This is a genomic window from Flavobacteriaceae bacterium GSB9, from assembly GCA_022749295.1.
GTDB lineage: Bacteria > Bacteroidota > Bacteroidia > Flavobacteriales > Flavobacteriaceae > Flavisericum.
The window spans coordinates 2652888-2710558 of the sequence record CP062007.1 but is presented as its reverse complement, the minus strand read 5'-3'; the positions used below and the strand labels follow the sequence as shown (position 1 = coordinate 2710558).

At 36.8% G+C, this 57671-nt stretch carries 49 protein-coding genes and 1 pseudogene (1 of these 50 only partly in view); 6 read left to right on the top strand and 44 right to left on the bottom strand.

Annotated features, from left to right (window positions below; translation table 11 throughout):
• Positions 1–12 precede the first annotated feature (12 nt).
• Entirely contained in the window at positions 13–2802 is a 2790-nt protein-coding gene (locus tag GSB9_02379) for a TonB-dependent receptor (protein ID UKM65808.1), read from the bottom strand.
• 133 nt (positions 2803–2935) lie between these two features.
• Here GSB9_02379 and GSB9_02378 point away from each other — a divergent pair, with 133 nt between their 5' ends.
• Positions 2936–3991 (top strand): endonuclease/exonuclease/phosphatase family protein, encoded by a 1056-nt coding sequence (locus tag GSB9_02378; GenBank protein UKM65807.2) that lies wholly within the window; start codon positions 2936–2938, stop codon positions 3989–3991.
• 69 nt (positions 3992–4060) lie between these two features.
• On the opposite strand, the gene GSB9_02377 is transcribed toward GSB9_02378, so the two are convergent.
• The 16 genes from GSB9_02377 to GSB9_02362 all read right to left on the bottom strand — a co-directional run bounded on the left by GSB9_02377 (position 4061) and on the right by GSB9_02362 (position 22120).
• The gene (locus GSB9_02377; protein UKM65806.1) at positions 4061–4501 is read right to left on the bottom strand and encodes a hypothetical protein; all 441 of its coding nucleotides are present in this window, start codon (positions 4499–4501) and stop codon (positions 4061–4063) included.
• Between the two features lie 105 nt (positions 4502–4606).
• Positions 4607–5956, bottom strand: a complete 1350-nt coding sequence (locus tag GSB9_02376) for an endonuclease (protein ID UKM65805.2) — start codon at positions 5954–5956, stop codon at positions 4607–4609.
• A 72-nt stretch (positions 5957–6028) separates the two neighbouring features.
• Complete coding sequence (locus GSB9_02375) at positions 6029–7141, bottom strand: hypothetical protein (protein UKM65804.1); 1113 nt, start codon at positions 7139–7141, stop codon at positions 6029–6031.
• Positions 7142–7152: 11 nt separating this feature from the next.
• Positions 7153–9756: a TonB-dependent receptor gene (locus tag GSB9_02374; protein UKM65803.1), complete on the bottom strand. Its 2604-nt coding sequence runs from the start codon at positions 9754–9756 to the stop codon at positions 7153–7155.
• Positions 9757–9915: 159 nt separating this feature from the next.
• Complete coding sequence (pgi, locus tag GSB9_02373; GenBank protein ID UKM65802.1) at positions 9916–11535, bottom strand: glucose-6-phosphate isomerase; 1620 nt, start codon at positions 11533–11535, stop codon at positions 9916–9918.
• A 1-nt stretch (position 11536) separates the two neighbouring features.
• Positions 11537–12787, bottom strand: coding sequence for a peptidoglycan DD-metalloendopeptidase family protein (locus tag GSB9_02372; GenBank protein ID UKM65801.2), 1251 nt, complete (start codon positions 12785–12787; stop codon positions 11537–11539).
• Positions 12788–12813: 26 nt separating this feature from the next.
• The gene (locus tag GSB9_02371; protein ID UKM65800.1) at positions 12814–13731 is read right to left on the bottom strand and encodes a tryptophan 2,3-dioxygenase family protein; all 918 of its coding nucleotides are present in this window, start codon (positions 13729–13731) and stop codon (positions 12814–12816) included.
• Positions 13732–13737: 6 nt separating this feature from the next.
• On the bottom strand, positions 13738–14520 hold the full coding sequence (locus tag GSB9_02370; GenBank protein ID UKM65799.2) for a DUF3108 domain-containing protein: 783 nt from the start codon (positions 14518–14520) through the stop codon (positions 13738–13740).
• Between the two features lie 273 nt (positions 14521–14793).
• Complete coding sequence (locus GSB9_02369) at positions 14794–15636, bottom strand: pseudouridine synthase (protein ID UKM65798.1); 843 nt, start codon at positions 15634–15636, stop codon at positions 14794–14796.
• Between the two features lie 97 nt (positions 15637–15733).
• On the bottom strand, positions 15734–16636 hold the full coding sequence (locus GSB9_02368) for a geranylgeranylglycerol-phosphate geranylgeranyltransferase (GenBank protein UKM65797.1): 903 nt from the start codon (positions 16634–16636) through the stop codon (positions 15734–15736).
• 51 nt (positions 16637–16687) lie between these two features.
• A complete protein-coding gene (locus tag GSB9_02367) occupies positions 16688–17617 on the bottom strand; it encodes a mevalonate kinase (GenBank protein ID UKM65796.1) in 930 nt (309 codons plus the stop codon).
• 65 nt (positions 17618–17682) lie between these two features.
• Positions 17683–18765, bottom strand: a complete 1083-nt coding sequence (mvaD, locus tag GSB9_02366; GenBank protein ID UKM65795.1) for a diphosphomevalonate decarboxylase — start codon at positions 18763–18765, stop codon at positions 17683–17685.
• Between the two features lie 52 nt (positions 18766–18817).
• The gene (locus GSB9_02365) at positions 18818–19354 is read right to left on the bottom strand and encodes a DUF1697 domain-containing protein (GenBank protein UKM65794.1); all 537 of its coding nucleotides are present in this window, start codon (positions 19352–19354) and stop codon (positions 18818–18820) included.
• Positions 19355–19356: 2 nt separating this feature from the next.
• Positions 19357–20565 (bottom strand): NAD(P)/FAD-dependent oxidoreductase, encoded by a 1209-nt coding sequence (locus tag GSB9_02364; protein UKM65793.1) that lies wholly within the window; start codon positions 20563–20565, stop codon positions 19357–19359.
• Positions 20562–21254, bottom strand: coding sequence for a glycerophosphodiester phosphodiesterase (locus tag GSB9_02363; protein ID UKM65792.2), 693 nt, complete (start codon positions 21252–21254; stop codon positions 20562–20564). Before GSB9_02363 ends, GSB9_02364 begins: the two co-directional genes overlap by 4 nt.
• Positions 21251–22120: an acyl-CoA thioesterase II gene (locus GSB9_02362; GenBank protein ID UKM65791.1), complete on the bottom strand. Its 870-nt coding sequence runs from the start codon at positions 22118–22120 to the stop codon at positions 21251–21253. Before GSB9_02362 ends, GSB9_02363 begins: the two co-directional genes overlap by 4 nt.
• Positions 22121–22252: 132 nt before the next feature.
• Here GSB9_02362 and GSB9_02361 point away from each other — a divergent pair, with 132 nt between their 5' ends.
• Complete coding sequence (locus tag GSB9_02361) at positions 22253–23059, top strand: hypothetical protein (protein ID UKM65790.1); 807 nt, start codon at positions 22253–22255, stop codon at positions 23057–23059.
• Here the strand turns inward: GSB9_02361 and GSB9_02360 are convergent.
• The 5 genes from GSB9_02360 to msrB form a co-directional block, all read right to left on the bottom strand.
• A complete protein-coding gene (locus GSB9_02360; GenBank protein ID UKM65789.1) occupies positions 23048–26752 on the bottom strand; it encodes a metallophosphoesterase in 3705 nt (1234 codons plus the stop codon). The genes GSB9_02361 and GSB9_02360 overlap by 12 nt on opposite strands.
• Positions 26753–26856: 104 nt before the next feature.
• Complete coding sequence (locus GSB9_02359) at positions 26857–27381, bottom strand: peptide-methionine (S)-S-oxide reductase (protein ID UKM65788.1); 525 nt, start codon at positions 27379–27381, stop codon at positions 26857–26859.
• A gap of 1 nt (position 27382) precedes the next feature.
• Positions 27383–28942, bottom strand: a complete 1560-nt coding sequence (locus GSB9_02358) for a YdiU family protein (protein ID UKM65787.1) — start codon at positions 28940–28942, stop codon at positions 27383–27385.
• Complete coding sequence (gene msrA / locus GSB9_02357; protein UKM65786.1) at positions 28939–29481, bottom strand: peptide-methionine (S)-S-oxide reductase MsrA; 543 nt, start codon at positions 29479–29481, stop codon at positions 28939–28941. Before msrA ends, GSB9_02358 begins: the two co-directional genes overlap by 4 nt.
• On the bottom strand, positions 29471–29932 hold the full coding sequence (gene msrB, locus GSB9_02356; GenBank protein ID UKM65785.1) for a peptide-methionine (R)-S-oxide reductase MsrB: 462 nt from the start codon (positions 29930–29932) through the stop codon (positions 29471–29473). Before msrB ends, msrA begins: the two co-directional genes overlap by 11 nt.
• Before the next feature lie 160 nt (positions 29933–30092).
• Between msrB and GSB9_02355 the strand changes: the two genes are divergently transcribed.
• Positions 30093–31370, top strand: a complete 1278-nt coding sequence (locus GSB9_02355) for a DUF5706 domain-containing protein (GenBank protein UKM65784.1) — start codon at positions 30093–30095, stop codon at positions 31368–31370.
• On the opposite strand, the gene GSB9_02354 is transcribed toward GSB9_02355, so the two are convergent.
• Together GSB9_02354 and GSB9_02353 are read right to left on the bottom strand one after the other, a co-directional pair.
• Positions 31367–33742, bottom strand: a complete 2376-nt coding sequence (locus tag GSB9_02354; GenBank protein UKM65783.1) for a GAF domain-containing protein — start codon at positions 33740–33742, stop codon at positions 31367–31369. The two genes, GSB9_02355 and GSB9_02354, sit on opposite strands and share 4 nt — an antisense overlap.
• Positions 33743–33879: 137 nt before the next feature.
• Positions 33880–34890, bottom strand: coding sequence for a type IX secretion system membrane protein PorP/SprF (locus GSB9_02353; GenBank protein UKM65782.1), 1011 nt, complete (start codon positions 34888–34890; stop codon positions 33880–33882).
• Between the two features lie 168 nt (positions 34891–35058).
• On the opposite strand from GSB9_02353, the gene GSB9_02352 reads away from it, so the two are divergent.
• The 3 genes and pseudogenes from GSB9_02352 to GSB9_02351 all read left to right on the top strand — a co-directional run bounded on the left by GSB9_02352 (position 35059) and on the right by GSB9_02351 (position 37317).
• Positions 35059–35961 carry a NifU family protein gene (locus tag GSB9_02352; protein ID UKM65781.1) on the top strand — a complete coding sequence of 301 codons (903 nt, stop codon included), beginning with the start codon at positions 35059–35061 and terminating at the stop codon, positions 35959–35961.
• A 116-nt stretch (positions 35962–36077) separates the two neighbouring features.
• A pseudogene (locus GSB9_03340) lies at positions 36078–36423 on the top strand (DUF1304 domain-containing protein).
• Between the two features lie 78 nt (positions 36424–36501).
• Complete coding sequence (locus GSB9_02351; GenBank protein UKM65780.1) at positions 36502–37317, top strand: mechanosensitive ion channel; 816 nt, start codon at positions 36502–36504, stop codon at positions 37315–37317.
• Positions 37318–37371: 54 nt separating this feature from the next.
• Here GSB9_02351 and tsaB read toward each other — a convergent pair whose 3' ends face one another.
• The 20 genes from tsaB to sprA all read right to left on the bottom strand — a co-directional run.
• Positions 37372–38043 carry a tRNA (adenosine(37)-N6)-threonylcarbamoyltransferase complex dimerization subunit type 1 TsaB gene (gene tsaB / locus GSB9_02350; protein ID UKM65779.1) on the bottom strand — a complete coding sequence of 224 codons (672 nt, stop codon included), beginning with the start codon at positions 38041–38043 and terminating at the stop codon, positions 37372–37374.
• A gap of 14 nt (positions 38044–38057) precedes the next feature.
• Positions 38058–39419 (bottom strand): TolC family protein, encoded by a 1362-nt coding sequence (locus GSB9_02349; GenBank protein UKM65778.1) that lies wholly within the window; start codon positions 39417–39419, stop codon positions 38058–38060.
• Positions 39388–40518, bottom strand: a complete 1131-nt coding sequence (locus GSB9_02348; protein ID UKM65777.1) for an efflux RND transporter periplasmic adaptor subunit — start codon at positions 40516–40518, stop codon at positions 39388–39390. The genes GSB9_02349 and GSB9_02348 overlap by 32 nt, the downstream gene beginning before the upstream one ends.
• 12 nt (positions 40519–40530) lie before the next feature.
• Positions 40531–41775 (bottom strand): ABC transporter permease, encoded by a 1245-nt coding sequence (locus tag GSB9_02347; GenBank protein UKM65776.1) that lies wholly within the window; start codon positions 41773–41775, stop codon positions 40531–40533.
• Positions 41776–41777: 2 nt separating this feature from the next.
• A complete protein-coding gene (locus GSB9_02346; GenBank protein UKM65775.1) occupies positions 41778–43007 on the bottom strand; it encodes an ABC transporter permease in 1230 nt (409 codons plus the stop codon).
• Positions 43000–43701, bottom strand: a complete 702-nt coding sequence (locus GSB9_02345; GenBank protein ID UKM65774.1) for an ABC transporter ATP-binding protein — start codon at positions 43699–43701, stop codon at positions 43000–43002. The genes GSB9_02346 and GSB9_02345 overlap by 8 nt, the downstream gene beginning before the upstream one ends.
• A gap of 88 nt (positions 43702–43789) precedes the next feature.
• On the bottom strand, positions 43790–44008 hold the full coding sequence (locus GSB9_02344) for a hypothetical protein (GenBank protein UKM65773.2): 219 nt from the start codon (positions 44006–44008) through the stop codon (positions 43790–43792).
• Between the two features lie 2 nt (positions 44009–44010).
• Positions 44011–44547 carry a DUF420 domain-containing protein gene (locus GSB9_02343; protein ID UKM65772.1) on the bottom strand — a complete coding sequence of 179 codons (537 nt, stop codon included), beginning with the start codon at positions 44545–44547 and terminating at the stop codon, positions 44011–44013.
• Positions 44540–45283: an SCO family protein gene (locus GSB9_02342; GenBank protein ID UKM65771.1), complete on the bottom strand. Its 744-nt coding sequence runs from the start codon at positions 45281–45283 to the stop codon at positions 44540–44542. The genes GSB9_02343 and GSB9_02342 overlap by 8 nt, the downstream gene beginning before the upstream one ends.
• Entirely contained in the window at positions 45270–45992 is a 723-nt protein-coding gene (locus GSB9_02341; protein ID UKM65770.1) for a hypothetical protein, read from the bottom strand. Before GSB9_02341 ends, GSB9_02342 begins: the two co-directional genes overlap by 14 nt.
• 124 nt (positions 45993–46116) lie before the next feature.
• Positions 46117–46497, bottom strand: coding sequence for a cytochrome C oxidase subunit IV family protein (locus tag GSB9_02340; GenBank protein UKM65769.1), 381 nt, complete (start codon positions 46495–46497; stop codon positions 46117–46119).
• Between the two features lie 54 nt (positions 46498–46551).
• Complete coding sequence (locus tag GSB9_02339) at positions 46552–47523, bottom strand: cytochrome c oxidase subunit 3 (GenBank protein ID UKM65768.1); 972 nt, start codon at positions 47521–47523, stop codon at positions 46552–46554.
• Between the two features lie 46 nt (positions 47524–47569).
• Positions 47570–48151: a cytochrome c oxidase subunit 3 gene (locus GSB9_02338; GenBank protein ID UKM65767.1), complete on the bottom strand. Its 582-nt coding sequence runs from the start codon at positions 48149–48151 to the stop codon at positions 47570–47572.
• Positions 48152–48154: 3 nt separating this feature from the next.
• Entirely contained in the window at positions 48155–48982 is an 828-nt protein-coding gene (cyoE, locus tag GSB9_02337; GenBank protein UKM65766.2) for a heme o synthase, read from the bottom strand.
• Between the two features lie 233 nt (positions 48983–49215).
• Positions 49216–51309 (bottom strand): gliding motility protein RemB, encoded by a 2094-nt coding sequence (locus GSB9_02336; GenBank protein UKM65765.1) that lies wholly within the window; start codon positions 51307–51309, stop codon positions 49216–49218.
• Positions 51310–51423: 114 nt separating this feature from the next.
• Positions 51424–52224, bottom strand: a complete 801-nt coding sequence (locus GSB9_02335; GenBank protein ID UKM65764.1) for an energy transducer TonB — start codon at positions 52222–52224, stop codon at positions 51424–51426.
• Between the two features lie 151 nt (positions 52225–52375).
• Positions 52376–53095, bottom strand: a complete 720-nt coding sequence (locus tag GSB9_02334) for an energy transducer TonB (GenBank protein ID UKM65763.1) — start codon at positions 53093–53095, stop codon at positions 52376–52378.
• Between the two features lie 58 nt (positions 53096–53153).
• Positions 53154–53516 carry a VanZ family protein gene (locus GSB9_02333; protein UKM65762.1) on the bottom strand — a complete coding sequence of 121 codons (363 nt, stop codon included), beginning with the start codon at positions 53514–53516 and terminating at the stop codon, positions 53154–53156.
• 7 nt (positions 53517–53523) lie between these two features.
• Complete coding sequence (gene gcvH, locus GSB9_02332; protein UKM65761.1) at positions 53524–53904, bottom strand: glycine cleavage system protein GcvH; 381 nt, start codon at positions 53902–53904, stop codon at positions 53524–53526.
• Positions 53905–53974: 70 nt separating this feature from the next.
• Positions 53975–57671 carry the 3' portion of a cell surface protein SprA gene (sprA, locus tag GSB9_02331; GenBank protein ID UKM65760.1) on the bottom strand. It continues 3635 nt past the right edge of the window, so only the last 3697 of its 7332 coding nucleotides appear in the window; the start codon falls outside the window, past its right edge; it ends in the stop codon at positions 53975–53977.

The window sequence follows — 57671 nt, the reverse complement described above, 5'->3', positions numbered from 1 at the left end:
GCCAATTATCGGCTAAAACCTAAAGTTCAAATTCAAAAAATAGGTCGTACCTCGTCCATACCAATATTTTGGTCCGAAAACGGGCGTGGCCAAAGCTTTATCGTCACGTAATTCCCGGTAATTCGCATTTCTACCCTGCTCGAAACCTCCAGTTTTATAAACGGCATCTAAAAGATTGTTGATACTAGCGAACAACCCCACGTAATATTTTCCGATTTTCCACGACTTTCCGCCCACGAGATTCACCACCATGTAGTCATCAAAACGCTCTTGCTTAAGTAGTTTTTTTGCTAAATCTTCGTCGTAATCGTTAAACACATTGCCATCAAAATCAGTATTGAAATTTGAAGAGCGCGTTAATGGGCTCACATCAACATAGGTATTACTAAAAAAATTGGCGGTAGCGCCAAACCACCAATAATCGGGATCACGGTATTCAAAGCCCACCGAATATGCATTTTGAGGCCCTGAAGCAAGTCGGTAATTTTTCAGGTTTGATTTACCAAAATCCTTAAAACCATCAACAAAACCAGCCGCTACCGATTCGTCATCTGGTTCTGTGGACAAGTATAAATTGGGATTATTACCATAACTAAATTGCCCAACGGCTGCTACCCCTTTCAACTTAATGGTTGGATTCACTTGGGCTTCAACACCCAACTCGGTGCCAAAATGTTTTTTATCGATACCTTGTAGAATTTCCTGAACAAACACTGCATTATCACCACCAATGCCATCGGCAAAATAAAATGATATTTCGCTGGCATCACTAATTTTTGTGTAATAGCCCGTGAGTTTAGCTTTTACTATGGGCGACCGAAAAATATAACTCAGATCGCCACCAATTATTTTTTCTTCTGAAATATTGGGAACGACATTGTGATTTTCACGAGAATTTGAAAACGTATTTTGAATAGTTGGTGGCCGCAACAAAAACCCCGTATTAAAATTAAAAACATGCTTGCCCGACAATTTGTAGGTCAACCCCATTTTTCCACCAAAGCCAGTAAAACTTAACTTTTCGCCTTTGCCAAAAGAATTGTCGGGAAAACCGCCATTTTGATAAAGTCCCTCGCGCTGGTACTGTGTATTTTTAAAACGTAATGCCGTATAAAAATCAATTTTTTTATAGGTGAATTGCGCCTGAGCAAAAGCACCGATGTCGTTAGCAAAAATGTTGTAGCGGTATTTAAATTTGTCGCCTTCGGAAACCAATCGGTTTGGGTTGCGCAAATCATTTTGGGCCTCATCAATTTTTGTGGCAAACCCATCAATATCTAGATAAGTTGAAGCCCCTAACAAATCGATTACCTCAGCAAAATTCTCAGATTTTAGGTTTTTGTAATTCACACCTGCATTTAAAATCATACGATTGTTGATTTTTTTTGTTAAAATAGCATTGACTGTTAAATGGTTATCGTCCACACGGTCTTCATAAAGAGCATATATCGCATTACCACCACGTTCGGCATTACTTATGTTGGCTTGATATATACTAGTCCAATCTATTTGCCCATTATTTTGAAATGCTTTTAGTGCCTTGTAAGCATATTGTAAGTTGTTTGGAAACTCACGTTCTGAATAACTAGGCAGTTTTTGGTAATAAGTTGGACTTGGGTTAGCGCCCCCACCTTGTGGAAACCCATCTACCAAATCGGTGCCGTTATAGTCCAATCGGCTGTTGCCAAGTTTTCCAAATTGATAAGCTACGTTGGTATTTAGTTCCGTCCCCTTATTCAATATCCAATAATGGTTCAGCATCATTATAGGCTCATTGATCTCCTTTACTCTTGAGTTTCGCTTTTCACCATTTTGCCAGCCCCAATATTCGTTATACTCAATCCCTTTTAAATCGAAAACTTCTTGGGTATTGGGTGACGATTTTCCACGCCGATTGGGTGTATAAATAGTCGTTACATTTAAACTGTGCTTGTCGTTAATTTTCTTTTCTGCGGAAGCAAAAAACGAATTCGCGTTGTACACCGTGGCATCCTGAAAACCTTCGTTGCCCCAACGCTTGCCCAGCGATACCATAAATGCCCAATTGTTTTTTAACATACCAGAAGCGTAGGTTGCCATAAGCCTATTGGCATAACTTCTGTTGGAAGACGAATAGGTAATACGCCCGCCCGGTCGCGCCTGCGATGCACTTACGTTAATATTTGTAGTACCAAGAATACCACCAAAGGTATAGTTTGACGGTGTTAAACCTAACGATAACTCCTGATTTCTCAACACATCGTTTATACCGCCCCAATTGCTCCATTGTGGCCTACCATTATAAGTTTTGTTCATTTCAATACCGTTGATTAAAATCGTACCGTTTTTAGAGTCTAGACCACGAAGCCTAAAAAAAGACGAACTAAACTCGAAAGCTGCCGTGCGCTGGAACACATCGAGCGATGAGGCCAAAAGACCGGAAATATTATCGGCTGCACTCGTATCGTCATTAAGTTCATCGTCCGACAAAGTAATGGTAAACAAATCGGCTGCATGGGCCGTGTTTCGCTCTAAAACCATATCCGAAATATTAACTGTTTGGCCTGCATTCACCACAATAGGATAGCGATTGGTTAAATATCCTGTTTTGGAAATTTTTAAAATCTGCTCGCCCAATGGTACATTTTCTTTAAATTCAAATTCACCTGAAATATTAGTTAAAACGAATTGTTTGGTTTCTTCTATGGTTACGGTAACATCTTCAATAGGAGTGTTTGAATACGCATCAACCACACTACCTTTAATGTGGCTTTGCTGAGCATAGACAGCTAGCGAAAATAGGCTGAACAGAAATAAGAGCAACGCTTTTTTTATATATAATTTACGACACAAAAAGAAAAATAAATTTACATTTACAGTAGAAATTTACGACATTTATAATAAATATATAAATTTGGCTTGGGTTTTGTGTTTAAAAAAGTATACCGCTACCATTATGAGTGTATTTAAAATCTATCTCTTCATTGCCATATTCAGTTTGAGTTTTCATGTTGAAGCCCAAAAAAAGACCTATAAAATTCACACGGTTGCTTTTTATAATCTTGAAAATTTGTTCGACACCATTAACGACCCCAAAAAGTTTGACGAGTATAGCCCCATAATGGAGCTAAAAACCAATAAACAAAATGCTTACGAGCAAAAAATACGAAACATGGCCAAGGTGATTTCTGACATAGGCAAAGATGTTTCCAATAATTCGCCCAGTATAATTGGAGTTTGTGAAGTTGAAAACAAAACCGTTTTAGAAGATTTAGTAAACGATTCTCTATTAATCGATAAAGATTATGGCATTATTCATTTTGATGCGCCTGATGTGCGGGGTATTGATGTGGCATTGTTGTATCAAAAAAAGGCCTTTACTCCAATAAGCTCAAGTAGACATGAATTAAAAATTTTTGACGACCAAAATCAAAAACGGATTTACACCAGAGACCAACTGTTAGTAAGTGGTAAACTTGAAAACGATCTGATACACGTTATTGTAAACCATTGGCCATCCAGACGTGGTGGTGAAGCCCGAAGCGAACCTAAACGTATAGCTGCTGCAAAATTGAACAAATATTTAATAGACTCGTTACACGTTATAGACCCCTATGCCAAAATTATAACCATGGGTGATCTAAACGACAACCCAAACAATAAAAGCGTAAAAAAAATTTTAAAAGCGAAAAACAAACAAGAAAAAGTTCCCTTAAAGGGTATTTACAACCCCTATATGGACTTTTACAACGATGGTTTAGGCACAACAGCCTATCGCGACAATTGGAGCTTGTTTGACCAAATTATGGTTACCAAACCATTTCTGGAAAAAGACTTTACATCATTTAGATTATATAAAGCCAGCATATTCAATAAAAATTACTTAATTCAAGATAGCGGTACTTACAAAGGCTATCCGCACCGAAGTTGGAGCAATAGCGGTTTTAGCAACGGTTTTAGTGACCATTTTCCGGTATATATCTATTTGATTAGAACGGCTTCTGAAGATTAAAACAAAAGACCTATTAAATTCTAAATAACTTAATAGCCCTGTTGGTTTATAATTGTTTCAAATTGTGTTTTATGCAAACCATGTATTCCAAGGAATTCTTGACAAAAAAAGAACCAGTGCGATGCTGTAAAATATGGCAATAGTTTTTAATTTAACCTTTGAAGTCAGTTTCTTTTTATGTTTGGAATAGCCTATGGTTATTAATGCAACGGCTATAATATTTATGAGGGGGTGTTCAACTAAATAGAGCCTATTTGTTGCATCTTTCATAACTTCACCCATGCCCAATTCGCTAAAAAGTTGCAATCTTGGTGACACAAAATAAAGCACCAAACCAATAAGCAATTGAATATGGGAAACAATTAGTGTAAATAATGATTTTCTAAAATCGTTGGCTTCGTATTCTTTATCTCCAAAAGTTTTAATTATGGCATTGAAGGTGGCAATTACCAAAACCAATAATACTAAATATGCCCAATAAGAATGCAGTGATTTTACAACGTCGTACATGAATTTTTAATTTTATTTGTTGTTACAAATGTAGCAATTTAAAACATAAAAAAACCGCTTCACTTTGAAACGGTTTTTAAATCTTTTCATTCCACTAAACCACTGTTAATTCCACTTATTTTCGGCATCATCACCTCCCCAAATTAGAGTGGCTATGTACGGATTATCAATAAAAGGATTTCTATTGCCCTGTGCAGCATAAATAACATTATTTCGTTGCGCTTCGAATGGAGAAACAGGATCTTCGATGTTCCACTTTAAAAATAAATCTAGACTACCTACTTTTGTGAAAGTTTCCCCATAGCGAATGTTTAAGTATAAAACCATTCTTGCCACATCCCCTTTCCACTCGTCTCCCGGGTACCAGGTTTCTCCAATTAATTGATACGCCCCACTTCCGTCGGCAAAGGGATAATTAAGCCTATCGCTATTAACAGAGGCATCGCAAGCTCGCAAGTGGTGCAAATCGGTTACGGCATTTTCAGCAGTTAATAACGACTGCGGATAAATATGCTCTGTGTTAAAAGTTTGTGGCGAATATGAGTTTGTTCCAGAGGTGTACTCTTTCCAGTATCGGCTTTCACCAGAGTACATTAAAATTACGTTATCACTATTGCTTAAATCGGCATCGGCGTTGTACAAATAGTTGTGCCTTTGACCATACGACAATATTGTAGTGTGTTTGGTTACAGTAAGATTTTCTACTTCTTCAAAAGTTAAATCACTATCTTCTGAAAAAATCACCCCTTCATAGTAACCTTGTAGTTCAACGGGAATGTTAAAACTAGCTGCTCGAATAACTGTTACCGTAACCGTTGCCGTGGAGCAAGACGGTTCTGGTGTATCGTCATCACAAATCGTATAGGTGAATGTATCTTCACCCAAAAAATCCGTTTGAGGCGTATAGCTTATAGAGCCATCAAAATTTAATATTACTGTTCCTAAGGATAACGAGCTATCAACGGAAGCTATTTCTGGATCGTCGATAAGAACATCATTTTCAAGAAGATTTGTTATTGTTTTAGTACTATTGAAAAGAGCCATAATGGCATCGTTTTCAGCAGTAGGATTTCCTTCATCGGTTACTGTAATGGTTACCGTTGCCGTTGAGCAATCGGGCTCGTCATCACGATCGCAAAGGGTGTATATAAAGGAATCTTTGCCAACAAAACCTGCTGGCGGCGTGTAAGCATAGGAGCCATCTCGGTTGTCTTCAACGGTTCCACCTTGAACAGTTGTTGCATCAAACGATGTTATTCTTGCATTGTCTACTACCGTATCGTTGTCAAGCAAACCTTGAATGTCGACCTCCTCATCTTCTATTGTTGTTGCTGTATCGTCAACAGCAACGGGAAGTTGATTGGGCTCTGGTTCGGGAGTTGGCGTATCATCATTGCTAGAACTACTGCAGGCCATGAAAATTGTTAGTAAAATATATATTGATAGTTTCTTCATAAAAATTCTTGTTAAAAAAACCCCTTACCCATAAACAAGGCAAGAGGTTATGTTCTATTTAAGGGTCTTTGCTTACTGGTATATCCAAACGCCACCCTCTTTTATAACACTCTTAGTCTCATTGGTTGTAGAGCCATTATAAATAATATATGTAAGCACATACTTTTGACCTTCTTCTGCAGTTGGATTTATATTATCCAATAATGCATTAAAGGCTTCCAATAACATATCATCAGACCAATAATTTGAACTTCCTGATCTTCTATCAAAACTTCCAAAGAATCCTACGTTATCTGCTGGACCTGGGTATTTATCGATAAATGTATCTGAAATAAAAGTTACATCTGCACTAGACAAAGTATACTTTATTGTATTATCTGGCACCCAAGTTGTTCCGTCGTGTCCAAACTGAATCGTTTCTTCTGCAACATTATCATAGGGCATAAAAACCTCTCCATCGAAAATATAAGCTGCAGTATAACTTTCTGTTACGCCTCCTCCTACATACAACTCATACATAGACAACACTATATCGCCAGCATTTTTAGGGTTATACTTGTAAACATCTAGAAGCGCAATTGGAATTTTCTGATTGGCTTCGTCTTCACTTGAAAAGTTAGGAAACCCTTCGCCCATAGCTTCGTATTGGTCTTCGGTAAAACCTGTAAATTTTATCCATTCACCGTCTTCGTAAGCAAAACCATCTGTTAGCGTACTTTCTGATCCGTTATAAAAACGATATCGCAATGACACAAAATCACCCTCTTCAGCATCAGGGTAAGTAGCATTTAAATACTCATATACATGACCATTTTCATCGAAGTTACCATAGGTATTACCAGTAATTGCATTATGCTCTTCATCAGATAGTTCGTAAACTTCAGCCTCATAGGTTTCAACTGGATTATACCATTTAAAAGTCACCAAAGCTGATGAACCTTGCCCCCAAACAGGATATAAATCTGACAATAGCCCAGGTATCATTTCTTTAGCATCGTCTACAGAATTAAAATTACCAAAATTTAAATCCAGTTCGTCATAATCTTCGTCTGTTAATTCATAAACAACATCTCCTACAACAGGAGTGTCTTTCGCATCAATTTCATCATAAATATCATCTAAAGGATTGCACCCAACCAATGTGGTGGTTCCTATAATTAATAAGTAAAAAATTATTCTTTTCATTTTCAATGTTTTTAAAAGTTAAGTTTTGCACCAACACTAAAGGTTCTTCCGAAACCATAGTAAACCAAAGCTGTATCGGCAGTTGAACCAGTAGCATCTTGAGCGTCAGAAATGTATTCAGTATCGAATACATTATTCATTCGTGCAGTTAGACTGGCATCAAAAGGCCCAAATTTAAACCCATGAGTCATTGCTACATCAAAGAGTCCATAATCTGGCATTTTCCAAGTTTGCATTGGGTCTGTAGCCAAAATAGCATCAACTTCCTCTGGAGTTAGATTTGGTGACAACCCTCTATCACTAGGGTCAAAATCCGCATATAAATCGGCATAATAGTTATAATCAACTATTAATTTTGTGTCTGTCGAAAACTTGTAGTTTAACCCCAATGCCGCAGTGGTTTGGGCAGCATCAGCTACCTTCAAACCAGCAATGTGTAAGTTTACAGGAGAATCATTTATTTCATTTTGATCTTCATCAAAAATTCTCACGTCTCGTACGTTGTTATCCCACGTCCAATCTCCTAAAGAAACCATTCCTGTAACATCTAATTTATTAGTTGGTCTATAAACAAAATCTAACTCAATACCTTGATGAATTGCGTTAACCCCAAGAATGTTTGCAGCCGCTCTCGTTCCGTCAGGCTGTTGAAACGAAGCAATTTCAGTTCTATCATTCCATCTTGTGTGATAAAGGTTTAGGTTGGCAGACAATTTTTCTCCTCTGTAACCATAACCTAATTCAAAACTAGATATTTTTTGGTTTTCGGCATCGGCGTTAATGTTATCATTGGAGAAGTTTAAGAAAACAGCATCAAAACCTGGTGCTTTTTCAAAATACCCAAGGTTTGCGAATACATTATGGTTTCCGTCAATTCTATAGTTAGCTCCACCTTTTGCACTAAACCCAAAGAAGTTATAACGATCTGTTTCTTGTAATGGGTCACTATCTAAATAGTTAAAATAATCAATTCTTTTGTAAGATGTGTTAGATGCTGCTAATGATATAAACGTGTTGAAGTTTTCGTTTACATCATATTCTAACTGACCAAAAGCTCCTAACCATCCAACTAAACCGTCGTTGTAATAATCTCTTTTGTCACCAACTTGTAGTGCTGCATTTGGGTTGTTAACGTTACCATCATCTAAAGCGTACTGAGCACCTAATAGATCTGTTACTTCAGAAAAATGTATCCCTTTGTAGTTTCTATAATCTAATCCTGCCAACAACACTAAATCATCAGAAAGATTGGTCTTTAATGTAGAAAGAACACCGTACCAGTTGTGATCATTTCTTGAAGCTCTTAAATAGGTTTCTGCTCCGTTTGCTCCGGCAGCCACATTTTCATCTACTATTTTATCAAAATCTATAGGGCCAAAATTTCCTATTCTGTAATCGCCCTGACCTGTAGTAGCGTCAAAACCAAATTTATAGTCTCCAGCGGTTCCACCACCACCACCAGATCCGAAAGATGCATATGCAGAGGTGTTTATAGAGGTATTATCGTTTAAATCCCAATAATGGTTTAAAGACATTTGGGGTTTGTTATAAAAGTTGTCTTCTTGATGAGTAACCTGACCGTTTTTATACCCCCAATCGGCGTTAAACTTTCTTCCGCTTTCAGCAAGCCTATATGTTTCAATTAATTGCATGTTTTGCCTTTGGCCATGACGTTGTTTCGCTCCAAAAGCAGAAAATGATAATGTATGCGCCTCATTAATTTCTTTAGAAATATTCACAAAGTAAGATAGGCCGGTAAACTCAGTACCATCAACATAACCATCGCCATCTGTTTTAGCTGCAGAAACTGTTGCGGCAAAACCATTATCCATCAAACCTGTAGAGTATGTTAACCCATATTTTTTATAACCGTCGTTACCCAAGGTTGTATACACGTTACCTCCTTCTTCAGCATCAGTAGTTTTTGTTATAATGTTTATGGTCCCACCTATAGACGGAACAGCAATCTTAGCAGCACCCAAACCTCTTTGAACCTGCATTGTTGAAGTAACATCTCCTAGTCCTGCCCAGTTAGACCAGTATACTCTACCATTTTCCATATCGTTTACAGGAATACCGTTAATCATAACAGCCACATTTTCAGAATTAAACCCTCTAAGATTAATTCTACCGTCTCCATAACCACCACCTGCTTTTGTTGCATAAACACCCGGTGTTGATTTTAAAATTTCAGGAAACTCTTGAGTTCCTAATTTTAACTCAATCTCTTGTGCCTTAACTGTTGATACCGCTACCGGGGTCTTTCTATCAACAGCTACAGAGGCAATAATTTGAACTTCATCTAAGCCCACTTGGCTCGACTCTAATACTGTGTTACCTAAGTTAAGGTCGCCGGAAAAAGAAATTGTTTTTGAATTGTAACCTATAAATGTAATTACAATCTCTCCCGATGAAGATTGGGTTGTAAGTTTAAAGTTACCATCAAAATCGGTGGTTACACCGTTAGAGGTGCCTTTCTCGATAACATTAGCACCAGGAAGCGGAATGTTTGTCCCTGCTTCCAAAATAGTACCAGACACGGTACTTTGCGCCATTAAAACTGTAGAAAACAATAACACTACAGCGTACATTAAAAAATGCGTAGTTCTTTTCATAATTAATTATTTGAAATTAGTCGACGCAAAAATACGCAAAATCAATGTTTTAAGTTTACCGTATTGTTAACAAAAGCTAAATTTGTTCATAAAAAAAAGGCACAAACATTTAAAATATTCGCACCTTTTTTAGTTTTTTACGATATTTTTAGAAGTAAATTATCGTTTTCCCTTATAATAATTCAACAAATTTTGAGTTGAGGAATCATGGCTGTTTGTTGCGCTATTGTTAAATTCCTGCAAAATTTTATTGGCTAATTGCTTTCCTAATTCAACGCCAAATTGATCGTAACTAAAAATATTCCAAATAATACCTTGCACAAATATTTTATGCTCGTACATGGCTATTAATTTTCCTAAGCTTTCGGGGGTTAATTTGTTAATAAAGATGGTATTTGTAGGTTTATTCCCCTTAAAAACCTTGAATGCGATGACATTAGATTGCGTGCTCTCTGCTATAACTTGCTGTTCGGTTTTACCATTTAACAAAGCTTCGGTTTGCGCCAAAAAGTTAGACATTAATTTATCTTGATGGTCTTGGTTACCATGCAACGATTCGGCAAAACCAATAAAATCGGCAGGTATTAATTTGGTGCCTTGATGTATTAATTGGAAAAAGGCATGCTGGGCATTTGTGCCAGGCTCTCCCCAAATTATGGTTCCCGTTTGGTAGTCTATTGGTTTTCCATTTCTATCGACACTTTTACCATTGCTTTCCATGATTCCTTGTTGCAAATAGGTGGCGAACTGGTTTAAGTACTGCGAATATGGAATAATAGCTTCGCTTTCTGCTTCAAAGAAGTTATTGTACCAAACACTAATAAGCGCTAAGATTACTGGGATATTGGAGCTGAAATCTTCATTTTTAAAATGCTCATCCATTTTATGTGCGCCACTTAACAAACTATCGAAATTATCGTAACCGACGGCTAAACTGATGCTTAAACCAACAGCGCTCCATAATGAAAAACGACCACCAACCCAATCCCACATAGGAAAAATATTGTTTTCATCAATACCAAATGCCTTAACGTTTTTAATGTTTGTAGATACCGCCACAAAATGCTTAGCTATGGCGTTTTCTAAAGCCGATTTTAAAAACCATTCTTTAATGGTATTAGCATTTGAAAGAGTTTCTTGAGTTGTGAAGGTTTTTGAAACAATTACAAACAATGTGGTTTCAGGATCTAACTTTTTGATAACCTCGTTGACGTGATCGCCATCTACATTGCTTACAAAATGCGTTGTTAAATGGTTTTTATAATATTGTAAAGCATCAACCACCATAGCTGGGCCTAAATCGGATCCGCCAATACCAATATTAACAATATCGGTGAATGGTTTTCCGGTGTACCCTTTTCTATCGCCGTTTAAAACTTCATTAGTAAAGGTTTTTATTTTTTCTTTTACACCATCAATCTCGGGCATAACATTTACACCATCAACCTTAAAATCGGCTGTTTTAGGTGCTCTAAGCGCTGTGTGCAATACAGCTCTGCCTTCGGTTTTATTTATGGTTTCACCAGAAAACTGACTTTTTATGGCATCTTTCAACTGTACCTCATCGGCCAATTGCAACAAGTATTTTAAGGTTTCCTCTGTAATTCGGTTTTTAGAATAATCAACATAAAAGTCATCCCATTTTATGGTAAAATTATTTGCACGATTAACATCTTTTGCAAATAAATCTTTCATTTGAAGACTTTTAACGTTTTCAAAATGTCCCTGTAATTTTTTCCAGGCGTTTGTGCTTGTTGGATTGTTAGTTGGTAGTGCCATGTTACGAATTTGCTTGAGTGATTACGGGTTGAACAGGTTGGTCTTTTTTTATTTCTGGTTTAAAATACAAATTATCCAATTTATATTTAATAGGTTCGATAAAATCGAGATATTTTACTTTAAGGCTATCTGAAATAGGTTTAGCTTCTGGTAATTTTTGCTTAAAGGGGTCTACTTGTCTACCGTGTTTCCAGAAACGGTAGCAAACGTGCGGACCACCTGTATTCCCCGTCATTCCAACCCAGCCAATAACATCACCCTGCTTAACAAAATCACCAACTTTAGCTTTGCGCCTACTCATGTGCAAATACTGGGTTTCGTATGTCGCATTGTGCCGTATTTTTACATAATTACCGTTACCGCCCCTTCTTCTCGATTCGGTAACCGTTCCGTTGGCGGTAGCCATAATAGGCGTACCTATTGGCGCGGCAAAATCGGTACCTTTATGCGGGCGCACTTTGTAGCCATAAACTGCAATACGCCTTTTTAAGTTGTAGCGCGAAGATATTCGGCTAAACTTTACGGGAGCCTTTAAAAACGCCCGGCGTAAATTCTTGGCTTCCTCGTTAAAATAATCTACTATGCCCTTAACACTATCGGTTTGAAACCTAAAAGCATAAAATGGCTCGCTATTATGCTCAAAATAAGCTGCTTTTACATCGTGTAAACCTGTGTAAATACTATCGTCGATGTACTTATCTGTATAAATTACCTTGAACCGGTCGCCTTTTTGAAGACGCCTAAAATCGATAGTCCATGCATAAATTTCATCGGCCATTTTATAAGCTAGTCTCGGACTTAAACCTTGTTCCTCCAGCGTTTCAGAAATATTACTGTTAATTACACCCGTAGCTGTTTTTTCTACATATTTAATGGGCTTGGTACTAGTGTAGGCATGAATGGAGTCTTGAAAATTAATCACCACAAAATCTTCCAAATTAGGTTGGTAGATAAAACATTTGGGCGTTTCTAAGGAATCCTTAGTGCAAAGTAATGTATAGGGTTTACCAACCTGGAGCCGCCTAATATCGAAAGTATCCCTTGCCTTTTCAGCGATGTGGAAAATTTTGGGATAACCTACTTTGTTGCGCTCTAAAATTTCACCAAAACTATCGCCACTTCTAATAGTGTCTCGCTTTACAATGTAATCGTTGAGTTTAAACCCAAATTCAAAGACTTCCTTGGGCTCTTCTACTACGGCTAATTCATTTTTTTCATTTGTGGGCTTTTTTTCTTCTGTTTTACAGCCCATAAAACTTGCTATGCACACTAGCAAGATTAAACACTTGTTCCCCACTCCTCTTTTTCTTTCTCTGTCCATAAATCTGGAAAAAATATTCTTTTTTGGTATTTTGGGTGCATATACTTTACCCACTCACTTCCTCCTGTGGCTTCTGTTGTTTTCCCTCCAATGTTCAAATAATGATTTGCCGTGTTATAATGTGCCATAACCCATTTTATATTGACGGTATAATCGTAATGGCGCATGGCTTTTATCAAATCTTTATTGGCCTGTGAAGCTTTGGGTAGGGTTTTAAACTTGGTCCACAAATTATTAAATTGATAAAATTTTGTAAATCTAATAAATTCCTCTTTATATCGGGCTTCAAAAGCCGATAAAGTATAAGTCTTTTTTCCTGTTTTGAAGTCTTTGCCGGCCGCTTGCCAATACAGATGCTCAAAAGCATGCTCGTACGATGAATTTCTATCGATTGTATCCCGAAACCGTTTATCGATTAGATTGATAAGCTCGGTAGATGCGAACTCGATTTTTCTGTATTGAGCACTTTGAAAACCGCTGGCTGGTATTAAAGTTGTTCTAAATTTATTGTACTGGTCGATATCCATGCCATCTTTCATAATGCTGAACGACGAAGTAAGCACATCAAAATAGCGACTGATGCGCATAATTTTATCGGTAAAAATATCTACACTTACAGTATCTGCTTTAGCCACCTGCTCGATTTCACTAAGAATCATTTTAAAAAGCAATTCTGAAATTTGGTGGTACATAATAAAAACCTTCTCGTCCGGAAAAACGGTACGCTGTACTTGCAAGTTTAGCAAAGCATCGGTTTGGACATAATCCCAATAATTAATGGGTTTGCTGTGCAGCAAACCCTCCAAATGTGCCTCAACATCTTGGTCAATGGCCTCGTACTTTTCTTTTAGTTTTTTGTTTATGTTGGTTTTCAAAGTCTGTTAATTATTAACTACTATTCTAAAAGGATGCTTAAGCCCTTTAAATGCTTCTAAATCTGCCCTGAGCGAACCTACGGCTAAATCGGCTTTAACACGCAATGGTATTTTATTTTTATCGTTGGATACCCATAAGGTTAAACTTTCTTCTTCTTTAAAAACACGACCTGCCATTACATAGGGTCTAAACTTTAAAGACTTTATAAAACCAAAATCAGTTTCTATAGTTTCTTCACCCAAGTAAATTAGCTTAAAACCATAGCTTTCCTCATCAAAAAACATCTCGACCCTTGCTTCGTCACCAACTTTTAATTCACTGGTATTCAAATTATTCCTTAAATAATAAAATGCAGACACCAAATCCTGAACATTGGGTTTGGTATCGACTACCTTTTTTGTGTTGTGTTTTTTATCGGTTATATAGGCCTTGTTATTGTCTTGATCGAAATTAATCTCTAAATTCTTGGTATATCCGCCTTCGTCTATATCTCTTATAAATTTGTAAGGCTTAATGGTTTTTTTATCAAAATAAGTTTCATACCTGTCTTTCACTTTAAAAAACCATTTAATCATGCCCGTAGTCCAACCTTTGCCTACCACATGGTATACATCTTTGTCGTTCAGTTTAGAATCTTTTACGGTGAGTGTAGCATTACCAGCTTTTAACCAATTGCTATAGCTCATCCTAAATTTAAACCATTCGCCATCACCGAAAGCCGATTCTTGCTGTGCAAAAAGCGCCTGAAACGAAGCAAAAACTGTTAATATTAGTAATATTTTTTTCATTGTATTTGGGACTTGAATAATGTAACTTCTATATACATTATTTATTGTTTTCTGTAAAGAAATTACAATTACTGTTCCAAAAATAAAAATTTTCTTCAAACAGCTTGGTTTTATACTGTTATAGTTCTGTTAGATTTTACGTACATTCTCAAATGTTCGCACAGGCATTTAACCTTGAATTAACTTGGGAAGTATAAACTCACCTGCCGATTACCAAAGCGTGTTACATTAAAAAAACAGGAAACAAAGTTAAAATGAACTTATACTTTTAAATTAAAGCATTTTTAAAGTATTAAGTTCTTGTTCAGTTAAGTGCTTCCAGTGGCCACGTGGAATATCTTTTTTGGTTAAATGCCCAATAGCTACACAATCTAAACTGACGATATCGTAGTTGAAATACTCAAAAATAGTACGGATAATGGTGTTGCCCGTATTTTTTATTTTCAAGCCTATTTCCCGCTTTTTGGCACCATCGATATAACTGATATCTTCAACTTCAATGAGTTTTCCATCAATTTTAAAACCAGCTTGAATTTTCTTAAAATCTTCGTGTTTCAAATTTTTATCTAACTCAATATGAAATAACCGTGGTACGCCTCTTTTAGAATTCGTGAACTTTTTCACAATGGCTTCGTCGTTAGTAAACAACAACAAGCCTTTTGAATTGCGCCCTAATCTACCAATGGGTTTTATGCTGGCGTTAGTTGCATTAGCGACCAAATCCATAACGGTTCGTCCTTTGCTTTCGCTTGTTGTAGTGGCAAAGCCTTTTGGTTTATTAAGTAGTACATAAGCCTTGCTCTCAGGACTAATTCTTGAACCATCGTAACGCACATCGTCGCCTGGCTTTACTTTATAGCCCATTTCGGTAATAACTTTACCGTTAACTGTCACCAAACCAGTGGCGATGTGTACATCGGCCTCACGACGCGAGCATATACCTGCGTTGGCAACATATTTATTTAATCTGATTTCATCAGGATTACTTGGCGTTTTTTGGTTTGGGGCAGACTTTTTAATGGGCGCATTTCCTCTTGCGTAACTCGTAAAACGCTTATTGCCGCTTCCTCGCCCTGATGGCTTTCCTTTTCCTTTACCCCCTTGATGTCTGTTCATGTCAATTAAATTTTATGCAAAGATATACTTAAATATTTTGATTGTGCTTTAAGAGCATTGTTTTGTTCCTTTTCGTAGAAGATAGAACGTGATACTTTTAAATCCGATTTAAAACCACGCTTACTTTTATCATTACAATCGAGAACACACCCGCAACGATTATAAATTTTAAAATATTATGCAGAATCAAGTAGTGTGTTTTGGTTTTTGCCTTCCAAAGTATAAAAAGAAAAAGGAGCAATAAAGCGATACTCAAATAAAGATAAATATACATATAGCCTACATCAAAACTAAAAAGCAGCAAATATGTTGGAACCAAAGTTAGAATGGCCAATATAGTTAACATTACTTTAGAGGCTTTGTCGCCATACACCACTGGTATGGTTTTATAACCCTGTAAGAAGTCGCCTTTTAGGTTTTCTAAATCTTTAGTAAGCTCGCGCATGTAAACCAACAAGAACAAAAACATGGCATGCACAAAAATAACCGTTTCAAAATTTTTATAGTACATAAAAATGGCGAAAAACGGAGTAATGGTTAAAAAGGCGGAGGTTACATTGCCTATGAATGGTCTTTTTTTGAGCTTGTGCGAATAAAACCAAATTCCGAAAATATAAATGGCAAAAAACAATACGGCATTGAACGACACATAGCTTGCCATCACTACGGCCATAAAGTTGAGCACAAAATAAAATGAAAGCTTGGTGTTTTGACTCACGAGTCTGTCCAACTTTGACTTTATGGGACGATTTATTAAGTCTTTTTCTGAATCGTAAAAATTGTTGATAATATAGCCTCCAGCAATTGTGGCTGCCGATGCCAAAACAAGCATTAGTAAATTCACATCAAAAAGCACCTCGTTTAAAGGCCTATCATGTGCCAAAATATAAATAGACGCCAAATATTGAGCAATAACTATAACCAGTACATTATAGCCGCGTACAACAGAAAACATACTAAAAAACTTTAAAAGAATGTATTTCTGCTTCCTACTTAACATAAACGCTTGTTTTAATGTTTTCCCGAAAGCAAAGCTAAGAAAAATACAGTGTTAGAAGTTATAAACGACCTCGAGTTTGTATGCTCCGAGGGCTTTTTTGGCTTTTTCAAAATCTTCAGTAAAGCCTAAAATATAGCCTCCGCCACCAGAACCACATAGTTTTAAGTAATAGGCGTTGGTATCGATACCCTTTTTCCAAAGATCGTGAAACTGCTGCGGTATCATTGGTTTAAAGTGATTAAGCACCACTTTAGAAAGCTGTTTGGTATTTTTAAACAAGGATTTAATATTTCCTTTAAGAAAGTCGTCCACACAAGCATCGGTATGCTTGATAAATTGGGTTTTAAGCATATTTCTGAAACCTTCCTGCTTCATATTTTCCATAAAAAGACTTACCATAGGAGCTGTTTCCCCTATTATGCCACTATCAATTAAGAATACGGCACCTTTGCCTTCTGGTTGCTGTGCAGGAATCCCGGTTGCTTCAATATTATCTTTCGAGTTAATAAGTATAGGAATGCTCAAATAACTGTTTAAAGGATCAAGACCCGATGATTTTCCGTGGAAAAAAGATTCCATAGCCGAAAAAATCGACTTTAATTTTAGTAGCTTCTCGCGTGTTAGATTTTCAAGTACCGTTATTTTATCGAAAGCGTACTTATCATAAATGGCCGCAACCAAAGCACCGCTACTTCCTACACCATAGCCTTGTGGAATAGAGGAATCGAAATACATTCCCGCATTAACATCTTCGGATAACTTATCCATATCAAAACGCACCAAATCACTTTCGATTTTTTCTAAATATGAAGCAAAGCGTTTTAAACTCTCGTTAGATTTTAAGGCATTCACAGAAGTATTGCCGTCATTTTTTAAAGCACCGTTGTAAAAACTGTAAGGAATAGACAGACCTTTGGAATCTTTGATAATGCCATACTCACCAAAAAGTAAAATCTTAGAATAAAATAGAGGTCCTTTCATAATGTTCTTCGGTTTAAGAACGCCTTGTTTAACAAATATACAATTTTTTTAAACAAAAATTGTGTTTATAAAATGTTTTTGGCTCCCAAACCAACAACGTCGCAAATATAATGACCATTTTGACAATACACAACTAATTCATTCTTAATGAATTTCAAAACATGAGCAGCTTCTTTTTCCGGGTACAGCACATGCACATTGGCGCCTGCATCCAACGTAAAACAAACCTTTGAACCTGTATTTTCTCGAAACGTCCAGATTTTATTTATAATTTGAAGGGTATTGGGTTTCATTAAAATAAAGTATGGCATACTAGTCATCATCATGGCATGCAGGGTTAAGGCTTCGCTTTCTACTAATGCAATAAACGCATCCAAATCACCACGCTCAAGAATATTTTTTATTTCTGAAATATTATTTTCAGCCTGCTCAAAACGTTTTTCGGCAAATGGGTGACCGTGCATTAAATTATGCCCTACCGTACTGCTCACTTGTTTTTCGCCTTTATCAACCAATAAAATCGTATCCTGATAATTTTTAAAATTGTCGTGTACTTGACAAGGGTATTTTAAACCAAAGAGGTCGCTGCTACCTTCCACCAAATTATGCGTCCCCCAAACTACTAACTCACCTTCAATACTGCGGCAAGCACTTCCAGAGCCCAATCGAGCCAAAAATGATGCTTTTTTTGTAAAAAACGCTTCGGAAACACCATCACTCAAAGTATTTTCAACACTCATTAAACACAAGGCTAAAGCACTCATTCCCGAGGCCGAGGAGGCAATCCCCGAACTATGCGGAAAGGTATTTTCTGTTTCAATCTTAAAATAATACTGTTTTAAAAATGGCAAATAGGGTTCTATACGTTCAAAAAACGTACTGATTTTTGGCTTAAAACTGTCTTTTTTTTCACCATCTAAAAACACGTCGAATGAAAAATTGTCGTGGCTCTCTTTTTTAGAAAAGCTTAGTTTCGTTATTGTTTTACAATAATCTAGCGTAAAACTTATAGATGGGTTTTCTGGGATTTGGTTTTTCTTCTTTCCCCAATATTTTACTAAGGCAATATTGCTGGGCGATGACCATTGAAAAACACCAGAATCAACTGTTTTTGAATAGGGTTCAGGAATAAAATTACGCTCTGTCATGATTAGGTTTTAGTACCAATTTTAGCAAAAATAGTGATTCCCGATGGCTTTTTTAACTTTCTGCTAGCATTGCTATTAACTTAACCATCGTTTTATTGTTTCTGGCCGTAGCCGTAACTTTTAGTTTCCGTTCGAAAAAATTATTATTCATTTTCGCCTGTCCGTAACCCGTTGAACAGTAAAAATAAACACAGTTTTCGGTTATTGAAAACGTTTCGTTAGGGTAACTTATTTCCTTTAATCTATCGACCAATTCTTTTTCAGGTATCGAATAAAGCATAACAAAATAACTATTTTCTTTCTTTTCCTGTGCAAAAGGACAGGCTTTGAATATTTGCTGAAGTTGGCTTGGTGTCTTCACCAAAACAGGCACCTCGAAATCAAAAGAATCTTTTATCGCTTTTTGGATTTTCCTTTCTATTTTTTGGACATCGTCTTCAGCAGATTGAAAAACAACATTTCCACTTTGAATATAGGTTTTAACCTTTTCGAAACCAGTTTCTGTGAATAATTGACGTAAATTGGCCATCGGGACTTTCTTTTGTCCGCTTACGTTTATACCTCTTAGCAGTGCAATAAAAGTATCCATTTTTACACCATATTTTTAGCAGCAATGAAAGCACCCGTCCATGCATTTTGAAAATTGAATCCGCCAGTAACCGCGTCAATATTTAGGACTTCACCAGCAAAGTATAGATTTTTAACCACTTTGCTCTCAAACGTTTTAAAATTCACCTCTTTTAAGTTTACTCCTCCTGCCGTTACAAACTCTTCCTTAAACGTACTTTTACCGTTTACATTAAAAACAGCTGAAGTAAGCTGACTGGTCAAATCTTCTAAATGCGTTTTGTTTAGGTCTGCCCATCGTGTCTCGACATCTATTTTTGAAGCTAAAACCAACTGATGCCACAACCGTTTGGGCAAATTGAACTGTGTAGATTTATAAACCGTTTTTTTAGCCAATTCCTGTTTTTTTATTTTTAAAATACTCAAACAATCATCAAAAGAATGCCTAATAAAATTGATTTCTATTTGAAACTTGTAATTTCGTTTGGCTAATTCCAACGCACCAAAGGCCGAAAGTTTTAAAATAGAAGGCGCACTCATACCCCAATGGGTAATGAGCAAAGGCCCTTCGCTATATAAATTGGTTTCTAAAACTTTAACCTCAACGTTTTGGGCTACAACCCCAGGAATATCGGCAATACGTCTATCATTTATATTAAAAGTGAAAAGCGAAGGCACTGGTAGCGAGATAGTATGGCCCAACTCTTCTAAAAGACGCCAAATTTTTGGATTACTACCCGTGGCCAACAATACCTTTTCTGCGGAAAACGAGGTTTGGTTGGTTTCTATTTTAAAACTACCATTGGGTTGCGTTATCGATTTTACCGAATGGCTATAAAACACTTCCACATGATGTTTTTTGGCTTCATTTAAAAAGCAATCGATAATGGTTTGCGAAGAATTTGAGACAGGAAACATTCTACCATCTTCTTCAATTTTCAATGCTACGCCACGTTTTTCAAACCATTCAATAGTATCGCCCGTCATAAATTGATGGAAGGGTCCCAGCAATTCCTTTTCGCCACGCGGATAATTCTGAACCAGCTCCTGCGGAATAAACTCGGCATGCGTTACATTACAACGCCCACCACCAGAAATTTTAACCTTGGCCAAGCCTTCTTTTCCACGCTCTAAAATAGCTACGCTTAAATCTGGGTTTTGTTCAGCCACGTTAATGGCTGCGAAAAAACCAGCAGCCCCACCTCCAATTACCACAACGTCTTTTTGATTCATAGTCTATCGGGAAAATCTGAGATAATACCATCAACACCATAATCTTTCATTCGGGCAATGGTTTCTGAATCGTTAACTGTCCATGTATTAATTATATAGCCATCTTGCTGCGCTTTTTTTACGTTCTCGCGTGTTAACAATGCAAAATTAGGATGGATAATTTTAGTGTTTATGGTTTCTGCAAATTCGATAGCTTCAGCTACACTCGCCTTAGTTAAAATCCCTAGCGGAATTTTCTTATTGATTTTATAAACATGTTCCAACTCGTGATGCTGGAAACTGGACACAATAAAATCACTATAACTCCAGCCTTTTTCTCTTGTATAGGCCTCTATAACCTCACAGGTTTTAGCTGCGGTACCACGCCCTTTCAATTCAATATTTAACAAACATTTTTTATCAATGAGATTTAAGACTTCCTGTAAAGTAGGTATCTCAAACTCCTCCATTACACGTAGTTGTTTTAACTCAGATAGCGTATGTTTTCTTACTTCACCAGTACCGTTGGTTACACGATCTAGAGTAAAATCGTGAAATACAACTAATTCGCCAGAGGCACACAGATGTACATCAATTTCAATTCCGTCAACATTGAAACTTAATGCTTTTTCTATCGACGGAATGGTGTTTTCTGCAATATATGCCAATGCACCTCTATGCCCCATTTTTAAACATACTTTAGTCTTCATTTTTTATTCTTTGGCCGCATAAGACCTTCTTGTGCTACCGAAGCAATTAGTTTACCCTCCCGAGTAAAAATGTTTCCTCTTGCAAAACCTCGCGCATTTGATGTACTTGGCGATTCCATGGAAAACAATAGCCAATCATCAAAATTAAAATCTCTAAAATACCACATCGAGTGGTCTAAACTGGCGGTTTGGGTGTTGCCCCAGTTAGCCTGACTGGCATGTGGGTTTAATGCCGACACCAAAATATTATAATCTGAAATATAGGTTAGTATTTGCTGTTTTTTAGCCAAATCCAAACCACTTACATCGCCTTTTAACTTAAACCATACATCGGTAAATGGTGGCAAATCTATTTGCTCTAATGGATTAGGAATTTCTGTTGGTTTAAACTCCACGGGACGGTCTATCTCAAAAAACGATTTCAGGCTTTTTGGTAAAAAATCACCAAATTGATGTAAAATATCGGTCCAACTCAAAAGTTCTTCTGGCTGCTTTAAGCCTTTTTTTATGTCTATTTGATGGTTATAGCCTTCTTCTTTTTTATGGAAAGAGGCCGATAAAATAAAAATTGTATTGTCTTTTTGATGCGCTGTTACCCGACGAACTGAAAAACTACCGCCATCACGAACCTTGCTAACGTTATAAGTGATTGGCTGGTTTAAATCGCCCGGTTCCAAAAAATAAGCATGCATGGAATGGAGAATCCTTTTATTGGTAATGGTCCTGCTTGCTGCGTTAATAGCCTGTGCCAATACCTGACCACCGAAAACTATTGGGCTCCCTACAGTTTTGCTTACCCCGTTAAACTCGCTTTCGGTCACTTTTTCTAATATCAGCAAATTCAATAAATCATCAACTGTGGTCATCTATAACTCAATTTTTATGAGTATAAAGCTATTAAATTATTAAAGCTTTTTAATCATCTTTTAAAAATAGTTTAAGAATTTTAATTTCACATTACATTGTAAAGTGAGTACTTTGGTTTAAAATTTAGATTCATGGTTTATCAGATTCCGAAAATATGGTATGTTTTATTTATGTTAAGTTCGTGTAATACAGGAAAACTAAACGTAGTTGCAAATTTACCAAGCCAATTAAAAGAAGCTTCGGCGGTTGAAACCATTACGAATTCCGATTTACTCTGGACGATTGAAGATGCCGGAAACGAAAGCACTATTTACGGCTTTAATAAGCGGGGTAATTTAATAAAAACCATAAATATTAAAAATGCCGTAAATATTGATTGGGAAGATTTAACATCAGACCACGAAGGTCATCTTTACATTGGCGATTTTGGAAACAACAATAAAAAAAGGAAACATTTTACAATTTATAAAGTATCGGATTTTGAAACAAATAATTCCACAGCCAAAACTATAGGATTTAGGCTTCCTAAGGGTGTAAATACAGAAGATTTTGAAGCCTTTTTTCTTTTTAACGACAACTTTTACATTTTTAGCAAAGAGAACAAAACGAGCATTTTATTAAAAGTGCCTAATACGGTTGGAGAACATACAGCTGAATTGATCGCTGACTTTAACCTTGAAGGGAAACATCACAAAATAACTTCGGCCGATATTAGTGACGATGGCAAAACCGTTGTGCTTTTAAACCACGACAAACTATGGAAAATAACGAACTTTGAATCGGATTCGTTTTTTAAAGGTCACATAAAAGAACTTGAATTTAAACACGATTCGCAAAAAGAAGGGGTTTGCTTTAAGAACAATAAAAGTGTTTACATTACCGATGAAAGAAACAAAAGTGAAGGCGGGAATTTATACACTTTTAGCTTAAAAATTTAAACCAAACGCAAAAGAAAACCTTAAACCTTCCACGCTATTAAAAAAGTTGAACGTTCCAGAAAGACTTTCAGCTGCTGTAATCCAAAAACCACCACCGTAATCGTTGTGCCATTTTTCAGAAAAATCATTCTTTAGCCATACGCGCCCAACATCGGCACCACCAAAAACACCAATTTGAAACGGCAATGTTCTCGTTTTAAAAGATGGGAAACTGTACCGCAAATCGGTACTACCAACCAATGCATTTTTACCAGTAAAACGTTCGGTTCTATAACCGCGGAGGCCATTATCGCCACCTATATTGGCCGCTTGGTAAAACAGCAAATCGTCTCCCATTCGCCATTGGGTTCGCAAATCGGATTTTAAAACCAATTTTTTATTTGTGGTTAACGCATTATAGAAGCCAATACTGGAATTTAGGTAACCATAGGTGTTTTTTGTTTCCTTAAACTCGGTTTTACCTCCAATTTGAAAATTAAAAACCATCCCTCTTTTCGGGTTTATTTTATCGTCGTAACTTTGATAATCAAACTGGGCTTCGAGGCCTCCAAAAAAACGTCGTTTGTAAAAATTGGAATTACTTATTGGTACAAAATCAGCTATAAAACGATTTTCGGTGTCTTCTATTTCTATTCCTTCAAAAACAGCCCTAACACCATAGTTGCTACCAAAATCGCCTTTTTTAAAAACGCCTGCATTTAATGCGTAAACACCTGTTTTAACACGATTGAAATCCAAACCGAGTTCACCATCATTGTTTTTCGTTTCGTTTCCATATCCAAAAAAATTATTAGTGTAGTTTTCGGAAGTAAACTGGCTGCCAACATGCAAGTTCCAATCACCAAAAACATTAGCAAACTCCCCATTGTAATCAAGGGAAAATCCTCCAGTAGCGAAATAATACCCACCTTTAAATTTATGTTGCCTCGAAAAAGGGTTACGCTGAAACCCTTTAGTTGTTAAAGCATAAGATAATCCCACTAAAAATCCATCATCAGGATTAAAACCAATCGCAGGAGTAATTAAGCTAGTTTTTGTAATGTTTTTATTAAAATCGAATAGGTTTAACCCGTAAATATCCGTTAATCTTATTCGTGCACCCTTATTTTCCTTAATCGTATTTTTTTTGCTCTTATGGTCGTAAACCCTAATACGTTTACCATTTCTTATGATGTACGAGTCGTTATCCTGTCCACCAATGAGCCTCATAAAAATATACTTGTTCGTTTTACCTTTAACCTCAAACACATCCTTATCGTCGAGCCCATAAACCCATATTTCTTTAGTAATTCCTTTATTAAAGGTTCGATCTACAATAACCTTATCCTTTTCGCCATCAATTATACGAGTGATTTTCACATGGGTTTCGTCATTATTCTTTCGTGTTATTTCAAAATAGTCGTCTTTATCGGTGCCCGTTAAAATCACCAATTTATTTAAATGATTGTAATATCGTTCGGCAATATCCCGAAGATTGTCCCGCCTTCCCTTAAGCTTTTCTTTTACCTGGCTTAATGTTTTGTCTTGAACTGCTTTAGGAACCTTTAAAAAAGCTTTATCTATAACGGCATCTGTAAGGTGTTCTTGAATAAATTTTGCTTGTTCAACCCAGGTGTCTTTTTCTGATTTTTGAACTAAAATGCGGTCTAATTTAATACCTGCACTGTTCATCCAATTTATATTCTTGAGGGTCTCGTCGTAAACTTGAAGTTGCTTTGTTGAACCAGAAATAATGCGCATCACATCAAGCAATGCTCCATCAAAATTAGAGAACACCTGATCTCTATCGCGCGGAATCGGTCTATAAAAATGGTCACCGTTATCCATATCAAACTGTGCCCAACGCCATTGGTCTTGATGTCTGTCCCAATCGCCTATAAGCATATCGAACAAACGCGCCTTTATAAAGGCATTTTCTTCAATTTTATGTTCTTCATCTTCTCTTATTTTTTCAATAATATCATGTGTACTCTCAATATCGTTAGCATAACCAAAAGTTTTTTGTTTAGCATAACTTTTTTCGGGACGTTCTTCAACCATATAAAGTTCGCCACCATATTCTTCATTGAAATCGCCCAAATGTTTATGCTTAGGTATAAAAAACAGATTCGGATTGGTGTGCATTACACTTACGGCATCAGACAACTCTGGAACAACCATAAACGCATAAGGATGGGCTGCTGTGTAAAAATCCAAAATAAGTTCTTCTACCGCTGTTTTTTCAAACTCGTCTTGCACGTAAGTATCCTTAAAAAGTACAGTTTGCAAGTATTGTGTGGCACTCTTTCTCAAGGCTCTCATGTTGAGTTCATGGCCATCTTTTGTTTTTAACCGCAACGAACGTGTTTGATGCCCACCTCCTTTTCTAACAATTTCCAAGCCACCAAAAAGCGTATCCAAAGTAGCAACTTTCGCCTTTATTTTTGTGCTGTAAACATCGCGATAGTGATCGCCCCAAACAGATTTAAAAAAACCTGAAACATCGGTTTCTTCCTTTGAATAAATGGAGACTTCTACAGTTTTTGGAAAAGTATCCGGTAGTTCTGAAACATCATACGATGTTTTAGGTGGGTGAACTTCAGTTGTAAACAATAATTTGGGTTCGCCATTTTCCTCTCCAAAATACCTTGCCCAACTGCTTCCGTCCTTAAAAACCGTTAACTCGGAAAACCCTTGTTTCCCATATGAAAACAGTCCGTTATTTTTCAAGCCAACAGAAGATTCTTTGGCACCAGACCCTGCAACAATTTGCTTTACACCTTCCCCCTCAATATATTGTAAAGTATGCTCATGTCCAGAAACAAACACAAGGTTTTTGGAATCGATAGCCATAGTTTCCAATCGGCTCATTAGCTCTTGATAGCGCTCGTTATACCTATCCTGCGGAGATACTCCGCCTTGCGTTCGTATTTGAGCCACCAACGAGGCGATGCCAGGCATTGGTATTTTTTTTTGTAACGGGTAAAGATGTTTATTAATCGCATAGTTTCCGCCGTGGATACCATTTGTATACATAGGGTGATGCATAGCAAACACAATGGTTTTATTTTGAGCTTTTTTTAACTCACCCTCTACTTCCTGCAAAAAACGTTCTCTCGTTTTTATCTCACACTTGTCGTTTATCGCTGGGTGGTGGTTCCAATTTTCAAGATACCACTGCGTATCGATAATAATTAATTGTATGGTTTCACCAATATCAATGCTTTCAAGCGGACAACCATTTTCTGGTTGAAACGTGTTTTTCCCCAAAGCATCTTCTATGTATTCTTCTTGCCGTTTTAACCCCTTTAACCCATTGGCATACCAATCATGATTTCCCGGAATGAAAAGAACCTCGCCTTTAAAATTTTTGACGGCATTTATCTGGGCATGCAATCCATTTTCGGCGGTTACCCTGTTCTTATCATCCTTTTTGGGCAAACCAGAAGGGTAAACGTTATCTCCCAAAAAAAGAACATAATCCTCTTCTTTTGAAGTTCCAATAATATGTTTATTGAAAGCTTTTAAGGCTTTAGACATACCCCCGGAAGGCGACAAACCTGCATCCCCAATTAAATAAAATGTTTTATCTACCTCTTTATTAGGAAAAGTAACATCATCATGATATTCATTGGCATACTGCGGCTTATAAGTTGCACACGCACCTACAACAAAAAATAACACCAAAGCCAGTATACATCTAACTGTTTTCATTTTCCGCCTTTTCTGAAACCCTAAAGATATTGCATTTTAAAAAATAATTGTCCGAAAAAAGCAAACACTATTTTTCATCGGGTATGCCTTCTAGAAAACCTTATTTATTTTTTCTGATTTTTCAAATGTGCTAACCGATTATGGTTAACAACACCAGAATAACTGTTAATAAGCAACTGTAATTTTGGATTTATATATGTTTTGCAAAATGGCTTCTCTGGGTTGCTGAAATAATAATTTTGTATTTGTTTCCTTGAAGGTTTAAAACTTTTAAATGGCATCACTCGGGTTATAATTTCTGTTTTGAAACAGTCTTGCAAATCTGAAAGATGCCTTTTACAAATTAAAGCCTGTTGGTTTGTAAAAGTATAAATAGCCGAACGGTATTTTTTTCGCATGGAATGTAAAGACGATCTTTTATGGGTATTCAAATGAATTTCAATTAACGTTTCAAGATGAATTTGCTTTGGATTGAAGTGAACAATAACCGCCTCAGAAAAGGCTCGGTTTTCATCTTTTGAAGCGACAAAACCTTGCTCGACCTGCTCCACACCAAATAACGATTGAAACACTGCTTCGGTACACCAATGGCAACCACCACCAAACGCTATTTTACTTAAAGCAGCCATATTACGAACTGCACGACAACATAGAACAGCCTACTTTATGGCGCGCCCACTCTGGTCTTTTAGCATACCATTTTTCGTATTCGGGTTGCTCGGAATAGGGCTTTTTTAAAAGTTGAAACAGTTCATCAATTAATTTGTAATCCCCTTTTTCGGCATCGTCAATAGCCAATTGGGCCATGTAGTTTCTAAGCACATATTTGGGGTTTACTAAATTCATTTTTTCCTTACGCGATTCATTGGAAAGCGCTTCCAAATTCAACCTCGATGCATAACGATTAAACCAATTGTTCCATTTTTGTTTAATGTCTTCTGAAAGTTCATCTAGGTTATAAAATGCCTTTTCTACAATCTTCAGTCCTTCGGAAGTGTCAGGTTTAAAATTGCTTAAACTTCTAAAGAAAATAGTCATATCGGTTTCGGCAAGCAAGAGGTTGTCTTCCAATTCTTGAATTAGTGATTTATCGAAAACATCGTCTTCAACTAAGCCCAATTTAGATTGCATCATCTTTAAAGACTTCGCATCAAATTTTGTTTTATAGTCATCTAAAATCGTTTGAAAAGGCTCGGCTTCTTCCACTAAAGGATAAAGTGTATTAGCCAATTGGTATAAATTCCATAGTCCGATATTGGGCTGATTTCCATAACGGTAACGTTTATGTTGGCTATCTGTAGTATTCGGTGTCCAACCATAATCGAAACCTTCTAACCAACCATACGGACCGTAATCGATAGTAAGCCCTAAAACAGACATGTTATCGGTATTCATCACACCATGCACAAATCCTACGCGTTGCCAATGGATAATCATATCGAGAGTGCGTTCTGAGACCGCTTTAAAAAACTCGATATAACTATTCTTTGAAGGTGCTCCCAAATGCGAAAAATGGTGTTCTATGGTGAAATCAACCAACGTTTTTAGGGTATCATAATCCTGTCTTGCAGCAAATATTTGATAGCTACCAAACCGTAAAAAACTTGTTGCCACACGAGTCACTATAGCACCTTTTTCATAAGCCGGATTGCCATCGTACATGACATCGCGCAAAACGCTATCGCCGGTTAAAGCCAACGATAAAGCCCTAGTTGTAGGAACTCCCAAATGGAACATGGCCTCGCTGCACAAATACTCCCGTATGGATGAGCGTAGCACGGCCAGCCCATCAGCTGAACGCGAATACGGCGTTTCGCCCGCCCCTTTTAATTGAACCATCCAATGTTTATTTTCATGCTCTATCTCAAAAAGGTTTATGGCGCGGCCATCGCCCAACTGTCCTGCCCAATTACCAAATTGATGTCCGCCATAACACATGGCATAAGGTTGGGTATTTGGATATATTTCGTTTCCAGTGAACAGATTCAAAAACGTTTCACTCTTAACTTCATTCTCTTGAATACCTAGGCTTTCCAACATTTCTGGTGAAACGTGTATCAATTCTGGGTTTGAAGTTTTTTTTGGAGAAACATAAGAATAACATGCATTTAACACCTGCCGTCTTGAATTCTCTTTTAAAGAATCTGCGGGTAAATCAATATTAAATCTATCGTTTATATTAAGTTTCATGTGCTCAGTTTATCGGCATGTAGCTTTCTTAATTTTGCCAATTTTGGCGTTATTACAAAACTACAAAAGCCTTCTGTGGTATTATTGCGATAATAGTTTTGGTGGTAACCTTCGGCTTCATAGAATACATCCAACGCCTTTATTTCAGTAACTATGGGGTCATCATAATAAGGTGACACCTTATCCATAATATTCTCGGCTGTAGCTTTTTGGCTTTCATCATGATAAAAAATAACCGAACGGTACTGCGTACCGTGGTCTCCACCTTGCCTATTTAATGTGGTTGGGTCGTGGGTAGTCATGAAAATGAACAATATATCTTCATAAGAAATAATGTTAGCATCAAAGGTGATTTGCACCACCTCAGCATGCCCCGTTAGTCCCGAGCAAACCTCACGATAGGTTGGATGCCCCGGAGCATTACCTCCAGAATACCCAGATATTACTTTTTTAACGCCTTGTATTTCTTGGAATACCGCTTCGGTACACCAAAAACATCCACCACCAACGGTAGCTACTTGTAAATTTTTATTTGTCATTTGTTGTTTCCTTTTCTAATTGCATAGATTCTGAATTAATACAATATCTTAAACCACTTGGCTCTGGCCCATCGGGAAATACATGTCCTAGATGTGCATCGCAGGTATTGCACATAACCTCAACCCTTACCATACCCAATGTGGTGTCTCTTTCATATTTGATAGCATTTTCTTTTATGGGTTGGGTAAAACTAGGCCACCCGGTGCCCGAATTAAACTTTATTGTAGAGTCGAAAAGTGGCGTATTGCAGCACACACAGCTATACTTTCCTGCTGCATAAACTGAACAAAGCGCGCCACTATGTGGACGCTCGGTACCTTTAAGCCTAGTTATTCTAAACTGTTCGGGTGTTAATTGCGACTTCCATTCAGCTTCGGTTTTTTCAACCCGTTTTTCTGGCTCTGGGTTTCCATTTACAGAAAAATTTATAATATCTTTCCAAGTTATCATACTAATTCAGTCCTTTCTTTTTTATATATGTCTAATAAAAACTTTAACACTTGCATAAGTCGAAAACAATTGCAGTTTCTTACCGATACAATCTTTATAGACTAAGCACGTATAATATATTTAAATTTTAGTAATTTGTATTGAAAAATCAATTTCATTTATGTCGAAATTAATAGAAGCTACAGAAAAGTTTGTTTTTGAGTTATTTAAGCAAAAACTGGATAGTACATTTTTATACCATAACCATACCCATACCGAGCGTGTATTACGAAGTGCCAGAGAAATAATTGAACATTCCGACATAGACAAAAAAGATGCTGAAACAATAGAACTTGCAGCACTATTGCACGATACGGGCTACACGAAAACACACGAGAACCACGAAGAAGAAAGTGTAAAAATAGCCACGGCCTTTTTAAAGGAAAATAACGTTGACACTGAAACTATAGAGGCTGTAAGTTCATGCATTATAGCTACAAAACTCAAAATTGTACCTAAAACCGAAATTGGTAAAATACTGAGAGATGCAGACTCTTCCCATTTTGGGAAAGCATACTTTTCTGAAGCCAGTGAGTTTTTAAGAAAAGAACTTGAAATTCAAGGCATAAAAACCTATTCGCCATCTGAGTGGCTTAACGAAAACATAAAAGTACTGACCAAAAAGCATGAATTCTACACAGATTACGCCTTGAAAAACTGGCAAAAGGAGAAGGAAAAAAACCTATCTAAACTCATTAAGGCAAAGAAAAAGCAAAAAGAGAAGCTGCTAAGAGAAGAAATAAAAGCTAAGTATAAGGCGCAATATAAAAACGAAAGCCCCGAGCGCGGCATACAAACATTTTATAGAGTGGCTTTACGCAACCATATAAAATTGAGCGATATTGCAGATACCAAAGCCAATATTTTACTTTCGGTAAATGCTATTATTATTTCGCTAGTGTTGGCAAACCTAATCTCTAAACTTGACAATAACCCATATTTAATTTACCCAACAGCTATTTTCACGTTGTCTTGTGTAATATCTATGGTATTATCCATTATTGCTACCAGGCCAAACGTAACAAGTGGCGAATTCACTAAAGAGGACGTAGCCAATAAAGAGGTAAACCTTACTTTTTTTGGTAATTTCCATAAAATGGGCCTCAAAGAGTACGAGTGGGCCGTTAGCGAATTGTTAAAGGACAAAAACTATGTTTATAAATCGCTTACCAAAGACCTTTATTTTCTTGGAAAAGTACTGGAACGAAAATACAGAATCTTAAGAATTACCTATACCATTTTTATGATTGGGATGATTATTTCTGTTATTTCCTTTGGAATAGCGTTAAAAAGCAATGGTGCAGAAATAGAAAGTGTTTTGCCAGAAGACCCTACATCATTTTTATATGACCATGAAACACGAAAAACGAACGTAACCGCATACCTGTTTGCTGCTTAAACTTTAATTTCTTTCATTAAATCATCATAAGTGTAAAGGGCTTCATCATCATTTTTGTTATGATAAAGAATACCAACCCTAATGGCTTTTAAACCTGTAACACCCTGTAAATCTTCCAACTCTAAAATTTCGACATCTTTATTTAATGCTTTTTTACTTTGAAAAAACCTGATGTATCTTAAATATTCTTCTTCGTCTTCTTTTTGCGAATACACTATGGTAATTTTTCCATTTTGCGTAATGCGCTCTTGAGTACCTTTTATAAAGGCCTTATCTACACGTTTTTTAACTACTTCGTAGCGCGCATTGTAGGTACCGTCTACATCAAATTGTTTTTCGTCCATTCTAAACCTTATGGAAAGGGGTTGATTAAAAACCAATATCATGGAGGCTACATCGAGCGTTATTGGGTATAAGTGCTGATTACTGTAATATTCGTTTTCCATTTCGCACATTACCTGCAATTGCCAAAGCCTTAGGTTGTACAAATAGACTGGATTAAAACTATCGGTCTTGGTAATAGACTCACCAATATACATGTTATGCTCTACACCGTCTGTTTTAAAACGCTCAAAATAATGCGGGTACATGGCCTGGGCTGCTTTTTGCTTTTCATCTAATATAGAAGCCATGTTTTTGTTTATAAGCATTATGGTTTCATCATAACGTTTACGATGGTGATACACCATGTTTAAATCGCTATCTACCCTTTCAAAATAACCACGTATTTCCTGCTTTAAACCTTCATTCTTTTCCAACTGATATTCTAGTAAAGGCTCAATATCTTTTTTTAAGAAAGCCACTATACCATGTTCACTATCTACTTTGAAATCTGTTTTAAGACTATTAACAAAACTCCTTATTTGAAAAAGAATTTCTTCATAGATTGGTAAAGGTTCAAGTTTACTAATTTGGGAAACTATGTTTTCGGCCAATGATAGTTGAAGCAGAAGGTCTTTTTGGGTAGCCAAATTCCGGGCTTCGGAAGAGCCTTTGACATCTATTTGCCCAAATAGAGGATATATATCATCAAAAACAATTTCCTGAAACGCAGCCTTGCTACCTATGACCGATTTATCCTTTAAAAACTGACGTGCAGCTGCAACAAATTTCCAATAAACACTGGAATGTATTGATGTACATTCTTGCTGTATTATGGCTTCAATAGTATTTTGCTCTTCGTTTTTTGAACGTTCAACCGCAGACACTATAAATGGCATAACATCAACCAATTTATTGGCATTTATACTGTTTAACACCATGGGTTGGGTTGATACGATTTCTAAAACCCCCATAACACCATCATCATTGGCAATAGGTGCAAAAATAGCGCTTTTTATACCTTGTTTGTTCAAACGAACAATATGAGGCTGTTGTTCGGTACCACTAAGCATTTTATCTACGTTGGATACAGTAATGTACTTCTTTTCAGTCATTAGGCTTTTGTAAGATTGTCCACACATCACTTCCAGACATTTTGCGCTATCGTTATTTCCTAACAAAAAACTGTGCAAGCCAGAATTGTGTACACACTCAAATGTACTTTCTTCTTTGTTATATAAAGAAAAACCGGCCCTAAGATTTTTTATCCCCAATAATGAGCGGAAAATCTCTTCAAAATTATCCATAAACCCCTCATCATTGCGCTTACCACCAACAATAAGGCTCGATTTTATGTTTGATATCGATTGATCATCGGTAACATCAAAAATATTGGATATTACAAAACCCTTAAAAATATAACTTTGGGGCGGAAATTTTTCTCGCCATAAATCTATATTTTCAAAATTGTCCAATAGTTCATCAAAATCACCTTTTGTAATTTTTTTGGCCCTTTCCGTTGGAATAATTTCACAAAAATCACCGTTGTACAAAATCTTATAATAGCGCTTTATGCCATTCACATCGGGTATTTCGTAGAAAAACGGTCTTTTAAAATTAAGATTATAACCATAATAAAAATTTAGAATAATGGTACAGGCGATAATATAGGTATCGTCTTGAGGCATGTTTTTTATTTGAAGCTCGAAGTTATCACCGGCCGTTTTGATAATGTTTTTGAAGCGCTCTGACGAATTAAAAATTAAATTATGTAGCGGCACCGATGCCGTTTTAATTTCATTATTGGTTAATAACGGACTAAACGTATCTTGAAGCACAAAACGAATTTCGTTGGCGCGTTCTTTTAAAACAGACGTTTCACTAAAACCATTACGCAATTCTGGGTAGGCTTCAACGCTTTTTAAAATACGCTTTGCCTTGGCCGCTACAAACTCGTTGTCTCCTTCTGCTAAAGTCTCGTATTGCTCTAACAATTTATTAAAACTAACGTTTAGCAATAACGGGGATTCAATTCCTGTATTAATATCCATTTAACTAAAATTCTAATAAACGTAAAATTACGAAATATTGGGTTAGTCGATGTTAACCAAGCCTAATAACATAAAAAATTAAAACTTAAGCCCTTTTGTTTTAGGTTTAATGTTTTAAAACAAATAATAAAAAATGGTTAGTTTACCGCTGGGCAATTGCAATCGTATGATTTTCTTCTGCAATTAAAGTTATAACCCAAGGTTAATTGGTGAAAGCCTCCATTGGTAAACACCACTGAGTTGGTCTGGTAAGTGTACGTATAAGCAAACATAAAGTTGTTGTAGTCTACACCCAAAATTGGGGTAATTTGCTGTAGCTTTTGACTATCGATTGCCCCTGAATCTGTTCTAAATTCGGCTCCGTCCAAACTTTGCCTATAGGAAAGTCCACCCCACAATTTACCAAACTCCATTTGCTTGTAAACTTTACCATTAAAATCGAGTGTGGTTTCCTGTGTACCGTCTCTATATTGCAACATTACAGAAGGTTCGTAACTCCAAGAACTTCCATATTTGTTAAATACATTTCCAACAGAAAGTAAATAGCGTCTTAAGTTACTGGTTATTTGAATATTGTTGTTTATTCCAGAATTCTTCAATAGATTTTTAACCGTCGCATGGGCATAAAAATCAAGAAAATGGTATGAAAAGCCAAAATCTATATTAAAATTAGTTTCGTTTTGAACAATCCCGCTAATTATTGGATCTGAAATAGGTGCGTCACCTAAAAAGTCTGTTTCATCCAACTGGTACTGTATAAAACCGGCACTTAAACCAAAAGACAACATGTTCAAGTCCGTTTCGGTTCTAGAAAACATAATATGATGTGCATACGTAGCATAAGCACCTTTTTGCGAATGATAGCCGTTTTTATCGGCAAACACAATACCGCCAATACCCGATTGCGAATCACCAATCCTTCCATTCATATTTAAGGTTAAAAGTTTTGGAGCATCATCTTGTCCAAACCATTGTTGTCTGGCCGTTAGCCTAACTTTTGAACAGTTTGCAACACCAGCCATAGATGGGTGAATCAAGTAGTAATTATCGGTAAGATAATCGGTATAAACAGGCAACCCCTCTTGCGATGTAGATAATTTGGAGCATAGAAAAATCGTTATTGATAAAATAAAAATCCTTAGTTTCATAACTGATGTACCAAGTAGGCTTAGCTTTTACACATACGTCTCAGTGTTATAATTCACATTTTACACCGCGTTGTAATTATACTTTTTTGTACAATTTAAACTCACACAAAACTCAAATATATGATATCTAACGTTTTCTTTTAGTATTTTTGTAAAAAATTAGCTAAAATGAATACTTACAAGGTTTCTGTACAAGAAACATCAAATAATGCCATACTAAAATTCGAAGTAAACCAGTTTATTACCAAACATCAAAGTTTCGAGTTTAATAATATTGACGAAGCCAAGCATTCGCCATTGGCCCAACAACTATTTTACCTTCCATTTGTAAAAAAGGTGTATGTCGCTAGCAACTTTATTGCTGTTGAGCGCTACAACATTGTTGAATGGAACGATGTACAAGGTGAAGTTGCAGAACAAATTGAAGCCTATTTAAATGACGGCGGCGTTGTGGTTGAAGAAGAGGCTGCCCCTAAAAAAGTACCGGTTACCGTATATGCTGAAAGCACACCCAATCCAGCGGTAATGAAATTTGTGGCCAACAAGAAAATTGTTAACACCATGTTCGAGTTTACCTCAATAGAAGACGCCAAACTATCACCATTGGCCACGCAATTGTTCCATTTTCCATTTGTAAAAAGTGTTTTTCTGGACGAAAACTATGTTTCGATAACCAAATTTGACATTACCGAATGGCAGGAAATCACCATCCAGCTGCGCGAATTTATAAAGGATTATATTGAAAGAGGCGAAGAAATCGTATCTCCTGATGCAGCCGAAAAATTAGAAAAATCTACCGAGCAGCTCGATCACCGTTTCGATAATTTGGATGATACATCTAAAGAAATCGTAAACATACTTGAAGAATATGTAAAACCGGCCGTAGCTAGTGATGGCGGTAATATCCAGTTTATCTCGTACGACCAAGACACTAAAAACGTAAGCGTTTTGCTGCAAGGTGCATGTAGTGGATGCCCTTCATCAACCCTTACCCTGAAAAGTGGTATAGAAAACATGCTAAAACAAATGCTTCCCGGAAAGGTTGAAATGGTAGAAGCCATAAACGGATAATTAGAAAAACATAATAACCAAAGTGAAAGCGCTCCTTAAAGAGCGCTTTTTTTATGCTATTTTAATTAACTTTGAAGGGCATTCAATATTTTGAGTATTTTCAGCATGACCTCTCTATCGATATTTTAGCACTATTTGTTGTCCTCGAACATATCTACTTCCTAATCTTGGAAATATTTTTATGGACCAAGCCCAAAGGCATCAAAGCATTTGGTTTAAAATCAAAACAATTTGCTGAAGACACCAAAGTACTGGCGGCCAACCAAGGACTTTAAAATGGATTTTTGGCCGCTGGGCCTATTTATTCCATGATTCAAAAAGAAACTAATACTGCTGTTTTTTTTGATATGAGTGACGCTTGCCGGAATTTATGGGTCTTACTCATCACAACGGATAAAGTTATTTTACATTCAGGCCATTCCCGCTATTCTTGCGCTATTAAGCCTAGTTTTTAAAATTTAACTATATTTTCACATTTAAAACAATTTGTCCTTTTCAATAAATTTAATTTTGTATAACTAATAATTAACTTAAATATTTATGGATTTAGAAAATGTAGACACAGAAAAGTGGATTGACCTTGCAACAGATTACGGCTTAAAAATACTCGGTGCCATTATTATATGGATAATAGGCGCTTGGGTAATAAAAAAGCTGTTAAAGGCCACCAGAAAAGTCATGACCAAAAGAAACTATGAAGAAAGTCTTCAAAAATTCCTAATGAATTTATTAGGTTGGACTTTAAAAGTAGTTTTAATTATTGTAGTACTGGGCACTGTTGGTGTTGAAACCACCTCGTTTGCGGCTGTTATTGCTGCTGCAGGTTTGGCTATTGGTTTAGCGTTACAGGGTTCTTTAGGAAATTTTGCCGGAGGTGTTTTAATTATGATTTTTAAACCCTTTAAAATTGGCGACTTTATTCAAGCTCAAGGCGAATCTGGTACCGTAAAGGAAATTGAAATATTTACAACCAAATTAACTACGCCAGATAATAAGGAAATTATTATTCCAAATGGAAGCCTTTCTAACGGCAATATTACCAACTACAGCACAGAAGACACACGCCGCGTAGATTTTACTTTTGGAGTTGGATATGACTCAGACATTAAGAAAACAAAAGAAGTTATTCTTAGAGTGATTAATTCCAATCCACAAATATTGAAAGATCCTGCCCCTGCTATAAACGTATCGGAACTAGCAGACAGCTCTATAAACTTTTTTACCCGTGTATGGGTAAAGAAAGAAGATTATTGGGCCGTGAATTTTGATATTATCGAGCGCACCAAAGAAGCGTTTGATGAGGCAGGAATCGATATTCCTTATCCTCACCAAGTGGAAATTCAAAAACAAGGCTAAAACCTATTTTTTATATCTTAAATACAATGCCCTGTTACAGGTTTGTAACGGGGCTTATTTTTTAGATTTCAACGCTACAAAATCCTTTAAATAAAAAGGTTCAAAGTAGGCCACATCTTCGGTGTCGTTTCGTTTGAATTTTTCATAGGCCAATTTGCCCATTTCGTTGGCCGACGGCAATTCGCCTTCAATAAAAACGGCGTTGCTATGTTCAATTAAATTTTTAGTCTTTTCAACACCATTGCCCACAAAATGTACCTTTCCGTTGTTTAATGCTTCTGCGAATGCATTTTCATCTAAAATCTGTGCTTGGGTTTCCCGAATTTGTTCGTGATTGTGATTGAAAATGGCCGAATACACTTCCATTCTTCGGGCATCAAGCATAGGTACTATAATGCCTTCTTTAGCAGTCACTTTATTGGCCAAGGCTTCTAAAGTAGATATTGAAAGTAGTGGTTTATCCAAAGCAAAACAAAGGCCTTTGGCTGCCGAAACCCCAATGCGTAACCCTGTGTACGATCCCGGTCCTTTGCTAATAGCAATAGCCGATAAATCTTCGCCGACAATTTTAGCCTCCTTTAAAACAGCATCAATATAAACGTGAAGTCTTTCGGCATGCGAATAACTTTTATCGTTGTCTTCCTTTAAAATAATGGTTTCGCCGTCTTTGGAAAGCGATACTGAACAATTTGTGGTTGCGGTTTCTATGTTAAGTATGTAGCACATGTCTATTTAAATTATTATATGGATGCCCCAAAATAAAACTCTAATACCTTCATCCCAAAAATATAATCGAATTTAGTTCGAATAACATCCGATTGTGCATTATCTAACAGGATACGAGATTGATTTAAATCGAACGCGTTAGACAAGCCTAAATCATAGCGCTCTTGCGCATAATTGAAAGCTAACTGTCTAGCTTCTTCAACCTTCAGAGCAGCATCATAAGCTTTTTTTGCATTTTGTGCATCATTATATGCCTGGTATACTGTTGACTCTAAATCGAGTTTAGCTTGTTTTGCCTGATTTTCCAGTCGCTTTACATTAATTTCACTACGTCTTATACTATTTCTTGTGCTAAACTGATTGAAAATTGGCACATTTAGGCGTAATCCAACAGCTGTTCCATCAAACAAGTAAAGCTGGTCTATAAAATTAATTTCTTCTCCTGTAAATGGATTAATTTGCGAACTAGACCACCGTGCATTGTAACTCACAAACCCTGAAAGTGTAGGATAATAGCTAGCCTTAGTTATTTCTAAATCTTTTTTGGCCAAATCTAAATTGGAGGTTGCTATTTTTATATCATTAACGGTTTCCTTGGCTTTCTCAACAATCTCTTTTGGTTTTTTCGATAACATGTCAGCAGGCACTATGTCGTAATCCATATCAACAACATCAAACATTTCATAATCTTTCAATTGAAGGGTCTGGGCCAAACCTAATTTCGAAATAAAAAGGGTGTTTTCCGCTTGAATAATCTGTTGCTGCTGTGATGCATCGGTAGCCTTAATCTCTAACAAATCGCCTTCTGGTAAAACCCCAGATTCTACAAGTTCTGTTGTGTTTTTTATATTTTCTTTCGTTATTTTGTTTTGACCCTGTAATACTCTGAGGCGCTCCTTATTCGCCAAGATTTGTAAAAATGAATTAGCTACAAAAAGCGAAATATCGTCTTTCATTTTATCCAGTCGATAACTGGCAGCCATTTTATTAAGTTTGGCACGTTGGAGGTTTTTCCAATTTTGTAGTCCCGAGAAAATATTGATTCCAGAACTTATGCCACCAGAAGAGGACTGGAAGGTTGAGTTTTCAAATTGGTTGGTTGCTGGATTAATATTAGCTCCAGTATTTATATTATATGATGCATTAGAATTTAAATTGGGCAAAAAATTATAAACAGCCTGTTTTTTATCTAAATCTGCTAAATTTTGGTCTAGCATGGCTTGTTGCACCGATATATTATTCTCAATCGCGTAATTTACACATTCCTGTAAAGTCCATTTTTTTTGTTGGGCGAAAGACCACAACGAGCATAACAGTACTGCAAAAAGTATAGTGCGTTTCAATTTAATGGTTGCCATTCTCTTCTTCTTCTTCATTATTGTCTTTTGATGCTTTATTCCAAACTTTTATTTTATCACCTTCGTTTACACCTTCTTTTATCTCAACATTAATACCATCTGAAATGCCCAATTCTACATCTTCCTTTTTAAACTTATTATCGCCTTCCAATATTTCAACAAAAGGTTTTTCGGTAATACGGTTATATTGAAGCAAAGCTTCCCGAATGGCCAACACACTATCTTTGCTTTCTAAATCCATTTCGGCATTGGCACTGTAACCCGCTCTTATATTCACATCGGAACCTATTTTAACATCGGCTTTTATGGTAAACTGTACGGCGCCATTTTCTTCAATACCCTTTGGAGCTACAAAAGTTAGTGTCGCAGGAAACTCTTTGTCTTTTATGGCGCCCAAAACCACTTTTATGGCTTTCCCTTCTTTGAGTTTGCCCACTTCAGCCTCATCAACTTTTCCTTCAAAAATCATTTTACTCATATCTGCAATGGTTGCAATGGTTGTACCAGCGTTAAAATTGTTACTTTGAATCACTTGGTCGCCCTCACGTACTGGGATTTCCAAAATGGTGCCTTGAATTTGGGCAACGATATTGGTATTCGCCGAGCTACCTCCAGAAATGGAGCCGCGTTTAATAATTTGATAATCATTTTGTGCCTGTGTCAAGGTTTCTTTGGCCTGGTTATAAGAAAGCTCGCTGTTTTCAAAATCTTGTTTTGAAATTACCCCTTTTTCGAACAGCGCTTTGTTGCGCTCATATAGCGTTTTGGCATTATCGAACGACAACCTTGTTGATGATATCCTACTTTTGGCACTTACCAGACTTTGCTCGTTGGGCACCACTCTTATCTTGGCTATTAAATCGCCCTTTTTAACCACATCGCCTTCTTCAACTAAAATTTGGTCGACAATTCCCGATATTTGTGGCTTAAGCTCAACTTCTTCCTCGGGGTTGAGTTTTCCTGTGGCCACCGCCTTTTTGTTTATAGACGTATAAAAGGGCTCTTCTACCTTGTAATCTATGATATCTTTTGAATTAGCATCTTTAAAGTATTTTAACACAAACGCCAGTGTTATGATAGCGACTAATACTAAAATAATTTTTACTGTTTTATTCATTTTTTTGATTGTTTATTCTTCTCTTAATGCTTCTATGGGTTTTACACTAGTAGCTTTAAATGCTGGGATTAAACCTATTAAAGTTCCTAAAGCTACTGAAATAATTAACGCAACAAATACCACACCAATAGATACGGATGCATTAACAATGGCTGCTTCGTCGCCTTGCCCAAAAAAATGGTCCAACAAAATAAGAATCCAGCCTCCGGTAATGATTCCAAAGAAACCGGCCACCAAGGTTAAAAATACGGCTTCAACCACAATTTGCCTTTTAATTTCAAATGGCGTAGCGCCCAAAGCACGGCGCACCCCTATTTCTTTGGTGCGTTCTTTTACGGTTATCAATAAAATATTGCCAATAGCAAAAACACCGGCCACTAATGTCGCCAACCCCACAAACCATGTTAAAAACTGCATACCTGTTAAAAAGCCGGTAACTTTGGCAAACTCCTTCCCGATGTTAAAGTTCCTAAAAGCCCTTTTGTCTTCTGGATGCACATTGTTTAAATTTCGAAGCAGCAATAATGCATCCTTTTCTATTTGCTGAATATCGAAATCCGGCTTTCCTGTAATCATTAAAAAGCCTATTTTTTCACCTTGGTTGTAAACCTGCTGAAATGTGGTAAACGGTATATGAATATCTTCACTCGGACCAAAATTAACCTTACCTTGATCGTACATGCCCACAACCATGTAATTGATGTTATTAATTTGAATGTATTGCCCAATGGGATCTTGATTCTTTTCAAAAAGCTGTTTATAGATGCTTTCTGAAATTACAGCTACCTTTTTGTGGTCGTCGATATCGTTTTGGTTAATAAAACGTCCATGCACGAGTTTCTTTTTTTGAACTTGGTCCAACACGGGATAGTCGCCCATAACATTAAAAGTCCCAGAAAGAAAATTTCTTACTACCTGTCCTTGATTCATATTTCTTGGAACCACAAATTCGATACCTTCAATATTAACTTTAACCTTTTCAATATCGGTTAACGTTAACTGTACACGCCTTCCCTCTTGAAACCCTTTAAAGGGTTTGCCCGTGGCGCTACCCATTACAAATACACTGTTGGTAGCAAAATCGCCAAACAAACGGTTAAAGGCATTTTCTAAACCGCGCGCTGAACCTAACAAACCAATGAGCAATAAAATACCCCACCAAACGCCTACCATCGTTAAAATAGAACGGAGTTTATTTTTATTGAAGCTATCAAAAACTTCTTGCCACGTATCTCTATCGAATAAAAACCTAAACATCACTAATCGTTTCTTAATGCTACAATGGGTTTAATTCTCGATGCCTTTTTTGCCGGCACATAACCTGCTATGGCACCTGCAAGTATCAATACTGCGGTAGCTCCAATCACCAAATTATTACTTACACCAGGATTTTTTATAAAGTATTGCTCCAAATAAGGTGCTACCCATTCCAATACACCAACACCAATTAACAAACCGATGTATCCTGCTACGGCTGTAATAAGTATTGATTCTATTAAAATGATGGATACTATGGATTTTGGTGTGGCACCCAAGGCCTTTCTAATACCAATTTCTTTCGTGCGCTCTTTAACTATAAAAATCATGATATTGCTGATGCCTACTACTCCTGCGATTAAAGTTCCAAAGCCTATTACTAATATTATTATAGTTAGGCCGTAAGTCATCATATCCACTTGTTTCATGCCCTGTGCCATATTGCGAATTCTGATAGCCCTTTGGTCGCTCCTGGCCACCGAAAAACGCTCTTTCAGTTTTCTGGTTATAGCATTTCCGAATGCCAATGCCTGATTACTGTTCATCTCGGGATTGTAGGTAAGGTGCATAAAATCGATAAAATCGTTATTGCCATACAAAAATTGGGCTGTAGTAAGTGGAACGTATATTACTCTTTCTTCGTTGTCGCCTTCATCATCGGTAAAAACACCAACTATTTTAAAGGCAATTCCGTTTAAATTAATGTATTTGCCAATGGCCATTTCCTTTAAAAACAATTCATTATAAACGACTCGACCAATAACAGCGACTTTGGTTTTGTTTTGTAAATCGTTTAAGTTGATATACCTGCCCTCGCTGACTACATTATTTTCAATAAACATATATTCTGGATGTACGGCCCGCATTTCATACGTATTCTTTTCGCCCTTAAAGGTGGCCATAACACTTCGGTTTACTTTACTTGTTATGTATTGCACTTTGTCGCCAAATTCATCTAAAATGAAATTATAATCGTCGTTTTTAAATTGAATTTGTCTTCCTGCTTGAAGTCCGTCGTGCGCCTTAGTTGTTCTTCCTGGAAAAATAATAATGGAATTATTGGCATCGGTTCCAAAAGCTTCGGCAAAATAGTTTTGCAAGCCATTAGCAATACCAAAAAGAATGGCAAATAAAAGAATAGCAAACGACACCGTGAAACCAGACAATAAACTTCTGGTTCTGTTCTTATTGATACTTTGGAGTATTTCTCGCCAAAGGTCTAAATCAAACATGTTGGCGTGCCCTTACTTGATTGACTTTTTTGTCCTCCATGATTACACCATCGCGGAGTCTAACGATTCGTTTGCACATATTGGCAATATCTTCCTCGTGGGTAACCATTAAAATGGTTTTTCCCTCATCGTTTAATTGCTGTATAAAATCCATGATTTCATAAGAAGTTTTGGTATCTAATGCACCGGTTGGCTCATCGGCAAGCAGCAGTTTTGGGTTTGCCGCCAATGCCCTAGCTATAGCCACACGTTGGTTTTGTCCGCCCGATAATTCTTTAGGCAAATGTTTTGCCCACTCCGCCAAACCTACTTTTTCTAAATGAAACATGGCTTTTTCTTGACGTTCTTTACGCTTCATTCCCTGATAATACAGCGGAAGCGCTACATTTTCTAAAGCATTCTTATAATTGATAAGATTGAAGGATTGAAAAATAAAACCTAAAAACTTATTTCTGTAAACGGCAGCCTTCTTTTCGGTTAGGTTTTTAATTGGCAACCCATCCAAAATATACTCACCCGAATCGGCTTCATCCAGCATGCCTATGATATTTAAAAGGGTAGATTTTCCTGAGCCCGAAGAGCCCATTATGGCGACCATTTCACCTTCTTCTACTTCAAGGTCTATACCTTTTAAAACATGTAAACTGGAATCTCCTATAGGGTAGGATTTGTGGAGTTGGTGGATTTTTAACATAATCTTGTTGATTTAGTAGGCCTTAAAACCTAAAAGTAAGACTAACTACACAAAGAAATGTTACAAAAAACGCAAATAAAACTTTTTATTACTTTTTTAACGTATTGTACTTACGGTAAATAACATAGCCTATACCTGCCACCAAAATATAAGGTATGGCCATAAGATAAACAATACCGTCGTTAATGCCTTCGGCAGCGGTTTGTCCTTCTTCGCTTTCCAAAACAGCACGACACATAGCACATTGGGCGTTAGTCTCTATAAAAAAAGCAAAAGCACATATTAGAAAAACAGCCTTTCGTTTCATTGTTATGCGTAATAAGGTGAAATCATAATATAAACAATAACGCCAGAAATAGCAACATATAGCCATAACGGAAATGTTATTTTAGCTATTTTTTTATGCTTTTCTATGTTATTGGTAATGGCTCGCACATAAGTAATCAGTACAAACGGAATAATAATTATAGATAGCAATATATGCGTAATCAAGATGAAATAGTAAACATACTTCACCAAGCCTTCGCCTCCAAATTTGGTTGAGTCACTCGTCATGTGGTAAGCGACATACATCACTAAAAAGGCAACCGAACACCAAATAGCGGTTGTCATTAAATTTTCATGTAGCACCAATTTTTTATTCTTAATAGCAATAAAGGCAATAATCAAAATAACAGCCGTTAAACCGTTTATGGTAGCATAAATAGGCGGCAAAAAACTTAAAGGTTCGACATTAGGTATTCTAACACCAAATAAAACAGCAACCACTACTGGTATTAAAATAGATAACACCAAAATTAATTTGTTATATTTCTTCTCGTCTAAAATTTCTTTTGAATTATTCATTTAGCAATTTTTTTATATCTTCTTTAAGCAAGCTTATTTCTTCTGGCGCACCATCGTCATCTACCTTTTCTTCTTCAGAAGCGATACCGCGGTAATAAATTATAGGGTTACCAAAATCATCTTTTCTCGACCGTATAAACCCATTTTTATCAATAAGTGCAAAATTTCCAGAATGCTCAAAACCGCCTGCTACACTTTCCTCTTCGGCTGTGTATAAATTAAATCCTTCGTTAGCCAATTTGTAAATGGCATCTTTATCTCCGGTCATTAAATGCCAATTAGGATTAGTAATACCATATTGCTCGGCATATGCTTTAAGGACTTCTGGTGTATCATGCGCTGGGTTAATGCTAAACGATGCTACCCCAAAATCTGAAAAATCTTTAAATGTATTTTGAATTTGAACGAGGTTTCTGTTCATTCGAGGACAAATAGTTGGGCATGTGGTAAAGAAAAATTCAATAACGTATACCTTACCTTTATAATATTGGTTGGTTATTGTTTCCCCATTTTGATTGGTAAAAGAAAATGAAGGCACTTTTTTAGGAACGCCGTTAATTTCAATAAACGCCAAATCGGAAGACGTTGATTGATTGTCATCAACATAATCGCTTCGGCTTTCTTTTCTATTGATATCACCTTCAGAAATTCTATCAACAATTTTAGGAATGAAAATAATTCCAAAAACCAAAATAATAAAGGCTATTCCAATGTATGAATAATTAGTTTTTTTCATTGCTATTATTTAAATCGTTTGCTCTACGCGTTTCAGAGTTGAACTCTCCTTTACGCTTTTGCCTGTATTCGGTAAACAAAATACGCATGTCTTCACTCATTTTGTTTTTTATTTCCGCTACTTCAATACAGTCGTAACTATTTAAGCCGTAAACAGGTTTGTTCTTTTTCAGTTCGTTGTCTGCCCTATCGTCTAATCTTCCGCGCTGGTTCAAATCTTTATCCACAATAAACACGTGGTCGGTCGATAAATCTTCCAAAAGGTTTTCTTCAATTTTCAAACTATTGAACAGCAACATTATCTGTTGGGGTGTACCAAAAACAAAATGCCAAAACCTTAGATCTTCATACGAACTGATTTCAGTTTTTAATTGCTCAGCTATCTCCTCGGTTCCTTTGGGTGCAACAATAACGATTTGAAACCGTTTGAAGCCCTTAAATTTATCGTAAACCAATTCCTTTAAATTTGATGCCCCTGTTGCGCTTTTCATAGGGTTTGCTCCTACAAAACCAAGCACAGTAATATGGTCTCTTAAAAGGATTTTCTCTTCAGAATTTGAAGTAAATTCTACTAAATCACTAACCGATTCGTTAACGATATCTAGCGGTGTATAGTTATGGGTGGCCGGATAAAGAAACAGAAGAAACGTTACAGGAAGAAAAAACAGAATTCCCAAAACAACGTACCGACTCACTTTTTTGTAATCCATAAAAACAAATGGTTTTTGAAGCTTAAAACCGCGCTGCAAAAATAGAAAAAGGCGGTTTAAAAACCGCCTTAATACTTTTATTTAACACTTAAATTCTAGTAGAATCCATTTATAATTGAAAGGATTAAAAATCTCTTTTTATAAACCCTTCGTCGTACACGTTGTATACATAACCGCCTTCTTGCAAGAGAATAAAAATTAAGTAAAGAATCAAGAAAATACCAGTCCAAACCACTGCACGTCTTAATCCTTTGGTTTCGTCTCGCATGTGCATAAAGTCCCAAGTAATGTAATACGCCTTTACTAAAGTAAGAATGATAAATATCCAGTTAAGGCCTTTCATACCCAAAACCTTACCCATAAGCACCTCTGGTTTGTAAATACCCAAAACAACCTCTACGGCAGTTACAATGGATAAAAGGATTAAAACACCCCAAATTTTTTGGGTATTGGATTTAAACTTTAAAGCGCCTCTAAATATTTCTAATTTATGATCGTGTGCCATTTTTTACTATGATTTAAAAGATTTCCTTCTTCAAGGAAATAAAAAAATTATTTATTATACAAGGTAGAAGAATGTAAATACAAATACCCACACTAAATCTACAAAGTGCCAATACAATCCTACTTTTTCTACCATTTCGTAGCTCTTGCGTCTTTCGTAAGTACCCAATACCACATTAAAAAAGATAATGATATTAATGACTACACCAGAAAATACGTGAAAACCATGGAATCCTGTGATAAAGAAAAAGAAATCTGCAAATAACGGCGAACCATATTCGTTTACGTGAAGGTTAGCTCCTTCAACTACGGCTCTACCGTTTTCCTTAATTTGTTTTAACGATTCGGTTCTTGAAAGTACTGTTTTTTCACCTTCTTCTGTAAGGTCTTGCGTTCTAACCAAAACATTTTCATGACTTTCTAAGCCATGCAGAACCTCTTCAACAGTATAAGTTGGCAATGTTCCTTCACTTACAAACCACAACCCATTTCTACTTTCTTGTTGCACTCTTTCTGCATGGGCATCGGCAACTACAAAATCTCTCAGGGCCACACGATGACCATCAGTATCAACAAATTGCAATATATTACCACCTTTTGTTTGTACAGCACCATAATCACCTTTAATGAATGTAGCCCATTCCCAAGCTTGTGATCCGACGAAAATTAAACCACCAATAATGGTCAAAAACATGTAAAGTGTAACTTTTCCTTTGTTTAAATGGTGTCCCGCATCTACTGCAAGTACCATGGTTACAGAAGACATGATAAGAATGAACGTCATAAATGCCACATAAATCATGGGTAATTCTTGACCGTGCAAAAACGGTACGTGGGTAAACACCTCATCGGCTATGGGCCATTCGTCAATAAATTTGAATCTTGAAAATCCGTAGGCCGCTAAAAAGCCAGAAAATGTTAAGGCATCGGAAACGATGAAAAACCACATCATCATTTTACCGTAACTTGCTTTTAGTGGCTGGTTACCACCGCCCCAAGTTTTGCCTTCTGCTACTGCTGTACTCATATATATTGGTTGTTGTTTAAAAGTTGCACAAAAATAATCAATTTATTTATCTAATAAAATATAAAAACAAAAAGAGGTACACCCACAGTACATCTATAAAATGCCAAAAGGTGGCTGCGAGTTCAAACCCTAGCATTTTTGTTGGGTTATATTTTTGTTTATAATGATTATAAATTACCACCAATAAGCATATTAGCCCAGCAATAACGTGTAAAATATGTACAACGGCTATTAAATATATATAAGACATGGTTACATTACTGGTTGGCCCAGTAAAATTATAACCCAAATCGATTATTTCCTGAAAGCCCGAAAACTGGTTGAAAATAAAAACCACGCCTAATGTTAAAGTAACAATCAACCACAGCGATGTTGCTTTTTGGTTGTTGGCCTTCATTGCTTTTTTGGCCAAAATAAACGTCACACTACTTAAAACAATAACCACTGTACTTATTAAAAAGGCATTGGGCAATTGAAAATCCTTTAACCAATCTGGTCTGGAACTGCTAACAATAAAAGCACTGGTCCAGCCCATAAACGACATTATTAACGAAATAATACCAAACCAAAGCATCATTTTCTTTGCTCTAGCATGTTTTTCTTCTTGAGTGCCTTGTGTTAAATCCATAGTTTATCTAATAAATTTATCTATAACATAAATAATCTGTACCAAAGTGATGTACGACACACTGACCAACATAAGTTGTTTGGCGGCTTTTTCGGTCATAATTCTAAACAGTCGTATGGCATAATACAGCATCCAAAAACCTGTGACCAGTACCAACACAGCAGCTACTATAGATAACTCCAATCGCCCTGTAAAGCCAAACACTGGAATGATGGACACTAAAATAGTCCAAATCGTATACATGATAGTCTGTACAGCCGTACCTTTATCCTGCTTACCAGTGGGCAGCATGTAAAATCCGCCTTTTTTATAATCGTCGTACAAAAACCAGCCAATCGCCCAAAAGTGTGGAAACTGCCAAAAGAATTGCAGTGCGAACAATGTACCCGGCTCGATACCAAAATCATCAGTGGCAGCCACCCAGCCTAACATAAACGGAATGGCTCCTGGAATGGCCCCAACAAACACCGCCAAAGGTGTTTTGGTTTTTAAAGGGGTGTAAACACAAGTATATAAAAAAATGGAAATAGCCCCAAACATGGCCGTTTGTTTGTTGATAGTATACAAAATAACCACACCTGCCACCGTAAAAACACTAGCAATTATAAATGCGGTGGTTACCGACATGCGCCCCGACGGGATTGGGCGGTTTTTGGTCCGGTTCATCAAGGCATCCAAATCTTTTTCAATTATTTGGTTGAACGCGTTTGATGCACCTACCATAAAATAGCCTCCAAAGGCTAGTAAAACCAATGTTTTTATATCAACTGTTTCTACGCCCAACAAATAGCCTGCAAGTGATGAAAACACTACGCTTAATGCCAAACGCATTTTTGTGATTTCCTTAAAATCTGAAATTACAGAAGGTGTTGCTAATGAAGATTTTGAGTTACTCAATGGCCTAAATTCTTAACCGCTTTAAATTGCGAGTGCAAAGATACTCTTTAAAAGCATTTTGGGCAATGGTTTTGGAGTTGAAATTGAAAGCCGTTATGATTTAAAATATTTTGGCCCAATATAAACTTAGTTACTGAGATACTTAAACTGGTCAAGCATGATAATAATCAAAAATCAAAATACCAATTAAACAAATCGGTGCGTAATCCAAAATTAAACCATACAGTATTGCTTTCAAACGTAGTTACAATAGTAGCTTCTGGGTTAAAATTCCGAACCGTGATATCAGTAAAAATCTTTAGGTTCGAGGCGGGGTTTACCAAATAGCCAGCTTGCAGATTGGCGTAAAAACTATTTGTTTTTATACCTTGACCTACTTCTACGCCTGTATCGAAAGGGCGGTCGTTATAATCGCGGTAAATATCGCCACCGTAACTAAAATTATCGGTACCGTTGTTAAAATCGAGTCCGCGCATACCGAAAATAAATTTGGCATCGCCATACCAACGTTGGTAACGGTAGCGGCCAATTAAAATCAGTTCGCTGAAATTAGCGCCCCACAAATGCGCCATGCTTTGGTTATTGTGACCGTAGTTCAACACAATAGTGTTATGCGAATAGGTAAACGGGCGAATACGATTGTATTCGAGTTGCAACAATAAATTATTGACCTTAAAAGCATTATAATACTTAACGCCTAACTGATAACCATATTTATTTTTCCAACTTTTTTCACCACCTTTTACGTCGCCCAACGAAAATTCATCTAAAATGAATTGTCCGTAGGCATTCACGTCGTCACTAAATTTATATTTTGCAGAAGCGCCCAAAAGCGCATTTCCGGCACCTTGCCCTGTTTCAAATTCTATGGCACGGTAAAAAATAATGGGGTTTAAATAATTGACATCAAAACCTCGGTTGTTGGAGTTGGTCCACAATACCGATTCGAACAACCCGACATTCAAACGTTTCGACACATTCCAACTTAAATAGTGGCTAGCCATATATTTGGTTAAAAAGGCTTTGTCGGCCACCGCTTCATCTCGCACATCTTTTAGCCACATCCACGTATTGGTATATTTCAATTTCCAAAACTTAGTATTCAATTTAAAAAAGGGATGCGGACTCGCCACATCGCTCAATAATAACGACCGATACCCATCACCAATAAAATTTTTACCGTGCCCAAACTGAATATTCATAAAACCGGTAGGCGTATACGATAAATAGGCTTCAGCCACCGGATAATCATAACTATCGGTTTTAAAACGTTTCGCAATACCACGTCCCGGAATAATGGCTGGATCTGGACCAAAAGCTTTTAAGCTTTCAGAATAGCGATTAACGTAGCCCGCAAAGCGGCCTTGGCTTTCAAAAACTGAAGTATAAAAATTTAGCTTTTTTCCTAATCCACCTTGAACCAAAAGCCCCCTTGTATTATTGTATGTCGTTCCTATTTCGGCATCGTTGCCCAATTGAAAGTCGAAAATCGGGTCTATGGTAAACCAATAATCTTTACCTTGAAGCTGCACCAAGTGTTCGTTCCATAGTTTTTTACCAGCCCAAGTTGTGGTTTCTTTTTTAAGCTTTTTTTCCGCTTCTTTAAAATCGTAATATTTAGAAACCTCCTCAAAAACAAAAGGTTTTGATGCTGTATGACTATTGGTTCCTACCACGTTCATTGCCCTATCGAAACGCGCATAATCGCTGTGGGTGAACGGAATATTTAACTGACTTCCATACTTTGGATTTTCAAATGGCAACAGACTTGCATTGATACTGTCAAATTCCGTTTTAGAACGCCCAACACTATTCTCTAAACGATTTACAATTTTGATGCTTTTTGATTCGGCATACTGATTTCTTAAGGGGATTTTAATTGGCATAGAATATTGAACAAAGGTATTCTTGCCATTATAGCTCGCCGGTTTTATCTTCGGAAAGGTCGAAAACACCCGTTTTATCTCATTTTTAAGCGACTGATACATCGATTTGGTGTAAATAACCTGAAATTGACCAAGACTATCAACTTCAAAAAGCACTACAACTTCTCCTTTATATTTATCTTTTAAAACCTGTTCGGGCACTTTAAAATTATGATAAACATGATTAAAAACTTGCTTATAAAAACAATCTTTTAAAGCCTCTAACGCTATTCCATCGCATTGCGAAAAAACAGGAGGTTTCTCATTAAAGTCACCATTTTGGGAGTGGCCATATTGAAGCAAAATAAGTAGGAATGGTAAAAAGAGTCGCTTCATGTTTGTTATTAAGCGTTGATTTTGGACCGAAAGATACTATATTTTTAAGAATGACTCATAAAAAAACCCGATGCGAATGTTCACATCAGGTTTTTATCAATTGTTCTTTAATATTTAATCATGAACTTGGAAAATAATAGGTAAATCGTAAACGACACCCACATTTTGGTCATTTTGTTTTCCAGGAATCATTTTCGGGATTAGGTTAATAACGCGTTCAGCTTCCTCGCTAAGGTCTGGGTTTGGAGCTTTTGTTTGAATATCATTAACATGCCCTGTTTTGTCAATGGTAAACCGAACAAAGATTTTTTGTTTACCTGTTAACCCATAGTCGGAAGCTATATCACCGCCCTCAAATTTTCTTTGAATGAGTTTGGTTATTTTATCAGACATGCATTTTCTGCGCTCGTTATTGTTTTTAGAGTCTTCACAACCCGGGTAAATAGGTACATTTTGGATAAAAGCAATAGGAACGTTTGTTTCCTCAGGTTTATCAACCACATTTACTTTATTTGGGTCTATGGGATTATCCGTTGTTGTGCTTTGTTCTACGGTAACCACATCAATGATTTTTCCCTCATCAAAATCATCTTCAATTTCTTTGATTTCATCAATCAATTTTACTTCTTTTTTTGTGTCCTGTTTGGGTTCTGGTTTTGAAGGTTCATAAACTTTGAAGTTTTCAATAGCTACTTCTGGAAAATCGTCTTCAATTGGCAGAGCACTTACAATTTCGGCCGATTCGTTTTCAAACCGCATTTCCAATAGACCATAAGCGGTTAGTAAGCATACAATTAACCCTATTTGAAAATAAAAGGTGGAGTTTTTTTGTAAATTTGTGTCATGTTTTTGTGATTTTTTCACGACTTCCCCATTTTGCCGAATGGTGTCGTGAGCATCTTTTTGATTTCTCATAATAATTGTAGTTTAAAATGTTAATATTATGATAAAGTCACAATAAGCATACCAAAAAGAAATCCCGTTACAGTTTTTGTAACGGGATTTTGACATTAAAAAACCCTGAGGTTTACTCAGGGTTTTTAACTTACTTTTTTAATCTTAAAAATTAATCTTGGACTTGGAAAATAATTGGTAAAGAGTAAGGAACATTTACTGGTTTACCACGTTGTTTTCCTGGTTTCATTTTTGGCAACAAGCCAATAACACGTTTAGCTTCTCTTTCAAGTCCAGGGTGCGGTGCTCTAGCACGAATACCTGTAACCGTACCTGTTTTGTCGATTTTAAAGATAACGTTAATACGCTGTCTTCCTGATAAACCTAAATCGCTGGCTAAATCGGTGTTAAATTTTTTGTTTACAAATTGCGATATTTTTTTCGACATACATGCTCTTTTCTCATTATTGCTTCCCTTTTCGCAACCTGGGAAAACCGGTACGTTTTCAATAACTGAAAATGGCACATCGATATCTTCTTCTACTTCAACAACCTCAACCTCTTCTACTTCTACAATTTCAGTTTCTTGATCTACCTCTGTAGATTCAATTACAGTTTCTTCAACCTCTACCTCATCTTCAACAATCTCGATTACTTCGGGTGCTGCTGGTGGTGGCGGTGGCGGTGGCGGTGTTTGTATTTGCTGAGTTAAAGGAATTTCTTCTTCTATTTCTTCCTCCATAACTACCATTCCAACGTCTATGTCTTCTTTATCGTAAGTCTTATAGTTTATGGCATAATTAGTAATGAATAGCATTAACGCCAAGCCAATGGCGAAATACAGTGAGCTATTACGCCCCACATTTGCTTTAGGATTTTTTTTAGGTTCCATAATATATCGTTTATCAAGATTGCTAATTTAATTAATTATTTGCCAAAAAAGCAAGGCTTTATTGGTTTTTAACGTGTAAAGTTTTCTTTAACCACAGTGCTACAGCGGTTAACAAAGCTCCTAGGCTATTGGCAACAACGTCGTAAACATCCAATGCTCTGTAATCAGTGAATGTATCTTGTAATACTTCAATAACTATACCAAAAACCACAGAAAACACCAATGCGTAAATTATTGACTTTAAACGTACAAAACCTATATTGTAGTAAAATGTCCCAAACCACAACAACATTAAGAGGGCATAGGCCAAAAAGTGAAATACTTTGTCGCCAAACGAAAAACCAACGTCTGGCAAATTGTTTAAACGTACCAAACAAGCCAAAGTTAAGGCCAAAGTGTACAATAATGTTGCTGGAAGCATTAAGCTTTTAGGCACCTATTAACGCTTTGTAATCATCGGCAGACATCAAACCGTTTATTTCTTCAGCATCGGATATTTTCACCTTTATCATCCAGCCATCGCCATAGGGGTCTGAATTCACTTTTTCCGGTTCGTCTTCTAAAAGCTCATTAAATTCAACAACTTCTCCAGACAATGGTAAAAATAAATCTGACACCGTTTTTACGGCTTCAACGGTTCCAAAAATTTCTTCGGCATCAAGGGTTTCGTCTAAAGTTTCAACCTCTACATAAACAATATCACCCAATTCACTTTGTGCAAAATCGGTAATTCCAATAGTGGCTATATCACCTTCAACTGACACCCACTCGTGGTCTTTTGTATATTTTAATTCGGAAGGAATGTTCATATTATTTTTATATTAAATTTTATTTCAGCAAATGTATCTATTAGCTTCTAAAATTCAAATATAAAGCCTGTTAATTACCGAAATTATACCTTAGTGTTAACCCTGAGCGAATGGTTGTTTGCGGAAATGCCGTTGAAATAGCATAGTCTGAAAACGTGTAATCAAAATAAAAGATGCCAGTTAGGTTTTTACTGAAAGCATAATCGGCTGAATATTTTAGCCCCCAAATGGTTTGGCCCGAAGTAATTTGGTTGTTTTCCAAATCGAGATACCTAATTATGGTTTTATTGTCTCGTACCGAAATATCGGCTTTCATATTTAAATCGCTCACAATACGGCGCCGTGGACCTGCGAGCTTAGAACGGATACGTAAATCTTTAATTCGGTAGCCCAAACCTACTACGTATTCGTTACCTAAAGCCTCTGTCATTAAATTGTTGTCAAAACTTAAAGATAGAAGTCTGTCTTTTTTTATTTCAGCTAGAATTTTAACCGAATTTTTCATTTCGAAATCCAAGCGTACCAGCGGACTAAACATCTCGGTTAAGTTGATGTTGCTGAACAAACGAGCATTTTTAAAATTACCCGATTGATCTAAAGCTTCTTGCGGCTGTCCAGAATATGGCGTTGCCGGAACAGGCTGTTCGTTATCAGCTGGATCCTTGTTTAAATTCAGGTTAGTAGAAAACTGATTAATTGTGTAGGTAGAGCGGTAACCGTGCGTTAAAGAGAATCGTTTAAAATTCTTTTTAAACCAGTCAAACTTCATAAAGCCAGTATATTTTAAATCCCAGTTTGGTATGGGTACATCTCTAAATGCTGACGTTTTCACTTTATTGGCGTCTTGCCCTGAATAAGCCGCCAAAAATGCTGGCAATAGTACTTTTTGGCTGTTTTTACCGAAACCTAACGGGAAACCATCTTCGGCATTTCTTTCATAGCTTGATGTACCATAAAATTCTTCTGCTAAGCGCTCAGCAACCTTTAATCTGTTCGACCTAAACTCATCGAAAGCAGCAGACTGTTTTTCGTCACTTTTGCTAAATGCTGTTTTAATGAGCACGGTTGAAATATTAAAATTCCCAAACGTATTTGGAGTTAACGAGTTATAGACGCCATTCTGTACATTAAAGTTTTCGGCGTAATTTTCATAATAAGCGCGGTTTCCAATAAGGTCTATCTGCAAGTCATTAACAGGCTGAAGACTCGCCGACAAATCCAATTGCTTAGTATTTGTAGCTGTAAATTGTTGGTTAAACTCTGGAAATGCCGTTAACCAACCGCGACGCGCAGCCAAATAACGCACATCGCTTTGACTACCAAAAGTAAAGCCAACCGTGGGTTTTAGGGTACCAATAAAGCCCGGTGTTCTCGTATAACCTGGCAAGAACATACCATTATTTTCTGAGTAAGTGGCCTGTATTCTTTTAATAGTGGTTAAAATATCGACACCCGCATTTAATATTTTGGTCATCGATTTGTTTTTCGGCCTATTAGGCTTCTTATCATCATCGTTTGCCCCCGAAGGACCGCCTGGCGTTCCTGATCTTCGCCTTACCGTTCTAACCGGTTTTTTTACCAACCCTATGTATTTGTAAAAACGGGTCATGTCCAAAGAGGCATTGATGTTATGTACATTTGAATTTTGGATGGCATTACCCAAATCATAAGTTTGGCCATCTAACTCTACATTGCCAAATAAATCGGAACCTTTTTGCCATTGGAAACTTCCAGTATATTGGTACGTAGCATCAATAAAGCTAAAGGTTGGTATTTTATTGATAGGCAACTGGTAGGTAACACCTAAATTTTGTGTTTGCCTGTTGGGGTCTCCCACATCCAAGAGGCCGTCCCAAACATCTAGGCGTTCATCCTGTTCACCTCGGATTAAATCGTTATCCTTGAAATAATTCCGAACAATATTATTATTCGCAGCCGTAAAGTTAAACTGCAACGCATCGGTTAAGTTGTAATTAAGGGTATATTGAAAATCGAAAGTGTAATTTCTTCTAAAAAGCTCTTCAATACCAATATTATCGCCCGTTAAATCAACCTCTCTAAATTTTTGTCTATTGAATTGCCTGTTGATATCGGTATTTACCGTAAAACTGGACGGCATTAAATTAACGTTGAAATCCTTAATAATTTTCCAATATTTATTTCTGAAAAGCGAATCGTTATTTTTAAACGGCTCAACTTTAACCGGATTGAAGTTATGGGCATAATTGGCACCAACCCGCAAGGTTTTGTTTACCGAGTTTTCAATCTCGAAATCACGGTGCTGCACTTTGTTGTATGAGTAATTAAGCGTAACGTTTTCCACATCGTAAAAACGCGGTTTTTTATCGGTTGTTCTGTTTTTTCTAACTCCAATAAAATTGATGCTTTGGCGTTTGGTATAATCTTCCGATTGGTTTTTAATACGTTCACGCTCCGCTTCGTCGTTGGCGGCATCCAAACGCGAATCCAAAGTTAAATCTTTATAAAACTGGTCGTATTTTGGGGTAATGAGTTCTTCACTTTGCCCGTAATTAAACGGAAGCTGAACGCCCCATTTTTTAGGTAGCAATTGCCCTACGTTAATATTGGTAACCACATCGTACTGCTTTACATCCTCCAAACTACGTTGGCTAGGGCCTTGCTCTAAACCTCCAAAACCAGAAGTACTTTGTCTTGCAGTGGCGCTTACGTTGGCAAAATCGGCAATGTTACCATCCATGCTTACCACAGCGGCCCAACCGCCTTCGTTATCCAAATCGGAAAGGCGTAGCTCGTTAAACCATACTTCGGCACAGGTATTATTATCACCCGATACATTTTTAATACCAACCATCAAGGTTCTAATATCACCGAAACTAGGGTTTCCTTTTATTCCCACGCGGTGCTGACCAATAACATGTCCATCAAATGGATTCTCAGCTAAAACCAGCTCGCCATTTACAACATCATAAAACGTGGGATCTACATTGGCCAAAGTCGCTCTCGAAATACCTTCGGCTTTTACTTTTCCTAGAATGTCAATCGGTAGATTGATTTCGTTTTCGGTAGGCCAAACTTCATTATTAGTTGAACTCGTTAATACTAGAGGTACTTCTATTTGATAGTAGTTTTCGGTTAAATCGTTACCCATTCTTATGAAACCAACCAAATCGCCATCATTTAAATTGCCAGTACCAGAGTCGTTACCATCGTCGGCATGCATGAACATTCTAATGCGTTTGTACTGACGCATATCTAAGTCAATGTTTTTAAATGCCGCTCTGGCATCATCAACTTCCAAGTTACATACTTTTTCCACCAATGATTGTTCATTTTGGCGTACCACCGTATTGTTGTTAAACAACTCTTCTGGTCTAATCCCTGGAGGTGATTCATAACTCCCCTCGTTTTCGATAGTACCGATAACGCCTACTGAAAAATCGGTTAGTGGATCGCTGGGCTCAGGATCGTCTTTATCTAAAGCTTGGGTAAAACGACGCCAATCGCTACGTACTAAATCGAGTGTACCAAAACGGAACACGGTTGGCTCTTCAAATTCTTTCATATAAATCCTGGCGAAACGTACCGACCTTAAATCGGTAATTCCTCCAACTGCTTTGGCATGGGCACCTTGCACAGGAATTCTAAACTGGTACCAACGCACATTCTCTTCAGAATCACCATTTGGAAAATTACGCGAAGGGTCCTTGAAATCCCTTAAAAATTGTTTTAACGGGTTTGAATCCGGAAGATTTTTGAATTCCTCTTGTGTTTTTGGCAAATTTTCT

What these genes read in the sequence shown, in the direction of transcription:
- GSB9_02358 (UKM65787.1), bottom strand. Translation starts at nt 28,942, where the DNA reads ATGAAACTTAATATAAACGATAGATTTAATATTGATTTACCCGCAGAT.
- GSB9_02341 (UKM65770.1), bottom strand. Translation starts at nt 45,992, where the DNA reads ATGGATTACAAAAAAGTGAGTCGGTACGTTGTTTTGGGAATTCTGTTT.
- GSB9_02348 (UKM65777.1), bottom strand. Translation starts at nt 40,518, where the DNA reads ATGAATAAAACAGTAAAAATTATTTTAGTATTAGTCGCTATCATAACA.
- GSB9_02378 (UKM65807.2), top strand. Translation starts at nt 2,936, where the DNA reads ATGAGTGTATTTAAAATCTATCTCTTCATTGCCATATTCAGTTTGAGT.
- GSB9_02359 (UKM65788.1), bottom strand. Translation starts at nt 27,381, where the DNA reads ATGGCTGCTTTAAGTAAAATAGCGTTTGGTGGTGGTTGCCATTGGTGT.
- GSB9_02355 (UKM65784.1), top strand. Translation starts at nt 30,093, where the DNA reads ATGTCGAAATTAATAGAAGCTACAGAAAAGTTTGTTTTTGAGTTATTT.
- GSB9_02346 (UKM65775.1), bottom strand. Translation starts at nt 43,007, where the DNA reads ATGTTTGATTTAGACCTTTGGCGAGAAATACTCCAAAGTATCAATAAG.
- GSB9_02369 (UKM65798.1), bottom strand. Translation starts at nt 15,636, where the DNA reads ATGAACAGACATCAAGGGGGTAAAGGAAAAGGAAAGCCATCAGGGCGA.
- GSB9_02362 (UKM65791.1), bottom strand. Translation starts at nt 22,120, where the DNA reads ATGACCACAGTTGATGATTTATTGAATTTGCTGATATTAGAAAAAGTG.
- GSB9_02345 (UKM65774.1), bottom strand. Translation starts at nt 43,701, where the DNA reads ATGTTAAAAATCCACCAACTCCACAAATCCTACCCTATAGGAGATTCC.
- GSB9_02374 (UKM65803.1), bottom strand. Translation starts at nt 9,756, where the DNA reads ATGAAAAGAACTACGCATTTTTTAATGTACGCTGTAGTGTTATTGTTT.
- GSB9_02363 (UKM65792.2), bottom strand. Translation starts at nt 21,254, where the DNA reads ATGAAGACTAAAGTATGTTTAAAAATGGGGCATAGAGGTGCATTGGCA.
- GSB9_02370 (UKM65799.2), bottom strand. Translation starts at nt 14,520, where the DNA reads ATGAAAAAAATATTACTAATATTAACAGTTTTTGCTTCGTTTCAGGCG.
- GSB9_02364 (UKM65793.1), bottom strand. Translation starts at nt 20,565, where the DNA reads ATGAATCAAAAAGACGTTGTGGTAATTGGAGGTGGGGCTGCTGGTTTT.
- GSB9_02372 (UKM65801.2), bottom strand. Translation starts at nt 12,787, where the DNA reads ATGGGCTGTAAAACAGAAGAAAAAAAGCCCACAAATGAAAAAAATGAA.
- msrB (UKM65785.1), bottom strand. Translation starts at nt 29,932, where the DNA reads ATGATAACTTGGAAAGATATTATAAATTTTTCTGTAAATGGAAACCCA.
- GSB9_02360 (UKM65789.1), bottom strand. Translation starts at nt 26,752, where the DNA reads ATGAAAACAGTTAGATGTATACTGGCTTTGGTGTTATTTTTTGTTGTA.
- cyoE (UKM65766.2), bottom strand. Translation starts at nt 48,982, where the DNA reads ATGCGTTTGGCATTAAGCGTAGTGTTTTCATCACTTGCAGGCTATTTG.
- GSB9_02365 (UKM65794.1), bottom strand. Translation starts at nt 19,354, where the DNA reads ATGGATACTTTTATTGCACTGCTAAGAGGTATAAACGTAAGCGGACAA.
- GSB9_02336 (UKM65765.1), bottom strand. Translation starts at nt 51,309, where the DNA reads ATGAAGCGACTCTTTTTACCATTCCTACTTATTTTGCTTCAATATGGC.
- GSB9_02368 (UKM65797.1), bottom strand. Translation starts at nt 16,636, where the DNA reads ATGTTAAGTAGGAAGCAGAAATACATTCTTTTAAAGTTTTTTAGTATG.
- GSB9_02335 (UKM65764.1), bottom strand. Translation starts at nt 52,224, where the DNA reads ATGAGAAATCAAAAAGATGCTCACGACACCATTCGGCAAAATGGGGAA.
- GSB9_02354 (UKM65783.1), bottom strand. Translation starts at nt 33,742, where the DNA reads ATGGATATTAATACAGGAATTGAATCCCCGTTATTGCTAAACGTTAGT.
- GSB9_02340 (UKM65769.1), bottom strand. Translation starts at nt 46,497, where the DNA reads ATGGCACACGATCATAAATTAGAAATATTTAGAGGCGCTTTAAAGTTT.
- GSB9_02347 (UKM65776.1), bottom strand. Translation starts at nt 41,775, where the DNA reads ATGTTTAGGTTTTTATTCGATAGAGATACGTGGCAAGAAGTTTTTGAT.
- GSB9_02361 (UKM65790.1), top strand. Translation starts at nt 22,253, where the DNA reads ATGGTTTATCAGATTCCGAAAATATGGTATGTTTTATTTATGTTAAGT.
- GSB9_02343 (UKM65772.1), bottom strand. Translation starts at nt 44,547, where the DNA reads ATGAATAATTCAAAAGAAATTTTAGACGAGAAGAAATATAACAAATTA.
- GSB9_02352 (UKM65781.1), top strand. Translation starts at nt 35,059, where the DNA reads ATGAATACTTACAAGGTTTCTGTACAAGAAACATCAAATAATGCCATA.
- GSB9_02376 (UKM65805.2), bottom strand. Translation starts at nt 5,956, where the DNA reads ATGAAGAAACTATCAATATATATTTTACTAACAATTTTCATGGCCTGC.
- GSB9_02339 (UKM65768.1), bottom strand. Translation starts at nt 47,523, where the DNA reads ATGAGTACAGCAGTAGCAGAAGGCAAAACTTGGGGCGGTGGTAACCAG.
- GSB9_02353 (UKM65782.1), bottom strand. Translation starts at nt 34,890, where the DNA reads ATGAAACTAAGGATTTTTATTTTATCAATAACGATTTTTCTATGCTCC.
- gcvH (UKM65761.1), bottom strand. Translation starts at nt 53,904, where the DNA reads ATGAACATTCCTTCCGAATTAAAATATACAAAAGACCACGAGTGGGTG.
- GSB9_02351 (UKM65780.1), top strand. Translation starts at nt 36,502, where the DNA reads ATGGATTTAGAAAATGTAGACACAGAAAAGTGGATTGACCTTGCAACA.
- pgi (UKM65802.1), bottom strand. Translation starts at nt 11,535, where the DNA reads ATGGCACTACCAACTAACAATCCAACAAGCACAAACGCCTGGAAAAAA.
- GSB9_02333 (UKM65762.1), bottom strand. Translation starts at nt 53,516, where the DNA reads ATGCTTCCAGCAACATTATTGTACACTTTGGCCTTAACTTTGGCTTGT.
- msrA (UKM65786.1), bottom strand. Translation starts at nt 29,481, where the DNA reads ATGACAAATAAAAATTTACAAGTAGCTACCGTTGGTGGTGGATGTTTT.
- tsaB (UKM65779.1), bottom strand. Translation starts at nt 38,043, where the DNA reads ATGTGCTACATACTTAACATAGAAACCGCAACCACAAATTGTTCAGTA.
- GSB9_02375 (UKM65804.1), bottom strand. Translation starts at nt 7,141, where the DNA reads ATGAAAAGAATAATTTTTTACTTATTAATTATAGGAACCACCACATTG.
- GSB9_02334 (UKM65763.1), bottom strand. Translation starts at nt 53,095, where the DNA reads ATGGAACCTAAAAAAAATCCTAAAGCAAATGTGGGGCGTAATAGCTCA.
- GSB9_02377 (UKM65806.1), bottom strand. Translation starts at nt 4,501, where the DNA reads ATGTACGACGTTGTAAAATCACTGCATTCTTATTGGGCATATTTAGTA.
- GSB9_02344 (UKM65773.2), bottom strand. Translation starts at nt 44,008, where the DNA reads ATGAAACGAAAGGCTGTTTTTCTAATATGTGCTTTTGCTTTTTTTATA.
- GSB9_02367 (UKM65796.1), bottom strand. Translation starts at nt 17,617, where the DNA reads ATGAAAGGACCTCTATTTTATTCTAAGATTTTACTTTTTGGTGAGTAT.
- GSB9_02349 (UKM65778.1), bottom strand. Translation starts at nt 39,419, where the DNA reads ATGAAGAAGAAGAAGAGAATGGCAACCATTAAATTGAAACGCACTATA.
- GSB9_02342 (UKM65771.1), bottom strand. Translation starts at nt 45,283, where the DNA reads ATGAAAAAAACTAATTATTCATACATTGGAATAGCCTTTATTATTTTG.
- mvaD (UKM65795.1), bottom strand. Translation starts at nt 18,765, where the DNA reads ATGACAGAGCGTAATTTTATTCCTGAACCCTATTCAAAAACAGTTGAT.
- GSB9_02338 (UKM65767.1), bottom strand. Translation starts at nt 48,151, where the DNA reads ATGGATTTAACACAAGGCACTCAAGAAGAAAAACATGCTAGAGCAAAG.